Below are 56,661 nucleotides of genomic sequence, written 5' to 3'. Positions count from 1 at the left end.
GCATGGCCGTCGCGCCTCATGCGCTCGCAACGCAAAGCGCGCTGGGTGTGCTGCGCGAAGGCGGCAACGCCATCGAGGCAATGGTCGCTGCTGCGGCGACTATCGCGGTGGTTTATCCGCATATGAATAGCATCGGCGGAGATGGTTTCTGGCTGATCGCGCAGCCGGGGCAGGCGCCATTGGGAATAGAAGCGTGCGGCGGCGCGGCGCTGGCAGCGAGCATCGAACGATATAAATCGCATGGATTCACGCAGATTCCGGTGCGCGGGCCGTTGGCGGCTAACACGGTGGCCGGTACGGTTGCGGGCTGGTCAAAGGCTTTAGGCATTTCGCGCGACAGGCTAGGCGGAGGCTTAAGCATTTCCCGGTTGCTCGAGGACGCCATTCATTACGCTAAGCACGGTTATCCTGTCACGCGCAGTCAGGCGCATTGCATTGCGGGCAAGCGCGAAGAATTAGAGAGCATTTCGGGCTTTGCACAAACCTATTTAAAAGCCACATCGACAGGCGAACGCTGTGGCGCGCCGCGTCTGGCGCGCACGCTTGAACAACTCGCTCATGCAGGTCTCGATGATTTTTATCGAGGCGAACTGGCGCGCAGTATTGCTCGAGACTTGCAAGGCGTTGGATCGCCAATCGCTTTAGCCGATCTGGAAACGTATGAAGCACGCCTGCGCGCACCGCTCGAATTGCGCCACTCGCTCGGCGCGGTTTTCAACATGCCGCCGCCCACTCAAGGCCTTGTCTCGCTGCTCATCATCGGCATTCTGGATCGCGTGTTGGACGAACGCATGGACCCGCTCGGCGCCGATTACGTTCACGCATGCGTGGAGGCCACCAAGCTCGCATTCAAGGTGCGCGATGCGCATATCACGGACCCGGATCATATGAGTATCGATCCGCAGGCGCTGCTCGATTCCACCGCACTCGACACCATGGCTGCGCAGGTATCGATGACGCAAGCCGCGCCATGGGGCAAAGGGCGTGGTCCGGGCGATACGGTATGGATGGGCGTCATCGACGGAAATGGCGTGGCGGTGAGCTTCATTCAAAGCATCTACCACGAGTTCGGCAGCGGTATCGTGCTGAATGAATCGGGCATCAACTGGCAGAACCGTGGGACGAGCTTCTCACTCGACCCCAACGCGCTCAATCCGTTGATGCCGGGCCGCAAGCCGTTTCATACGCTGAACCCCGCATTTGCGCGGTTCGACGATGGCCGCACGATGGTCTACGGCAACATGGGCGGCGATGGTCAGCCGCAATCGCAGAGCGCGGTGTTTTCACGCATCGCCAAGTTCGGCTGGAATCCACAGGCCGCGATCGATGCACCGCGCTGGCTGCTGGGGCGCACCTGGGGACAAAGCTCGGATTCGCTCAAGCTCGAAGCGCGCTTTCCCGCATCGACGATCGAGGCGTTACGCGCGCGCGGTCACGAGGTCGAAATTCTTGGTTCGTATGACGAAGCAATGGGTCACGCAGGTGCGATCGTGCGTCACGCCAATGGTTTGCTGGAAGCGGGCGGAGATGCACGCAGCGATGGCGTCGCGGCAGGCTGGTAAGCGTTCGAGTGGCTTAGCCAAGCAGTCCGTCGCGCGACGGGTCCTTGGTGCTTTGCCGTGCAACGAGCCGCCCGCGAAACCAGAATGTCCACGCAAGCAGTCCGCCATAAATCGCATAACTGATGATCGGTGAAACGACGAGATAACGCTCGACGGGCCAGTTCCACGCGAAATAAAAGCGCAGCAACGTTTCCATGGTCAGTCCCACGCCCCAGACCAGTGTCATGAGCTTGAGCGATGCGCGCAAGGAAGCGCTATCGCTCCAGTATTGTTCGAAGCGTTCCGCGCCGTTTTCCTGTTCTCGTGCCACGGTGGCGCGTGCAAGATAAAAGATCAGTGGACGCCGAAAGCATAGCGATACCAGAAAGACAATGCCCGTGGCGCCCGCGGCAAGCGATTCGCGCACCAGCAAGATGCGCGGGCTGCCGCCTAGCGCAAGCGTGACAATGGAAAGAGCGATGCCGAACAGGACGAGCGCGGACAGGGCGTCCACGCGGCGCGAGCGAACGAATTCGATGAGACTCCACACGAGCGGCGGCGCAGCGGATGCATACAACGCACCGACATTGCCCCAATAGGGCAACGCGAGCCGATAGGCGAGCCACGGCAGCAACAGATTGGCGACGAGTTCGAGCACGAGGCCAGGCTTGATCTTTTTCATGAGCTCACGGCGAGGCGCGCTTCAGGCGCGGGACGTAGGTCAAGTATAAAAGAACACGCCCATCGAGGAGGGCGTCACGCCACGTTCAGAACGTCACGGTCGCGGTTCATGCATGGCTTATCGAATGGTCGAATACCGCCGATGCCACCACCACTCTGAACCGCTCTTCGATATCGCGGGTTCAGTATCGGTAAAAGATGGACTGTATCGCTTCAGACGAGTTCGAATCGAGCATCGCCAGCATCAACAGGATGCGTGCTTTCTGTGGCGGCTGATCGTCGATCACGGTCCAGCCGTAGTCGTCGTCAGGCAACGCGCCATTTCGCATGACCATGCCATTCGACGTGCGCGAGGCGCGAACGATATGCACACCGCGACGCGCGGCATCGCGCAACGGACCGATCAGGTGCGCGGCGATGTTGCCGTTCCCCGTGCCCGCGAAGACGATGCCTTTCGCGCGCGATGCAATCGCTTCGACGGCATCTGCTTCGAGCGCGCCATATCCATAGACGATATCCACTTTAGGCAAGGCCTCGATCCGCTCGACCGACCAGGGCGTTTCTGTCGTATGGTCGCGCGCGGGCTTGCGGTAATAACGCGGCCGGCTTTCGCTCACATGGCCGAGCGCGCCGTAGGGCGAGTGGAATGCTTCCAGCTTGAAGCTGCTCGTTTTGAAAACATCGCGCGCAGTATGAATTTCCTCGTTCGCGACCACGAGCGTGCCGAGTCCACGCGAGGACGAATGCGCCGCCACGCAAACGGCGTGATAGAGATTGAGCGATGCATCCGAACTCATTGCGGACGGCGGGCGCATCGATCCGACGACGACCACGGGCTTGGTGCTCTTTAAGGTCAGATGCAGAAAGTAGGCGGTTTCCTCGATTGCATCGGTGCCGTGGGTGAGAATGACGGCGTCCGTGGCATCGTCCGCGAGCGCGGCGGCGATCCGCTTGCCGATCATCAGCAGATGCGTATTGCCGAAGTTTTCGGAGCCGAGTTGAAGCAACTGCTCCGCGCGCAACGTGGCAATCGCAGATGCTTCTGGGATAGTCGCGAGCACTTCGCCGATATCGAGGACGGAGCAAGTGTAAGCCGAGGTATCGGCCATGGTCTCACCGCGACCCGCAATGGTGCCGCCCGTGCCGATCACGACGATGTTCGGTTTTTCGCGCATGCAATAGGGATGTTGAATGTGAAAATAGTTCGGAGGCCGTATCACGAATGGTGAGACAACGGCATCGAAAGAGATTGCACCATCAGGCAGAAAAATAGAACAAACGCGACAGACAGAGAAAAAGATTCAATCGAGTATTCAATCGGCCGCCGGACGCGTGCGCGAGCCGCGCAGCTTGCCTGGCGTGACGCCATACGTATCCCGGAACACACGAATGAAATGCGCGGAGTCGGCGAAGCCGCATTCATAGGCGATATCGGTGACCTTGCGCGTGGTATTGAGCAGCATCCAGCGGGCGTAACGTAATCGCATGCGCCGGTAGAACTCATTGGGCGACATCTCCATTTCGGCGTTGAATGCGCGTTCGAGATGACGTGTGCTGGTGCCGACCATCCTGGCGATCACCGCGATGTTCAGCGGCGCTTCAAGGTTCTCCTCCATGAGCAGCGCCGCGTGACGCACGGTTGCATCCTCCACGGACAGATAGCCCAGCGCGCGCCGCCGCTCGATGAAGGACGAACCGGCATTGCGGCTGACCGTCATCTGATGAATGACTTTGGATGCACGGTCCGGTCCACAATGCATGTCGATGAGCCGGGCCGCGAGTTCGATCACCGAAATGCCGCCCGCGCAGGTGATGCGGTCACCGTCGATCAGGTAGTCCGCATGCGTGAGCACGCGCAATTCCGGAAACATGGCGCGATAGTCATCGAAGTGAAAACTGTGCACACACGCCACGCGGTCCGTCATGAGTCCGGCGCGGGCCAGCACGAAGCTGCCCGTGCAGATGCCCACGAGCGGCACATTGGCTTGCGACGCGGCGCGCAGGAATGCCAAGTATTTCAAATCCACTTTGTCGAGATACGGGAGCAAGCCGCCGATGACCACGATGTAATCGAACTGATCGACGTTTGCGAAGGCCGATTGGACCGGCACCTTGATACCGCAGCTCGATTCGACGGCGGTGCCGGGCACGCCAAGCGTCGTCCATACGCAGCGCAGCGGACGGCTCTTGTCGCCCCGGTCGGCGGCGTGACGCAGCGCGTCGCAGAGTCCGCCCAGCGACAGAAGCGGGAAGCGCGGCCAAAGAAGGATGCCGATGTTCAGTTCCGCACGCGCGTTGCCCTCGACGCTGGACAGTGCATCGAGCCGCTGTATCAGCGTGGAGCCATCGGGAATTGAATCGGCAGGCGTCATGATCGCGGGCGGCTTGTCTGAACCCGGCCATTATAGGGTTCCAATAGTCGATTGAGTGCTGTCGCAATTCTTCTGTTTTCTGGCAATTCAATGCAATGCCGCGCGTTTGTGGACGCATAAATTGACTTCGCCATCGGCCTGGTGGCGAATGCGGACAACAACCGATGAGGGGAGTGCAATGAACAAGAACAGCCTGGCGTTTTGCGTTCTGGGCGTGATGAGCGCAAACGTAATAGCGAATGCGGACGAGACCGTGAAGATTGGCGAAGTCGCGCCGTTGACGGGGCCGGCATCGTATCTCGGCAAGGACACGGAGAACGGCGCGCGGCTGGCCGTGGAGGAGATCAATCAGAAAGGGCTGGTCGTTGGCGGGAAAAAACTCACTCTGGTTCTCGACGCGGAAGATGACGCCGGCGATCCCCGTCAGGCGACACAGGTCGCGCAAAAGCTCGTCGATGACAAAGTGGTCGCGGTCGTGGGCCACATGAACTCGGGCACGACCATTCCGGCATCGAAGATTTATAGCGATGCGGGTATCGTGCAAGTGTCCCCTTCGGCCACGAACCCGGCCTACACGCAACAGGGCTTCAGGACTGCCTATCGCGTCGTGGCGACCGATGCGCAACAAGGCCCGGCGCTGGCCGACTATGCAATGAAAACGCTCAAGGTCAAGACAGTGGCGATTGTCGATGACGCCACCGCGTACGGGCAAGGTCTTGCTACCGAGTTCGAGAAGCAGGCAAAGGCGAACGGAATCGAAGTGGTGTCGCACGACGCGACCAACGACAAGGCGACAGATTTTCGAGCAATCCTGACTAAAATAAAAGGTGAGCACCCGGATGCCGTGATGTACGGTGGACTCGACGCAACGGGCGGTCCGTTCGCCAAGCAGGCGAGACAACTCGGCATGATGCAGAAGATTCTCGCGGGCGATGGCCTGTGCGCGGACGATCTCGCCAAGCTCGCCGGACCTGCGGCAGACGACGTGATCTGTTCGATTGCCGGTTCACCGCTGGAGAAAATGCCTAAAGGACCGGCGTTCACGCAGCGCTACGAGAAGCGCTTCGGTGGTCATCCCGTGCTGAATTCGCCGTTCGCCTATGACGCGGTCTATGTGATCGCCGATGCCATGCAGCGCGCAGGCTCGATCGCACCGGACAAGATTCTCGCCGCAATGCCCGCTACCGACTACGAAGGCGTGCTTGGCCAGACACGCTTCGATGCGAAAGGAGACCTTCAGCACGGGACTATTTCGCTTTATAAATACGTAAGCGGAAAGCAGACGCTGCTGGACTACGTCAAGAATTGACTGGCTTGGGCCGCAACAACGCAGGAGGAACGACTGTCTCCACCAGGCCGGTTTCAACGTCATAAACGAGACCCGTCACCGTGAAATCTCCCGGCAGATTCGGATTAGCCTTGAGCGCCGCCACGTCGATTGCAACTGCGCGATAGGGATCGGTAATGGCGAGTTCATCGAGCTTGTCATCTTCCACGCCCATGTATTTGGACAGCAGCCTTGGCGCGTGATGGTAACAGCCATTGATGCCGCAATCGGTATGTTGCAGGACGATCAGATTCCAGCCGTGGCCGACCGCTTCGCCGGCTGCTTTCGATACCGTGCCGAGAATCGCCATGGTTTCGAAAAGCGCCGGATTCACGCGTCCGCCGACATTGCGAATGATGGCCGCTTCGCCCGGTTGGAGCTTTAACACGTCCATTGGATCGACGCGCGGATCGACGCAGCCGACAATCATCGTACGGCGTGACGGCAGCATTTTCAGGCCGGCGGAAAAGCCTTCTTTCGAAAATTCGGCATTGCGGCCGGCAAGCGTTTCAAGAAAGTTCATGATGTCCTCTTGCATTAAAGGGTCGTGGGCAGGCGCGCGGACATCTTTGCTTGCAGGCCCCGGGGATCGGCGACGAAGGCCGCGTGGATGCTGCGCGACTGATTGCCGGCGACGATTTCATCATTGATGCCGGTTTCGATGGCGTCGAGCGCATCGGTGACGACCTCTTGCGGCGTCATGCGCGGCTCAGGCAAGTTCGCACCCATTTCGGTGTCTGTCTGGACGGCGAGCACGCCGATCACTTGCGTCCCCTGAGCGCCCAGTTCAGCGCGCAAACTGCGCGTGAGCGACAGGCCCGCGGCCTTGGAAGCAGAGTAGGTTGCCGCCACGGGCAAGCTGACGAGCGAGAGCATCGACAGCATGTTCAGCACGGCGCCGCCGCCCGTTTTTGCGAGAATCGGTGCGAATGCGCGAGTCAGCGCCAGCGTGCCGAAGTAATTGACTTCCATCTCTTGACGGGCATTGTCGATATTGGTTGCGGACAGCGCACCCTCAAAGGCCGCATAGCCCGCATTGTTGATTAACAGCGTGACGTCCGATGCAATCGCTGCGGCAGCGGCGACCTGATCGGGATCGGTGACGTCGAGCGGCAGCGGGACGAGGCGGCGGTCTGCGTCCTTGAGCAAGTCTTTGAGCGACGCGGTGTCGCGCGCGGCGACATAGATTTTCGACGCGCCGCGTTCAAGCAGTTCCTCGACGAAAACGCGTCCGATGCCGCGATTCGCGCCCGTGACGAGGGCGATGGATTGAGTCAGTTTCATGATGAATTCCGATTCGAATAAAAAGTTATTGACCGTTGAGCCGGTCGGCGTGAAGCCGGGCGAATTCACCCACCGTCATGGATCTGCGGCCCGTCAGCTTTTCAACGTTGTTGTCCGCGCCGGCCATGTGTCCGTTTTGATAGTCGGCCATGGCGCCGCCGAGATGCTGGACGATATACGCAGGCACGCCCATCGCTTCGATCGAACGAACGTATTCATCGATCGGCAGGTCCTGAAAGACAATCTCGCGACCAAGTGCTTGGGATAATTCGGCGGCCATTTGCTCATGATCCATTTCGACCGGACCCGAAAGCGGAATCGTCGTGCCGATATGGGCTTCGGGATTCTTCAGCAACGCGGCGATGGCGCGGCCCTGATCGTCGGCGGCGATGGGCGAGTGACGGCCCCGGCCCACCGGCATGCGCAGAATGCCTTGTTGCAGATACGGCAGTTGCCACGGATAAAGCAGCCATTCGAGAAAGTACGTGGGACGAAGATGAATCACGGCAAGTCCCGACCAGTTGAATACTTCTTCGGCAATGAACGTATCGCGGCATGAATCGCTGGCCGATTCGCGGTCCGCCGAACGTTGCGATAGATTGATGACGGTCTTGACGCCGGTCTCTTTGGCCGCTTGCGCGAAGTTCACGGCGGCGGTAATCAAACCCGGCTGAACGGGCCACACGAAGTAGGCGGCGTCCACATTCTGCATGGCGTCGCGAATGGTATTGATTTCGAGCAGATCGCCCACCACGACTTCAGCGCCGAGCGCTTCGAGCGCTGCCGAACGAGCATCCTTTTTGTGTACCATCGCGCGTACATCGAGACCGAGCGCGATCGATTCACGAACGGCCGCGCGGCCTGTATCGCCGGTTGCGCCGGTAATCAACACTTTCTTGGACATGATCAATATTCCTTAATAAATGGTTAAGAAACGAATCGGTAGACGGCGCAAAGGCTTTATTCTTTTCCGCTGCGCCCCCGTTGTCATCACTATCGTGTATCGCGATGTCGGGCGGTAGTCCGCGCATCAGGCTAAGGCTTATGCTGAATCGGCATCGCTCTGGTCTTTAAAGCTCAGACGAATGGTCGCCCGTGAACTTCGACCAGTTCGCCTTGATGAATTGCTCGACGGTGGTCAAAGGCTGCCCGATGATTTCCTTGCCTGTATCGTCGGTGCCGGCCAGCAAGCCTTCCTGCTGGTCGATGGTGACGGCCTCGAAATGCTTGCGCATGGCGGTGGCATCCTGCAGACCAAAGAGTTCGAGGAAGGTCGAAACGGTGACATGCTCATAGGGAAGGTTTTTCCCCAGCACACGGCTGACTTCCGCCGCCAGTTCTTCATGGCTGAATTCGACCGGACCATGCAATGGCAGCGCACGGCCGATATAAGGCGCGGCGTTATCGACGATGCCCGCGACAATGCGCGCGATATCGCTTCCCGCAATGGGTGCGAAGCGGCTTTCCTTGTTATACGGCATGACATAGCGGCCACGTTGAATTTGCGGCGCGATATAAAGAAGCCATTCGGCAAAAAAGGTAATGCGCAGATGCACCGAAGGCACGCCGGACCAGTTGAAGATCTGCTCGGAAAGCCAATGGTTTTGCGTCGCCTTGCTGCGCGCGGCGGGGCGCGATTGTTTATGCGACATATTCACGATCAGCTCCAGTTCCTGCTCTTTCGCGGCCTGCGCGAAGATGACCGCGGCTTCGACCAGTCCTTCCGCAAGCGGGAAACAGAAATAGGCACGCTGCACGCCCTTCATGGCGAGACGGATGTCGCGCAGACTCATCATGTCGCCGAATACGACTTCGGCGCCGAGTTGGCGCAGCGTTTGTGCGCGATGGTCATCGCGCCGCACCAGTGCGCGGACGGCGAAACCCTTTTCAAGCAGGCGTTCGACGGTGGGTCGGCCTGTGTCGCCGGCGGCGCCGGTAACGAGAACAATAGTCATGTTGGACTCCGGATCAAATGGGTGAGTAAGGTTCGGCGTTCAAAGCCTTGCCGTGATGACACTGTCGCGTTTTCGCCCGGGCTCCGGTAGCCATCGGATTTGGCTAAGATTTATGCTGGACGAGCATGGGTCATGGTGATTCAAAGAAAGGAGCGTGCTTGAAGGACATCCTGACGTTGAGGCTTTACACGCGTGTGGCCCGTTTGGGCAGCTTTTCGGCGGCCGCGCGAGAATGCGGACTCGCACAATCGCAAGTGTCGCGGATGATCGCGGAACTCGAAGCGGGACTCGGAACGCGCCTGCTCACGCGGACCACGCGTGCAGTGGTGCCAACGGAGGCCGGCCTCGAGTATCTGGCGCGCATGGAGCCGATTCTGGCCGCGATCGAAGATGCCGAGAACAGCGTGCGCGAAACCGGCGAACTGCGCGGCGTGTTGCGGCTCGCCATGCCGTCGACCATGGCGATGCGCGTGGTCATGCCTCGTCTGTCTGCCTTCGCGGCACTGCATCCTTCGCTCAGGCTGGAGATTCTCCTCGACGACCGATGGCAGGACATGATTCGCGAGGCGGTCGATGTCGGGATTCGCGTGGGCAGTCTGCCGGATTCTTCAGGCACCGCGCGGCGGATCGGGAAGATGCATCGCGTGGTGGTCGCTTCGCCCGCGTATCTGGAACGGCACGGCGTGCCGCGCGTGCCGGAAGATATTCCAGGGCATCGGATCGTCGGCGGGCCGGCGGGGGCGCATGCATCGTCGTGGCAATTCGAACGAGCGGGCGAGGCGACATCCATCGAAGTACAGCCTCATGTCTCGACGAACGACACGGCGGGTGCGTTGGCGGCAGCCGTCGCCGGGCTTGGCATTGTTTCGACGACTTCATGGGCGTGCAAGTCAGAAGTCATGGCAGGCACGCTCGTGCACTTGCTGCCCGAATGGAAAATGGCCGCGCTCCCTGTGAACGCCTACTTCCCGATGGGACGCGCCACGCGACTGGCGGCGCGCGCGTTCGTGGATTTCATCGCGGATGAACTGACGAAAGAGGTGCTCGATTTCGTCGTGGATGAATAGCGTTTCTTGAGCGCCGTCAAGCAGCCGCCTGCGTATATGATTCGTTCATTCTGCTAACGAGTCCGGGGGAAGCCATGCCATTCGCTCGTGTAGGACGAAACCGCGCTGCAAGCCTTTTAGGCGCACTGACTATCTTTTGCTGTTTGTTTGGCTCTGGCAGCGCCTTTTCACAGCGCGCTTTGCCCAATACACTTTATTCAGTCGGTATGACGCAAGTCGAATTCAAAGACCCGGCGGATGCAGGCAGAACGCTCGACTTCATGCTGATCTACCCCGCTTCTCCCAAGGCAGACGCTCCTCTTTTCAAAGTGATGTTGTCGGCTAATCTTCATCTGCATAAAGACGCACCGCCCGTGGACGATGGCCTGAAGCATCCGCTTGTCATGTTCTCGCACGGTGCCGGTGGGAACGGATCGATTTACGCATGGTTCGGCGAATATCTCGCGTCGCGCGGGTATATCGTGGCCTTGCTGTATCACTATCGCGCCAACACATTCGATTCCAGCGCGCTTTATGTCCGGAGCCGGCTCTGGCAACGGCCACGCGATATCGGCATCGATATGACTTATTTGCTCCACGATCCCCAATGGGGGCCGCGTATCGATTCGAACGAGATAGGTGTCGCGGGACATTCGCAAGGCGGCTTCACCGCACTGTGGATCGGCGGCGCAATGGTCGATCCCGCGCTATTCGAAAATTTTCAACGTGCGTGGAAGAATAATGAAAACGTGCCGAATTACTTACGCGCCCAAATGCAAGCCGACGCCACGCCCGCGCTGCACGTACGCGATAAGCGCGTGAAGGCGGCCTTCGCAATGGCGCCCGGCGATATTCAGGGGTTCGGCATGGACGAGGCCGGGCTGCATCAGATGGCGGTTCCGGCGTACATCATCGTCGGCGCGGGCGATACCACGACGCCTCTCAAGGACAACGCGGAATTTGCCGCCAACCATATCCCGCATGCCACGCTGGATGTGATGCCCGGTCCGGTCGGCCACGAAATTTTCGACAACGAATGCGACCAGATCGGACGAGACAATTATCCGGAGGCCTGCGCCGATGCAGCCGGCGTCGATCGGGCCAAACTGCATGAATATATTGGCCATGCCGCGGTGCGGTTCTTCGATGAAGAACTCGGCGTAGCGCGGCTTCAATCTAAATGACGAAAAAGCCATGTGTGCCATCGCGTTCCAGTTGCGCGACAAGTCCATATTCCCAGTCGAGATAGGCTTGCATTGCTTCGCGCGGCGCATCCACGCCTTCATACGGTCGGCGATAGCGATCGATACGCGGCGAGGCAAGCCGTGTTTCACCTGTTTCGCCTGGAAAGCCCGCCCGTTGCCACGCTGCATTGCCTCCATTCAATACCTGAACGGGCTTGCCGGTAAGCGCGGCGACTTCGGGTGCGGCGAATGTCGCCAGCGCGCTCGATTTGCACGTGAGCACGTAGCGCTTTGCATCGGGTAAGCGGCGCAGATCGTCGTGTGAGGAAGTCAGATGCGAGCGCAGAATCCACCATGCGCCGGGAATATGCACCTTCACGAAGTCCGCGCTTGGCGAGAAATCAAGCAGCACGATGCCATTCGAATGATCGCCAAGCAGCGCATGAAGCTCGCTTGCTGAGATCTTTTCCACATCGTCGGGCGTGGGCCTCTCAGGTATCCATGTTTCGGATTGCGTAAGATCGGTTTGCGATGCGCCATCGACCACATAGGTTTCGATGTTCATCTGCGCAAGCCATGACGCGGTCATGTTGGCGCGCACACCGTCGTCATCGAACAAGATCAGGCGCGCACCGCGCACCGGCGCGAACATTTCGGTTTCCTGCACAAGTTGTCCACCCGGCGCGTTCTGAAAGCCGGGAGCGTGTGCGACTGCGTATTCGTCAGGTGTGCGTACATCGAAGCGATAGGTGGTGCGCGTTGCATCGTCGACGAAGCGCGTGGCCGCTTTCAGCGAGGTACGGCGCACGCCGGCGCGCGTGGCGAGCGCAAGCGATGCATGCCGCGAACTGTCGAGAACCGGTTCTGTGCGGCCCGCTTGCGGGTCGAAGCGCCGGGCGCTGCCGTGTTCGAGTGTCTGTCCCGCGAGCGTCCAGCCAATCGTGCCGTTGCGCAACGCCGCCACCGGATTTGGAAGCCCCGCATTCACGAGCGATTGCGCACCGATGATGCTACGCGTCCTCCCCGCGCAATTGACGACCACGCGTGTCGAAGGATTCGGCGCCAGCGCACGCGCGCGCAGCACGAGTTCCGCGCCGGGCACGCTGACGCTCCCGGGTATGTTCATGGTCCGGTATTCTTCGAAACGACGCGCATCCAGCACGACGAGATCATCGCCTCGGGCTTGCAACGCTTTCAGTTCTTCGGCTGAAACGGAGGGGGTATGTCGCTTCGCTTCGACCAGTTCGCCGAATGCCTTGCTCGGCACGTTGACGTCGCGAAAGACTTCGCCGCCTGCCTTGATCCAGCCATCCAGCGCGCCTGCGAGCAGCGCGAGATTCGTATAACCGAGCGCTTTTAAGACGTCGAATGCGCGTGCGGCCAATCCTTCGCCATCGTCGAGAAGAACAACGGGCACGCTGCGATTGGGCAGACGCGTGAAGGCATCGAGTTCGATGCGTGCAAGCGGAAAATTGGCCGCGAACAGCGGGTGACAGCGCGCGTGCGGATCTTCCTCGCGTACATCGAGCAGCGCGAGCTCACGTTTTGAAAGCAGCGTTTCGCGCACGTCTTCATACGAGCGCAACGGATAGGACTTCATGGGGTCGAGGTTCCTGTTCATGCGGCGAGGCCTCATGTTAGCGAACGGCCGCATAACGGCTAAAGCACGAATTTCGCTAAGGAAATGAAAGTCCAGCGTTAGGCAATAAAAACTGGCTTAAGGATGGCAAGCGCCTGACACTAGGGTTAACGCTTAAATCAACAACAATTACTTGTTCTGTTTGCACTTAATACTAAGCCGCCTCGGGCCTATGCTTGACTCACTGAAACGCAAACGGGTGTTTGCGAAAAAACCAAGCCTGGAGGTAAGCATCATGAAACTCGTTCAATCGCTCATCGTCGCCGCAGCGCTCGCAATCCCCGCCGTGTCATCTTTCGCACAAGCAAGTCAGCCCGCCAATGGCGACAGCGTGGCGGTAAGCAGCACCGGTGGCGCAGTGGATGGATCGTCCGCTTCGGGTCATCATCCGCTGCGTACATTCGACCATGCCGTCGCTCGCGTTGGCCGTAAGATCAATGCATCGGTTCGTCCGGATGCAAACGATGGGATGAAGCCGGTGTTCTTTGGTTCCTGATTCGCAGCACCAATAAGTTTGACGATGACGCGCGGCATTGCCCGCGCGTCATCGTTTAGAACCTCCGCCAATGATCCCCGACCATTGGATTGCCCAGTTCATTCGGCTGGGCTTTTTTGCGCCTTCTTTTGCATTTCATTTGCGCTTCATTGAGATGCGCGGGGCGGCAAGGGCGTGTTGAGTTCGATGAACGCAGAGACATCGCCGAGCACGGGCGCCACGGTGATGAACGTCGACAAAGCACGCACGGGCTTCGCCAGACTGCCCACGATCATCGCGTGATTGATGTCCGTATAGCGCCTGAGCATGACACGGTCATGCGCGGCCCGCAGACGTGTGGCGAAGCGAGTGGTATTGCCGGGATCCACCGTATGGTCTGCCGAGCCGACACCCAGAAAAATGGGCGGTACATGCCCGTCTACATGATTGATCGGCTGGCTGTCCTCGCGTAGATTCGCCGGAAAAATAGCTTCGAGTGTTTCATCGTCGAGCGGAAGGAAATCGTAGGGTCCGGCCAGTCCGATTGCACCGGAGATAGAGCCGAAATCCACGCCACGTGAGCTGAGATATCGGCGATCGGTCGCGAGCAGCATCGCGATATGCGCGCCCGCCGAATGACCCATCAAAAAGATGCGGTTCGGGTCCGCGCCGAATTCAGTGGCATGCGAGCGTGCCCATGACACGGCGGCCGCGGCATCGTCCATGAAACCGGGGAATATCGTTTGAGGATAAAGCCGATAATCCGGAATGACCGTGACGTAGCCGCGCGAGGCAAGCGCTTCGCCCACGAACCGGTAATCGCGACGCTCGCCGGTCTGCCAGCTGCCGCCATAGAAGAACACGATAAGTGGTCGCGAGGCACCCGGCACGGAAGCGGCCTTGGGCACATACACATCCAGTGAATGACGCTCGCCACTTTCGTAAGGCAAGTCAGAGTGAGCAACATAGTCGCTTCGCGGAGTCAGCGCGTTGACGAGCCTGACCGGACTACATGCGGCAAGTAGCGCCAATGAAGACAGACACATGAGCGAAATGCGTGAAAAGCCGATGCGTCGTGTGAGCGTGGCGAGAAGTGACATTCAAGCGTTCCTGAAAATAGCCTGCGCTTTTGCGCCAAACGCTTATATACGAAAACCGTGCTTGAAGGGATGCGCAAAAAAAAGACTTACACGACACCCATTGTTCGAGCGATGTCTTCCGAATGGAATTCGCCTTTCGCCAGCAATTTTTCCGCGACTTCCGCGCGCATGGGCCGCCCGATCCAGAAGCCTTGCACTTCGTCGCAACCACTGCGAATGAGGTAATCGAATTGAGCTGCGGTTTCCACGCCTTCCGCGACCACGCGAATATCCAGCGCCGAAGCCATTGCAATGACAGCTTTCACGATCACTTCGTCGGCGCGCGACGAACCTATGCCGCGCACGAACGACATATCCAGTTTGAGCCGGTCCGCCATGAAGCTGCGCACATAGCCGAGGCTTGAGAAGCCGGTGCCGAAGTCGTCGATGGCAATCGATACATTGAGCCGGCGCAACGCATGCAGCGCAGGCAACGCGGCAGGGGCCATGAGCGTGCCTTCCGTGATTTCCAGTTCGATATTCAATGGATCGACACGGGTGCGTTCAAGCGCGCGGGAGACCATTTCCGGCACGTTGCTTCGTTCGAACTGAATGGGAGACACGTTGACGGCTATCACGACATCCGCAAGCAAATTCGACCATGCTCTGGCTTGAATACAGGCCTGTTCGAGCACCCACTCACCAATGTGCGCGATCAAACCCGTGGCCTCCGCGAGTGGAATGAATTGCGCGGGACTCACGAGCCCGAACTCGGCGCTTTGCCAACGCAGCAGCGCTTCGAATCCCTGCACTCTTTGCGTGCGCAAGCACACCTTGGGCTGATACAAAAGATAGAGTTCGTCGCGATCGATGGCCGATGCCAGCGCTCTGGCCATGGCGGCCTGCGCGGCATCCGCCGCCGCGAGCCGTGGATCGAACACGCTGATCGAACCGGCACGGCTCGACTTGGAGCGGTACATCGCGGCATCGGCGGCACGCAGCAGACTTTCGGCATCCGTGCCGTGCTCGGGATAGAACGCAATGCCCACGCTTGCCTCGGGCGTGATGGTCGTGTCGCAGACCGTCATCTCGCATGAAAGCGCCAGCCTGATGCGGTCCGCATCTTCCAGACATTGGGCATGCGTGCGGCCCGGAATGACGGCGACGAATTCATCGCCCGCATAACGCGCCACGGTCGCGGGAGGCGCCACGCAGGACACCAGACGTCGTGATACTTCCCGAAGCACGTCGTCACCCGCTGCGTGCCCGAGGCTATCGTTGATGCCCTTGAAATTGTCGAGATCGAGGAAGACGAGCGCCAGGGTCTCGCCTTCGAGTCTCGCGTGATCGACGGCGCTCGAAAGCTGATGCCCAAGCGCGAGCCGGTTGGGCAGGCCCGTCAAGGCATCTTCGGAGGCTTGCTGTCTGAGTTGGTCCTGATAGCGGATACGCTCGGACACGTCGCTCAAAACGGTGATGCAATGCGTCGGGCGTCCGTGTTCGTCGAGAATCGGGCCGACATAGGTATCGCTCCAGAAGCTCGTGCCGTCGAGTCGCCGGATTCTCACCAACTGCGATACCTCGCGATTGTCGCGCATCGCGGCCTGCAGGGACACGATCTCGGGTGCGGCGTGATTCCAGCCGAAGCTCGCCTGGGCCTGCGCGCCGATCACATGCGCCACGTCTTTACCGGTCAGACGCTCGAACGCCGTGTTCGCGTAGGTGATGTGATGCGAATCGTCCAGCAAGTGCGATATGACGATCGCATCTCTCGCGGCTTCGAGGGCCCGGCTGCGCAAATGAAGCTGCTCCTTGGCCTTCTCGTGCGCGGTGACATCGTGCGCGGTAATGAAGCAGGCGTCGTGACCGCCGAATGCCAGAAGATGGAAAGACACGTCGACGAAAATGACTTCGCCATCCAGACGACAATGACGTCTGATGCCGCCCGAACCCGAATTCATTCCCGAACGCACGTAACCGTCGAAATCTCGCTGAAAGCGTTCCACTTCCTCGGCGGGGCGCAACTGAACAATGGACATGCCATTGAGTTGTTCGAGCGTCGCATTGTATTGACCAAGCGCCGCGGAATTGGCGGTCAGAATGACGCCGGTCTCGATGTCGAAAATCAACATCGCTACGGGGTGCTGATCGAAATACTGACTGAATCGATTCTGTGCTTCTTCCGCCACGATTCGCGCGGCGCTTTTGGCAAGCGCGGAGCGATGCCGGCTCGATAGCGCGAAGGCCAGCAGCAGCATGCCCGTCGCCAGTCCGACGACAAGCGCGATGCGTTGTTTGAGAATTTGCGATTGCGCTTTTTCCTGCATGCCCGCGATCAGATCGCGCTCGTCGCTTCTGAGAGAGGCGAGAATATCCATGATCGACTTGAGCGATTCATTGGCGCGCAGAAGCCGTTTAGGATCGACCGCCGTTCCATGCGCGGCCAGCGCGATATTTTGCGCGGCGTCCTGTAGCGCCTTGGGCCACAGTCCGCTCAGGCGGCGCAGTTCGGTCAGCTTTTCAGTGGCCGTCGGTGAATCCGCCAGAAGAAGATCGAGATGGTTATAGGCGCGCGACACCATGACAGCGCGCGCAATGGGCCACGCCCGCGATTCGAACGCAGCCGAACCCACTCCCTTTAGAAAGTCGGTATTGGCCGCGAGGTGCAGATCCACGAGCAATTCGAGTTCCGAACCCACGTCGAGCGCGCGGCGCAGGCGCTGCTCGTCGGCATCGCGGGCAAGATTGATCGAGACCGTCGCGAGAACGGCCAGACACATGGCGATGGCGGACAATGAAACCAGAACGAGCGTGGTGGCAAAGCGCCGGCGAGGCCACGCAAACAAAGTTCTCGGTCGAAGGTGCTGCATTTCAAATCCTGTGGATGGTACGTATCTTTTACGGCCACATGGATTTCGCTCTTTAATTCAGCAAGGGTTTTCCTGATCTTAATTCTCATGCTTTTTTAGTAATCGGAAATTCGTACCGCGTGTGTCAGAGTTCGGTTAGCCAATTCGATCCGTTTGTCAGACCGTACCGGCCGTTATGGCATCGCCGGAGGCTCACATCTTCATGGCAAATCGTGGCGAGTTGCGATCAGGAGCCGATCCACGCGCTCGGACTGGTTCGGCCGCACGGCGCGCTGCTTTGCTTCGACCAAAAGGGCGGTCTTATTGCCGCCAGCACCAACGTATCGGCGCTGCTGGGTCCGCTTCCTCCGCGCGAATCGTGATTACGTTTGCGCACGCGTGACAGGCGCAGAAACCTTGCACTGCGCAATCTCATCATGTGAAGGCATCCGAAGTAATTCGAGATTGTCCGTATCCCAGTGAATATATCCGGCTTGAGCGAATTGTGTTAGCCAGCCTTCCATGGGCCAGATGCCCCATCGCTTTCGAAACAAGCGTGCGTTCGCGACGATCGCGCTCAGATGGTTGAGCGGCGGGTCGAAGCTGGCATGGAACTGATGGAACGCCATTGCAGGCACAAGCTGGATCGGCACGTTCGCTTGCGCTGCCCTGAACGCGAAATCCGTATCTTCGCCGCCATAGCCTTCATAGCGTTCGTCGAAGCCGCCTATGCGTTCGAAGGTTTCGCGCCGGCACGCAAAATTGAGCGACCAGAAAAGCCGATGCGGCAATTGCGCGCCTACTTCATAGCCCTCATGAACCGGATGTTTCGCGCCAAGCTCGAACAGCCGTTCGTTCGATGTCTCAGCGCTCACCGCACCCGGCGGAAGATAAAGCGTTTCGCCTTGCAGCACCGCGTTCTGGTGTTGGGCAAGTGCCGCCTTATAGCGTGTGACCAGCCAGCGATCGGGAATGCAGTCGACGTCAAGGAAAACGAGATCGTTACCCATTGCGTGCCGGACTGCATGATTGCGGGCTGCGGCGAGCGGCAGCGTGCCAGCGGTGCCGCGTATCGCGCAATGCACGATTGAAAAGCGGTCGCTTTCCCAGCGTTCCTGTTCCTCGTTCATTTGCGCGATGACCAGCGTTTGCGGCAAGTCCACTGATCGTTCGAGGCCCTCGATCAAGTTGAACAGATGATCGCGCCGGCCGTGTACCAGCGTCAGGATATTCATGAAAGGCTCGCTTGCGCGGTGCGTGTAATGAAGCGAGCGGCGCGCTCGGCACCGTTTTCCGTTGCATGATGTTCCCACGCAGAAGCGGGCAAGCGTTCTGCGCGATCCAGCAACGAAGGCCATTCGCTCGCCTGTGGCCAGGCGAAAAGACAGATCGCCAGCTTCGCTGCGTCGAGCACTTGCGCGGTCGAACGTTGTTCGTCGAAGGGTCGATCATCGGGAATGCAGATGAATCGACAGCGCAGCGCGGCGACTTCGCTCACGAGGCTGTCTCCCGCTGAACCGATGACGACGCATGCGTCGCGTAGCCACGGCAAGGGGTCGTCTATCACTCCATGAAGGTGCAGATTGGAAGGTAAGGAGATTGCATCATCCGATTCAATTGGACCGAGCACGGTCCAATGCCAATCGGGGCAAAGGCGCGCGGCTTGCGCCAGACGAGGAAGCGTCATGGCCGTGCCCCCATGACCTGTGATGACCGTCACGCATTTTTCTTTCCGTGAATGCCGCGAAGACATGCCTTCATACCGCGAGATGAGACCTGAATAGTCGGTCTTTTCCACCCACATGGCGGGTATGTCCGGCTGTTCGAATTCAGGAGGATAGGGCGCCAGCAGTCTTTGCGTGCTCGCATAGGCGAGTGAATGTGCATGATCAAAACGCGTTCCGCGTTGACGCACATACACGGTGGGAATACCGCAGAAGCGGGCAAGCAATGCGACCTCAACCGAAACATCGACGACCAGCAAGCAGGGCGAAGCCTTGCAGAACCAATCGACCAATAGCTTCATTCGTTGCCGCAGGCCGCGCACATTCAAGGGCGCATAAAACGGTGAAAAAGCCGGATCGGCTATCGTGTATTCGTCGAAATCGATGGGAAGCCGGCATAGCGAGACATGCGACGGCACGCCATTTTCAGGTAGCGCGCTGCCGAAAAGCGTCACCGGGCCGGGTAGATGAGCGGCTATCGCCAGTGCGCGCGTCACATGCCCCGCGCCGTGGTGATGCGCGTAATAGCCGATGACCGCCTCACTCATATGCGGGAACCCGCGCTGCGACTTCGTTCAGGCGTGCTTCATATCGCGCAACCATCAGGTCGATTCCCCAATGTTCGACCGCATGCAATCGACAGGCTTTCCGGCTCAAGGATCTTGCTTCGATCAGCGCACGCGCCAGGGCGGTGACGTCATCGGGCGCAGCGAGCCTGCCGGTTTGCGCGGTGATGAGTTCCGGCATGGCCCCTCTTGCAAAGGCAGCGACCGGCGTTCCAACCGCGAGTGCTTCCACCACGACAAGCCCGAACGGTTCGCTCCAACGAGGGGTGACCAGCGCGACGCTGGCATGGCTTACTTCGTGGATCAGCGCGGCTCTGGAAAGGTGCCCGAGATAGACGACATCGCCGCCCAGCCTGGGCGCGATTTGTTCTTCGAAGTAGGTTGCGTCCAGCGCACGACCTGCTATGCGAAGGGGAATACCGGCGAGCCTTGCAGCATCGATGGCGAGATGAAGGCCCTTGTCAGGCACGATCCGGCCGTTCCACACGGCATGATCCCCGATCGGTCCGGCGCTCGGACACCAGCGATTCAAGTCGATTCCATTTGGTACGACTGAACAATCGGGCGCGAGTTCGGACCAGCTCGCGGCATTGGCGTGAGAGACCGTGCAATAGACGCTGCCACGTGTCCGGCGTGCCGCCACGGCGTTGATCATCTCGAAGAAGGGCGGCGTATGCAGCACGGTGAGCATGGGTGTGTCGATCATGTTTGCGAGCGTGACCGGCACGTAATGCAGCGCGTTGTTGAAGATTACATCGAAGCGGTGATCGTCGATCGTCTGCATGCAGTCCATGTACGCGCGATGCTCGGCGATGAAGGCCGTGCTCAAGGTGTCGTGGTCGTGTCTCACGGCATCGCTGCGATACGCTCCGCCAGCGGACAAAGGCGTGAAATTCAATTCGGGCGCCGAGCCGGGATGCGCGAAAAGCGTGACGTCGTGGCCTCGTCGCTGTAGGGAACGGGTCACGTCATAGGTGAACGCTTCGAGCCCGCCCGCGAATGGCTCGATGATCGGATGTTGAATGTGAGTGAGTATGCCGATTTTCATGAAGTTGTTTTTTGATTGCGCGTCGTGGTTTTGTCGAAGTCCGGCATTTCATTCATAGGAAAAAACGAGCTGACCGCGCGTACCAAACGCTTTGGCAAGCAAGTTGTATCGTGTGGGAAGTCATTCAAACAGCCGTGCTCGCCTTAGCGCAATTACTGAGCCACAAACGCGAATCGAGTTTTGAGAATGGAGAAGAATTCAGCCATGATGTCTCGCACTTTTACCTCGCCGCGCCACACGACGCACTATTGGGAAGCCGGGCCTGCCGACGGACCCATCCTGTTTTTCCTCCACGGCTGGCCGGGAATCGGTCTGATGTGGCGCGCGCAGATGGAGTCTTTCGCATCGGCGGGCTGGCGCTGCATTGCGCCGGATATGCGCGGGTACGGCGGTTCGTCGAGACCCGTCTCGCCGGATGCCTATTCAATCGAGAATCTGGCTGGCGACATGATCGAGCTTCACGATCATCTGGGCGCGCGTCCGGCTATATGGGCCGGTCACGATCTGGGAAGTCCCGTGGTCGGCGCGCTCGCCGCGCATCATGCGCCGCGCGTGAGGGCAGCGGTGTTCGTTTCCTTGCCTTATATGCCGGAGAGCTTCGGGTTGGGTCGCCTTTTGCCTTTGGTGAATCGCACGCTTTATCCTGTAGACGAGTATCCGAATGGGCAATGGGATTACTATCACTTTTATCGGACGCATTTCGAGCAGACCGTCGCCGACTTCGACGCCGACCTGGCAGCGACACTCGCGACCATCTATCGTTCGAGCGATCCGAGCGCCATGGGCCGTGTTTATCGCTCGGCTTTAGTCACGCGCAATGGCGGATGGTTTGGTTCGGCGCATCGCGCGCCGAAGGTGCATCCTGACGCGGCGCTCTGGCCGCCGGCCGATTTCGATGCATTGGTCGAGGCCTTTCGTGTCACCGGTTTCCGCTCGGGTAACGCGTGGTATCTGAACGACGACGCCAACGCCGCCTACGCGCGAACCGCGCCGGACAAGGGCCGTTTGGATCAACCCGTTCTGTTCGTGAACGGTCGATTCGATCACGTATGCGATATCAGCCGCTCCGCACTCGGCGAACCCATGCGCCGCGCATGTGCGGACCTCACGGTGACGACATTGAGTTCCGGTCACTGGCTTGCACTGGAACGTAAGGCCGAACTCGTTGAAGTCATTCAGTCCTGGCTCGAACAAAAAGGACTGTCGCAGCGGTAATCCTTTCGCCGTGTTTCCAACGGTCCGAAAATTGCTCATACCGCACATGAAGTTATTCGCGTCATTTCGGGCGCGCGAATTTGAACTTTAAGGGGTCTTGCATGCACTTTTTAATCAATGGGAAAGAGATCGATTGCGACGTGGACAGCAGGACGTCGCTACTCGATCTGCTTCGCGAAAACATGCATTTGTTTGGCGCAAAAAAAGGCTGCAATCAGGGTGCCTGCGGCGCTTGCACCGTGCTTGCCGATGGCGCGCGCATCAATAGCTGTCTTGCCTTGGCCGTCCAATATCAGGATTGCGAGATCACGACGATCGAAGGCGTGGGCTCGCCGGGGCACTTGCATCCTCTGCAGGAAGCCTTTGTCGAACATGACGGCTTCCAGTGCGGTTACTGTACGCCCGGTCAAATTTGCTCCGCGATCGCCATGGTCGAGGAGTTGAAGTGCGGCGTGCCGAGCCATGTCAGCGAGAACGTGGCGGCAGAGAACTTCGTGCTGACCGATGCGGAACTGCGCGAACGGATGAGCGGCAATCTGTGCCGGTGCGGTGCCTATAACGGCATCGTCGATGCGATTCAGGACACGTTCGGTTCTGCCGAGACCGAAGTCAGCACGCACGAGGCCACGCAATGAATCCCTTCACTTATGAACGCGCGGCCAGTGAGTCGGCGGCGCTCTCGCTCGGCGCTCAGTCGGGCGCGAAATATCTCGGCGGCGGCACGAATCTCGTGGACCTGATGCGCGAGACCATCGAGCATCCGGTGATGCTGGTGGACGTCACCGGCCTTTCGCGTGCAATCGAAGATACCGGCGATGGCGGTCTGCTAATCGGTGCGGGCGTGAAGAACACGGCCGTGGCGGCGGACCGTCGTGTGCGCGAGCGATATCCATTGTTGTCCGAAGCAATTCTGGCGGGCGCGTCGGCGCAGATTCGCAACATGGCCACAGTAGGCGGCAATTTGCTTCAGCGCACCCGCTGCGGTTACTTTTACGACGATGCCGCGCGCTGCAACAAGCGCGACCCCGGCGCAGGTTGCGATGCGCTCGAAGGCTTCCACCGCATGCACGCCATTCTGGGCGCATCCGATGCGTGTATCGCGACGCATCCTTCCGACATGGCCGTGGCGCTCGCCGCGCTCGATGCGGTCGTCACCGTGCAAGGCCGCAATGGCTCGCGCGATATTCCGCTGATCGATCTTCACCGTTTGCCGGGCGACACACCGCACATCGAAACGGTGCTGGAAGCGGGCGAGTTGATTACGTCCGTGACCTTGCCAAGTGCTCATGCGGGCCGCGCCACATATCGCAAGGTACGCGATCGCGCGTCGTATGCATTCGCGCTCATCTCGGTGGCGGCGATCATCGAAGTGCGGGGCGGCATGGTGGAAGACGTGCGGATCGCGCTGGGCGGCGTGGCGCATAAACCGTGGCGCGCGCAAGCAGCGGAAGCAGCGCTCAAAGGCGGTCCCGCAACCGAAGCCGCGTTCAATGCGGCGGCGCAAGCGGAACTTGCTCAGGCGCGCGGCCTTCGCGACAACGCCTTCAAGATCGAACTGGGCCGGCGCGTCATCACGGATACGCTGATGAAGCTCGCCGCCCTTCAGGAGAATGCATAATGCCCATCATCAAGGATGCCGTGCAGGCCGTGATGAAAAAGGCCATCGCGCTCGCGCCCGATAGCTTCATTCCCGGTGGCAAGCCCGATCCGCTGATCGCCCACAAGCATGGCTTGATCGGCGCACCGGTGAGCCGGATCGACGGACCGTTGAAGGTTTCGGGCCGCGCCACGTTCGCGGCGGAATTTCCGGTGGAGCGCATGACGTACGCGGCGCTCAAGTACGCCTCGATAGCGCGAGGCCGCATCGTCTCGTTCGATACGAGCGCCGCCGAAGCCGCACCCGGCGTCGTGCTCGTCATGACGTATCAGAACGCGCCGCGCCTCAAGCCCTTGCCGCCTTTCATGAGCAAGCCCAAGGCGGCAGGCGGCGACGATGTGCCGGTCATGCAGGACGATCAGATTCACTGGAACGGTCAGCCTATCGCGCTCGTGTTGGCAGAGACGCAGGAACAAGCGGACCACGCTCAGTTTTTGATTCGGGTTACGTACGAAGCAGCGCAAGATGGCGTGACGTCGCTTGCCGCCGCCAAGGCGAACGGATCGGAACCGGGCGTCTTTCAGGGCGAGCCGCTGAAGCTGGAAGTCAAGAATGCCGAGGAGATGCTGGCGGCAGCGCCGCATCGAATCGATGTGCGCTACACGACGCCGCGCCATAACCACAATCCGATCGAGCTTCACGCGGCTACGCTCTTCTGGGATGGCGACAACCTGCGTATTCACGATACCGTTCAGGCCGTGCAACATGAAGCCTGGACCATCGCGCAGGCATTCGGTCTTGAAGAGAAGAACGTGCATGTCACGTCGCCTTATGTCGGCGGCGGCTTCGGTTCGAAAACCGTCTGGCAGCATCAGGTTCTGGCCGCGGCGGCCGCCAAACTCGCGCAACGCCCTGTACGGATCATGCTCTCGCGCGAAGGCGTGTATCGCGTCGTGGGCGGACGCACCCTCACCGAACAACGCGTGGCGCTCGGCGCGCAAGCGGATGGCACATTCGATGCCCTGATCCACACCGGCACCGTCGCGATGACACCGCACAACAACATGCCGGAGCCGTTCATATTGCCGGCGAAAAGCGCCTATGGTTCGCGCAGTTTTCTGCTCGATGTCGAGACGGTCAAGATGAACATGACCGCGAATACGTTCATGAGAGCGCCGGGCGAAGCGGTCGGCACGTTCGGACTGGAATCCGGCATCGATGAACTTGCGCATGTCATGGGCATGGACCCGATTGAACTGCGCATCAAGAACGAGCCGGAGAAAGATCCGACGACCGGCTTGCCGTTTTCTCAGCGCGGCATTGTGCAGGCGTGGAAGGCGGGCCGCGAGCGATTCGGCTGGGCATCGCGTCAGGAACCGGGTGCGCGGCGCGAAGGCGAGTGGCTCGTCGGCATGGGCTGCGCCACGGGCACCTATCCTTATTACCGGATGCCGGGCGGCGCGGCACGCATCACATTGACCGATGACGGACGCGCGACCGTCAGCATTGCGGCGCATGAAATGGGAATGGGCACATCGACGGCGCAGACGCAGGTCATCGCCGATCGGCTTGGGTTGTCGATGGAGGATATCGACTTCAAATATGCGGACTCCCAATTACCGGGTGCGGTGCTGGCAGGGGGCTCGCAGCAGACGGCGGCGATTGGCGCTTCGGTGATCGCGGCGCATCACAAGCTGGTCAAGGAGTTGCTGCGCCTTGCGGGCAACAGTTCGCCGCTTTCCGGGTTGCTGCCTGATGATGTAGGCGGTCGCGATGGTGGTCTTTGTTCGCTCGAGGACGAAAGCCGCCATGAGCGCTATGGCGCGATTCTGGCACGCGCCAAACTGACGGAAGTCACGGTCGAGGCCGAAGCTCCGATGCCCTTCGAGTTGCAGCATTGGTCCATGCACAGCCACAGCGCGTTGTTTTGCGAAGTGCGGGTCAATACCGTTACCGGCGAAGTTCGCGTGAGCCGTTTTCTCGGTTCGTTCGATTGCGGCACGATCATCAACGCCAAGACGGCGGCGAGTCAGTTTCGCGGCGGCATCGTCATGGGGTTGGGGCTGGCGCTGATGGAAGAAACTCAGTTTGACGAACGAACGGGGCGCGTGATGAATCCTTCGTTGGCGGATTACCATGTGCCTGTGCATCTCGATGTGCCGGAGATCGATATCATTTGGAATGATGAGCCCGATCCTCATACGCCGATGGGGGCGCGTGGGGTGGGGGAGATTGGGATTACGGGGGTGGGGGCGGCGGTGGCTAATGCGGTGTTTAATGCCACGGGTAAACGCGTTCGCGATCTGCCGATTACGTTGGATAAGTTGATTTGATTTTTGACTGACGCGTGGGCTAGGGGGTGTTTATATTTCGTGGAAGGGGCTGCTGGTGTTTGTGTCTTTATATTCAGTAGCCGCCTCCCCGGCGGGGGGGTAACTTTCTTTGCTGCTGCAAAGAAAGTCACCAAAGAAAGCAGCTTTTTACCCCATGCACGCTGGCTGGAGAGGGTTGGTCTGGATTAATGGATACAGTGGCCGCAATAGGACTTGCCACACATAACGAGTCGCTTAGGCAACCTCGCGATTGCGCGCTCGAATCCTTGAGTCTTAGTGGACCGCATTCATACCTTCGGCCATGCGCTGCGCGCGCCGAGAATGTAAGAACGGAATCCCGCAGCGTATGAGTGCCCCGCCACATCACACCGCATCGCACCTCTCCCATTGGGCCCTACCTTGGTAAGCGCTTCTGGGCAAAGCGCACACACCAACGCAAGTCACCTTTTAGTCGGAGCACTAACCAAGGTAGGGCCGAATAGCAAGCTAGCGGAGAAACGTGATGTGGCTGGGCGCTTATAGACTGCGGGATTCCGTTCTTATGCTCTCGGCGCGCGCAGCGCATGGCCGAAAGAATGAATGCGGTCCACTAAGGCAAAAGGATTCGAGCGCAAAATCGCCAGGTTGCCTAAGCGGCTCGTGATGCGTGGAAAGTCCTATTGCGGCCACGGTATCAGTTAATCCAGACCAACACTTTCCAGCCAGCGTGCGGAGGGGTAAAAAGCTGCTTTCTTTGGTGACTTTCTTTGCAGCAGCAAAGAAAGTTACCCCCCCGCCGGGGAGGCGGCTACTGAATATAAAGCACAACCAACAGCAGCCCTTTGCACGAGAGAAAACAACAAAATCCAAACCGAGCGCTACTAGCAAAACATTCACGCGAGCGACGACAACCAACGCCCCGTCTCCGGACACACATTCGCGGCTACGCCATTCACACGAACATGCTCTCCATCAATCCGCGCCGCAGTAATACGATCGATATCAAAAGCAACATCAAGCACCCGCCCGACGTGGACATTTTCAATAGCAAGTTCCCAAGTTAAAAATATCTGAACGAAATCCTGATCCAAAGAAAAGTCCGCTACATCGAAGCGATCGCGTCCGCGTCGAACGACGCCATGCGGCTGGCAAGTATCGAAGATAAGCGCAGTTCCCCGCCTAAGAGGAATGCGACGACCCGTCGCCGGAAAGACCACATCCAATCCCCGGTCTTCACTCAGAAAGAGATTGCAAAAAGCCGCGCCGCCGTATTGCTCCCCGTCATGGTGATATCGCGCCCCACGGCAGGCCATCAGCGCCACATCGCTCGACGCAAGCACATCGGGCAGGCCGAGCGCATGCGTCCAGTCATAAAGCGCCTGCACGCTGCGCTTATAGTCCGGCCAGCGCATACGCGTTCTTGCAAACGGCATGGTCTCGACATCTCCCGGCTCCAGATCGAGCCGCACCGAAGTCTCTCTCTGCCAGTCTGCAAGAAGCGATGCGGGAGGCACGGGAATATCTAACGTGCCGGATAAAACGATGTCGCTGACGGACCGGCTGCGGAGCGTGTCGCCGCTTAAGAAAAATGCAGTCGAGGAGGCGTTCATCGCGGGATTGTAGCGGTGCTCAATTGGCTTGCGTCGCGTCCAGAAGATAAGCCGAGAGGAAACCCGTGACACGTGCTTGCGCATCGCGTCGCGCTTCCGGGTCGGTGCCTTCTATCGGCACGACGCCAGTCTTAGTCGTGAAAGCAGGCGCTTCATGCACCGCCATGTTCGGCCAGTCGAAATCGTGATACGCGTTCGCGTAGACATGCATATCGACCACGCTTCCGGGCGCGGGCGAACTCATCAAATCTTCGCAAGGTTGCAGCGGAATCCAGACATCCTTTCCGCCGAGCAGCACCAACAAGGGCGTGGGACTGGACCATTGCGCACCTTGCTGCGAGCGTCGGCAACTGGCGGGATAAAACGCGACCGCCGCGCGGAAATCCGCGTGCGAAAGATTCGCAGGCCGCGCCGGACTCGAAGCACGAATCGCATTGAGCAATGCGCCGCCGCCTTGCGACCAACCGACGAGTGCTATCCGGTCGGCTCGAATATCCGGCAAGCCTTGCAGATAAAGCAGCGCCGCGAAAGCGTCACGTTCTCTGTCGTGATAGATCGCGCGATCGAATTCGGCAGGCGCGCACATTCGGCCATGATGACGCGGCCCGAGGCTATCCACCATCAACACCGTGATGCCAAGCGCATTGAAGCGCGCGGCCCAGTCGATCTCGCGCGCGTTGATCTTGCCCGAATGACGATTGAACAAGCCCGAGCATCCATGCAAAAAGACGATGGCCGGATGCGGTCCTGCGCCATCGGCTTTGAACAGATAGCCGTCGAGTTCCGAAGCATCGGCCGAGGGAAAATGCACCTTGGTCTGCGCGAAGGCGTGCGAGCCAAAAAAGCACAACAGCAAGAACAAGAGCAAGCCGCGCACGCGCTCAAATCCGCTCGCCATGACGCGCAAGCCTTTGGCGCAACGCATCGATCTGATCGAGCAAATCCAACGCGAGCGCGACGCCCGGTGCATTCACTTCGAGATCGGTCGTCAGCCGTTGCGCGGTCATCACTCGGCGCACGCAGGTGCCGCTGAAGCGCCATTCCTCGCGGCGCGCGCCTTGCGGCTCGAACGCGCCTTCTTCGACCCAGCGCGCGAGATCATCGGCGGATGCACCCGTCACGCGGCACAACTCGACGAACGTGAACTCCATGCGTTCCTCGACGATCTCGCCCTGAAGATAGACAGACTGGTTTTCGTTCATGATGAATCACCCGTAAAAATGCGCGCGCGGATCGAATTGGAACGCATCGCGCATGGCGATGTAGGCGGCCTTTTTGGCATCGGTATCGGCGGACGGCAGCACGATGCCCAGCATCACGTAAAAGTCGCCGGGCGGATTGCCGGGAATGCCGCGTCCACGCAGTCTCAATCGACGGCCCGCGGCGGACCCGGCCGGAACCGTCACCGTGACATCGCCCGAAGGCGTCGGCACGATGACTTCCGCACCGAGCGCCGCTTCCCACGGCGCGAGCGGAAGCTCGATGGTCACGTCGCGCCCTTCCACGCGATAGCGCTTGTGCTCGTCCAGCGTCACTTCCAGATAGAGATCACCGCGCGGGGCGTTGCCCAATCCCGCGCCGCCCTGACCCGCGAGCCGCAGACGCTGGCCATCGAGAATGCCTTTCGGTATCGATACATCGAGCGTGCGCGTTTCGTAGCTCACATGTCCTTGTTCGTCGATGACGGGCATTTGCAGCTTGAAGGTTCGCTGCGCGCCGTTATAGACATCTTCGAGACTGACGGACACCCGCGCGTGATGATCCTCGCCCGGCCATTCCGGTGCGCGCGCACGCGATGCATGTCTCGCCCGCGTGCCGAAAAGATCGCTGAAGAAATCGTCGGCGTCGGGCGCATCGGCACCGCCGCTGCCGCGATATTCGAAGCCATCGCCGACATCGGAACGCGGACGGATTTCATCGCCATCTTTGAGGCCGGTGCCGAGCGCATCGAAGGCGGCGCGCTTTTCCGGGTCTTTCAAAACCTGATACGCCTCGCCCACTTCCTTGAAGCGCGCCTCGGCGTCGGCCTCTTTGTTCAGGTCAGGATGATATTTGCGCGCCAGCTTGCGATGAGCGGTCTTGATCTCCGCTTCCGTCGCCGTTCGCGGCACGCCCATGACGGCGTAATAGTCCTTGTATTTCATCGTTCCCGCACCTTCCGTTCGATCGGTTAAGGGTAGGGGCACGCCGGTGGTTCGCGCGCCGGTATCTGGAAACACTATACAAGCATCTGCGGCAAGGCTTGCGTCCATCATCGCGAACCGCGATGGTGCCTTGCCAAATGGTCACGTACAAGCGCGGCGGCCTGTTGCATGATGTTTTCCACGGCAACCGGCGGCGAAACTGCGCGGCCAGGCATGCCGCAGCACACAATAAACGGAGTGAGACCCCGCCATGCCACTCGAACAGGGCAGCGACGCCCCACGCACGCTTTACGACAAGATCTGGGACAGTCATCGGGTGATGTCCCGCGACGATGGACAGGACCTTCTGTTCATCGACCGTCACTACATTCACGATGTCACCGCGCAATCCTTCGACCTGCTGCGCCAGCGCGGGCTTAGTCCACGCTCGCCCGAGCGCATCTTCGGCACGCCGGATCACTACGTTTCCAGCACGGCGAACGATATCGATGCGGTGACCGACGGCGAACGTCGCGGCATGATCGAAGCGCTGCAGCGCGACGCCGCCGAATCGCGCATTACCTTGTTCGACATGATCGATTCGCGGCGCGGCATCGTGCATGTCGTCGGACCGGAGCAGGGTTTGAGCCTGCCCGGCATGAGCGTGGTCTGCGCCGACAGCCACACGTCCACGCATGGCGCGATGGGCGCGCTGGCGTTCGGCATCGGCGCGACGGAAGTGGCGCATGTGCTCGCGACGCAATGTCTGTGGCAGCGCAAATCGCGCAACATGCGCGTGACGCTCGACGGCACGCCGGGACCGGGCGTGACCGCGAAGGATCTGATTCTGGCGGTGATCGCGCACATTGGCGTGGCGGGCGCGACGGGGCATGTCATCGAATATGCGGGCAGCGCCATTGAAGGTTTGTCGATGGAAGGCCGGTTGACGCTGTGCAACATGACCATCGAAGCGGGCGGCCGCGCGGGAATGATCGCGCCGGATGCCACCACGTTCGACTATCTCGCCGGACGCGAATTCGCACCGGCAGGCGACAAGTGGGACCGCGCGCTGGCGTACTGGCGGACCTTGTTCACGGACGAAGGTGCATCGTTCGAACGCGAAGTGCATATCGACGTATCCGGGATTGCCCCGATGGTGACATGGGGCACCACGCCCGGTTACGCGTGTGCCATCGACCATCGCGTGCCCGACCCGACGCAGCAAACGGACACCGATGCGCGCGCCGCGATGTCGCGTGCGCTCGACTACATGGGACTCGCGCCGAACGAAGCGCTGGAAGGCGTCGCGATCGACCGCGTGTTCATCGGCTCGTGTACCAATGGTCGCATCGAGGATATGCGCAGCGCGGCGCAAGTCGCGCGCGGACGTCATATCGCGCCGGGCGTGGAGGCGTGGGTGGTGCCGGGATCGCACGAAGTGCGCGCGCAGGCCGAGGCCGAAGGGCTGGACCGCGTGTTCACGGAAGCGGGCTTTCAGTGGCGCTTTCCCGGCTGCTCGATGTGTCTCGCCACCAACGGCGATATCGCCGCGCCGGGTCAGCGTTGTGCTTCGACATCGAATCGAAATTTTGTTGGCCGTCAGGGGCCGGGCGTGCGCACGCATCTGATGAGTCCGGCGATGGCGGCAGCGGCCGCGGTGACCGGGCATCTCACCGATGTACGCCGTCTCCTGGGAGCCTGACCATGGAAAGCCTGAGCTTTCTCGAATCGGCAGCGGTGCCGATTGTCGCGATCAACTGCGACACGGATCAAATTCTGCCTGCGCGCTTCCTGCAAAAACCGCGCTCCGACGACTTCGGCCAGTTCCTGTTTCGTGCGCTGCGCTTCGGAGCGGACGGTGCGGAAAACCCGGACTTCGTGCTGAATCGCGCGCCGTTTCGCGAGGCACGCATTGTCGTCGCCAACCATAACTTCGGATGCGGTTCGTCGCGCGAGCACGCGGTCTGGGCGCTGTACGACTACGGTATTCGCGCGGCCATCGCGCCGAGCTTCGGCGATATCTTCTTCATCAATTGCCTGAAGAACGGACTGCTGCCGATCGTCTTGCCCGAGGCCGTGGTGTTGCCGTTGCTCGATATCTTGTCGACGCAACCGGGAAGCCGCATCGCCGTCGATTTGCCTTCGCAGACCGTGACCTTGCCCGATGGCTCCACGCATGCCTTCGACATGGAGCCATTCGCGAAGGATTGCCTGCTGCGCGGCATGGACGAGATCGACTACACGCTTTCCCATCGAGACCGGATCGATGAATTCGAGCGCAACCGCGCCGAATTGTATTGACGGTCCACGCCTTTCAATTTCGATAAAAACCACGGAGATACCAGATGAAGATTGCAGTCATGCCCGGTGATGGAATCGGCCCCGAAGTTGTCGCGCAAGCGTTGAAGGTGCTGCAAGTCGTGGCGCCTCAGGCGGAAACGCAGGAAGCGCCGATTGGCGACGCCGGCATTCAGGCGCACGGCGTGCCGCTGCCCGCACCGACGCTCGACCTCGCGCGCAAGGCGGATGCGATTCTGTTCGGCGCAGTCGGCGTGGCCGATGAAGCCGATATCCCGCGTGAACATCGTCCGGGAACGGGGCTGCTGCAATTGCGCGAAGCGCTGACGCTCTATGCGAATTTCCGCCCGGCGTATATGTTTCCGGAACTGATCGGCGCATCGACCTTGCGCCCTGAAGTGGTCGATGGACTCGATATCGTGATCGTGCGCGAGTTGAACGGCGATGCTTACTTCGGCCAGCCGCGCGGCTTCGAAACCAATCAGGCAGGCGAGCGCGTCGGCTTCAACACCATGCGTTATTCGGAATCCGAAGTGGAGCGCGTGGCGCATGCGGCGTTCGGTGCCGCGCGGCGTCGTCATCACAAACTTTGCTCGGTGGATAAGGCCAATGTCCTTGAAGCGAGCCAGTTGTGGCGCGAAGTGGTGACGCGGGTCGGCAAGGATTATCCGGACGTCGAACTCAGCCATCTTTTCGTGGACGCCGCCGCGATGATGCTGATGCGTCGCCCCAAATCATTCGATGTCATGGTCACCGGCAATCTGTTCGGCGACATTCTCTCGGATGCGGCGGCCATGCTGACCGGTTCCATCGGCATGTTGCCTTCGGCTTCGCTGGGCTATAACCGCAAGGGGCTGTACGAGCCGGTGCATGGCTCGGCACCGGATATCGCGGGCAAGGACATCGCCAATCCGCTTGCCGCCATTTTGTCTCTTGCGATGCTGCTGCGCGAGAGCTTCGAGCGCGAAGACGATGCACGCCGTATCGAACAGGCCGTGCGCGCGGTGCTGGCGGCGGGTTATCGTACAGCGGATATTCAGCAGGAAGGCATGCGCTGCGTCGGTACGCGCGATATGGGCGATGCCGTGGTCGAGGCATTACGTAAGCAGGCTTAGGTTTAGCGTTAGAGTAGATAAGAAAGGCGCACGAGCACACACTCGTGCATCGAACAATCCCTATAAAGGGAGGAGACAACCATGAAGCTGAAATTCGCCGTCGCGCTGGTCACCGCGTTTGGGTTTGCCTGCGGGTCTGTCGCGGTTAATGCCAAGGATGTGCCTGAAAAACCGGAGCTGCATATCGCGGCGGCGTCCGTCGGCATCACGTATCTGCCGATGCTCGTCGCCAAGCAACGCGGCTACTTCAAGGACGAAGGGCTGGACGTGACCATCGCCGGATTCTCGGGCGGCTCGAAAACACTCGAAGCGCTGCTCGGCGGAAGCTCCGACATGGTGGCGGGCGCGTATTCGAACACCATCACGATGGCGACCAAGGGCCAGCATCTCGTGGTGGTCGCGGCGCAAGTGATCTGTCCGGGATGGATCTTCGGCGTGTCGCAGAAGCGCCAGGGCGAGGTGAAGTCGGTGAAGGACCTGAAGGGCATGCGGATCGGCGTGAGCGCGCCGGGGTCCAGCACGCACATGGCGGTCAACTACATTCTGCACAAGGCGGGCTTGCAATCTTCGGACGTGTCGATCATCGGCGTGGGTCAGGCAGCGGGCGCGGTGGCGGCGGTGCGCGCGGGGCAGATCGATGCATTGATCGTCAACGATCCGAGCGCCACCATCCTGACCAAAGACGGCAGTTTGACGCCGCTCGAAAACATGCGCACGGCAGACGGCAACGTGAAGGTCTTCGGCTCCGATTATCCGGAGTCCAGCCTGTTCTCCACGAAAGAATTCGTCGACAAGAATCCCAAGACGGTGCAAGCCGTCGCGAATGCGATCGTGCGCGCGGAGAAGTGGATCGCCAAGGCTACGCCGCAGCAGGTCGCGGATAACGTGGCGCCCGAATATCTCGGCGACAACAAGGCGCTCTATGCCGAGGCGTTCACGAACAGCCGCCGGTGTATCGCGCAGAACGGCGAGATCACGGCCAAGGGCGCGCAGACGGTGCGCGAAGTGCTGGCGGCTTTCGATCCGGCGGTGGCATCGGCGAAGATCGATCTTGCTTCGACCTATGACAACCGCTTCGTCAAGAAGGCAGCGGAGATTCAGCCATGAGCACGGCAGTCCTGAGCAATCCGGTCGCGAGTCCGCCAAGCGAAATGCGCGAAGCCCTGCGTTTCGAGAACGTCACCTGCACGTTTGCGGGTAACGGCAAGAAGGCGCAGACGTACACGGCGGTGTCGGAGAGCAATCTGACCATTGGCGATGGAGAATTCGTTTCCATTGTCGGGCCGACCGGCTGCGGCAAATCCACCTTGCTCAACGTTGCCGCGGGTTTAACGCGGCCTTCGTCGGGCAGCCTGAGCGTGTTCGGCAAGAAGCTCACGAACGGCCTCAACACGCAGGCCGCGTATCTCTTTCAGGTCGATGCGCTCATGCCGTGGAAAACGGCCGAGGACAATATCGCGATCGGGCTGATCTTTCGCGGCACGCCGAAAGAAGAAGCATTGAACGTGGCGCGCGAGTGGCTTACGCGCGTGGGATTGCAGGGGCACGGCAAGAAATATCCGCATCAGATGTCGGGCGGCATGCGCAAGCGCGCGGGACTGGCGCAGGCGCTTGCGCTGAATCCACGCATCATTTTGATGGATGAGCCGTTCAGCGCGCTGGACATTCAGACGCGGCATCTCATGGAAAACGAACTGCTGAAGCTGTGGTCGCAGGATCGCAAGTCCGTGATGTTCGTCACGCACGATCTCGAAGAAGCCATCTCGCTGTCGGACCGCGTGATCGTGTTGTCGGCGGGGCCGGGCACGCGGCCGATCGCGGAGTTCAGGATCGATCTCGAACGTCCGCGTGAGATGTCGGAAATTCGCATGACGCAGCGTTTCCTGCAACTGCATACCCAGATTTGGGATGTGCTTCGAGGCGAGGTCCAGAAAAGCTATGAGCGCAACCGCGTTTGATGCAAACAATCGCGCAACCGTATTGGTTGCGCGACTGGCGATATTGTTCGGTGTCCTGTTTCTGTGGTGGATCGGCACGCATCAGAAATGGTTGTCGCCGTTCTTTTTCGGCGATCCGGTGGGCGTGGCGAAACGCATCGTGGAATGGTTTGTGACGGGGTCGGTGTTTCGTCATTTGTACACGACGCTCGTCGAAACCATGCTGGCGTTTGTCATCGGCACGGTGCTGGGTTTGGCGTGCGGGTTGTGGCTTGCGCTGAGTCCGTTTCTGGCCGTGGTATTCGATCCGTTCATCAAGGCCATGAACTCGATGCCGCGTCTGATCTTTGCGCCGATCTTCGCGCTCTGGTTTGGTCTGGGCATCTGGTCGAAGGTGGCGCTGGGTGTGACGCTCGTGTTCTTCGTCGTGTTCTTCAACGTGTTTCAGGGCGTGCGTGAAGTCAGCCCGACGGTGTTGTCGAACACGCGCATGCTCGGTGCCAATCCGCGCCAACTCATGCGCCATGTCTATCTACCTTCGGCGACGAGCTGGGTTTTTTCCAGCTTGCATAACGCCATCGGCATTGCATTCGTGGGCAGCGTGGTGGGCGAATATCTCGGCTCGGAAAAGGGCGTGGGTTATCTGATTCTGCTGGCCGAAGGCGTGTTCGATATCAACTCGGTCATCGCGGGCATTCTGGTGCTAACCGTGTTCGCGCTGTTGCTCGATACGGCGGTGTCGATGGTCGAGGATCATCTCCTGCGCTGGCGTCCCGTGGCGGGCGAAACCGTGGCCGCGAACGCCTGAACCGCGCCTTTTTCTAGACGCTAACTTCGAACGAGGAATAAAGCTTTGCAGACCAATGCAATCAATCTGGAAAATCGCGTCGCCGTGGTGACGGGCGGCGCGCAGGGTATCGGGATGGAAGTGGGAAAGCGCTTGCTGGCGTCCGGTGCGCGGCTCGCGATTTGGGATGTCAATGCAGCAGGCATCGAACAGGCGCGTGAAGCCTTGCGCGGACACGATGTGCATTTCGAGCAGGTCGATATCGCCGATTATGCGAGTGTGCAAGCTGCCGTCGAAGGTACGATCAAGGCTACGAATCGTATCGATATCCTGATCAATAATGCGGCCATCGTCGGACCGAATGCGACCTTGATCGACTATCCGCTCGATGCGTGGAAGCAGGTGATCGATATCGATATCAACGGTACTTTTCACTGTTGCCGCGCCGTCGCGCCGCATATGATCGCGCAGAAGTATGGGCGTATCGTCAACGTCGCGTCGATCGCGGGCAAGGAAGGCAATCCGAACGCGGCGGCTTATAGCTCGGCGAAGGCGGCGGTCATCGCCATGACGAAGTCGCTCGGCAAGGAACTGGCGAGCCACGATATCGCGGTCAATTGCGTGACGCCTGCCGTCGCGCGCACGCCCGGCGCGATGGAGCAATCACCCGAGCATATTCAATACATGCTTGGAAAAATTCCGCGCAATCGCTTTCTCGAACTCAATGAAGCCGCCGCGATGATCGCGTGGCTGGCGAGCGAGGAGAATTCGTTCACCACGGGCGCGGTGTTCGATTTGTCCGGAGGGCGGGCGACGTATTGATCGTCTTTCGAGGAGACAACTAATCGTGAGAGCGCTTAAGCGTCGGATCGTGCTTTGGGTTGCTGCGTGCGCGGCCTTCGCACATGCGTTGGCTGTTGTCGCGGCGCCTGCACCGGAGAAGCCGAAACTTCATTTGGCCGCTGCGGGCGTGGGCTTTCCGTATCTGCCGTTCGTTATCGCGGACAGTCGTGGCTATTTCAAACAGAACGGGCTGGATGTTGAAATAGGCGTGTTCAGCGGCGGCGCGAAGGCATTGCAGGCGATGATGGGCGGCAGCGCCGATATCGTGGCGGGCGCGTATTCCAACACCATCACGATGGCCGCGAAGGGACAACAACTGGTTTCGTTCGTGACGCTGGCTTCGTGTCCCGGTTGGGTGTTCGGCGTGACGCGCGCGAGTCACGACAAGGTGAAGACGTATGCCGATTTGAAGGGCATGCGTATTGGCGTGAGTTCGCCGGGGTCGAGCTTTCACATGGGCGCGAACTATCTGCTCAACAAGGCGGGCGTGAAGCCGGGCGATGTATCGATCATCGGCGTGGGTTCGTCGGCGGGCGCGATTGCCGCTGCTCGAAGCGGACAGATCGACGCGCTGATGAGCAACGATCCCGTGGCAACGGTATTGCAAACCAGCGGCGATCTGTTCCCGCTTGCCGTGATGCGCGACCCCGCCGGCACGCGCGCGACGCTGGGCGGCGATTATCCTGAGGCGTCCATCTACAGCACGCGCGAGTTCGTCAACAAGTATCCCAATACCGTGCAGGCCGTGACGAACGCCATTCTGGAAGCCGAACGCTGGATGGCGCAGGCGACGCCCGAGCAAGTCGCGGCAGCGGTGCCTTCGCAGTATGCATTGGCCGACAAGGATGTGTTCGCGAAGGCTTATTCGAACATGCGGGCCTGCATCTCGCGCGATGGCCTCATGACCGATGCCGCCGCGCATACCGTGCATGACGTGCTGGCGGCTTTCGATCCTGATATCGGCCATGCGTCGATCGATCTGAAGGCGACATACGACAATCGCTTCGTCGAGAATGCGGGCAAGCATTGAGAGGAAAGAGATGGAAAGCGATCTGCATATCCTCGCCGAAGGTCTCAAGTTCCCCGAAGGACCGGTGGCGATGCCCGATGGCTCTGTCGTGCTCGTCGAGATCGAGCGTGAAACGGTCACGCGCGTGGCGGCGGATGGACGGACGAGCGTGCTGGCAACCGTGGATGGCGGTCCGAACGGGCTTGCGCTCGGGCCGGATGGCGCGTTTTACATCTGCAATAACGGGGGTTTTCTCTTTCGCACGGTCGCCGGGTTGAACCGCACGAGGCCGGGCGTGCATCCGCATTACAGCAGCGGGCGCATCGAGCGCTTCGATCCACGCTCAGGCATCCTGACGACTTTGTATGACCGATGCGGCGATCATCCGCTGTGCGGTCCCAACGACATCGTGTTCGATCACGACGGCGGGTTCTATTTCACCGACTTCGGCAAGAACCGGCTGCGCGACCGCGATCACGCGGGTCTTTACTACGGCCGCGCCGATGGCTCGATGATCGTCGAAGTTGCGTATCCGTTGACTACGGCGAACGGTGTGGGTTTGTCGCCCGATGATCGCGTGGTCTATGTCGCGGAAACCGAGACTGCGCGGCTGTGGGCGTTCGATCTCGATGCGCCGGGGCGTGCGCGTAAGCATCCTTATCCTTCTCCGCATGGGGGACGGTTGATTTGCGGGTTGCCGGGTTACCAGCGGTTCGACAGTCTGGCGTTGGATGCGGAGGGGAATATTTGCGTGGCGACGCTGGTTACCGGGTGCATTACGGTTATTGCGCCTTCCGGCGAGGTGTTGCGTCAGGTGATGGTGCCGGATGGGATGGTGACTAATATTTGCTTCGGCGGTGATGATATGAAGACGGCTTATGTGACGCTTTCGGGGACGGGGCGGTTGGGGTGGTTTTTGTGGCCGGAGGCTGGGTTGAGGTTGGCTTATTCTTGATGTGGGTTTTGTTTTTTTGTCGTGCAAGGGGCTTGTGCTGTTTGTGTCTTTATTGCAGTAGCCGCCTCCCCGGCGGGGGGGTAACTTTCTTTGCTGCTGCAAAGAAAGTCACCAAAGAAAGCAGCTTTTTACACCATGCACGATGGCTGGAGAGGGTTGGTCTGGATTAACCGGTGCAGTGGCCGCAATAGGACTTGCCACGCATAACGAGCCGCTTAGGCAACCTCGCGATTACGCGCTCGAATAAACAACACTTAGTGGATCGCGCTCATTCATTCGGCCATGCGCTGCGCGCGCCGAGAACTTGAGAACGGAATCCCGCAGGGTATAAGCGCCCAGCCACCTCACACTTCCCCGCAAGATTGCTATTCGGCCCTACCTTGATAAGCACTTCGACAAAAGCCTGGAGCCAACGGTACGCGCGTTTCGTCGAAGCACTAACTGAGGTAGGGCCCAATGGGGCGGGTGCGATGTGGTTTGATGAGGCTGGGCGCTCATACGCTGCGGGATTCCGTTCTTATGTTCTCGGCGCGCGCAGCGCATGGCCGAAAGAATGAATGCGGTCCACTTAGACTAGAGAGTTGGAGCGCGTAATCGCGAGGTTGCCCATATGCTTAGGCAAACGAAGGACATCCTATTGCGGCCACTGCATCGTTAATCCAGACCACCCTTTCCAGCCATCGTGCATGGGGTAAAAGCTGCTTTCTTTGGTGACTTTCTTTGCAGCAGCAAAGAAAGTTACCCCCCCGCCGGGGAGGCGGCTACTGCAATAAAAGCCCAAAAAACAGCAGCCCTTTTCACGACAGAGCAACCACAAAAACCCCCGCTACAAACAGCGGCCTAAACCCCACCACTCGCAAGCAGATGCTTCAAAAACAGCTGCACCGGCACCGGTAACGACTCCGCCTCCCGCACACAGATTTTCCAATGCCGCTCGGCCCAAGGCTCATCTAACTGCACCGCAATCAACGGAGCCGAACTAACATAACGTTCCGCATGATGCTCCGGCACCAACCCAATCCCAAGCCGCGCCTCCACCATGCTACGCACCGGCTCAAACCCGGTCACGCGAATAGAAAGCTTGAGCGGATGATCCAAATCCGCCGCTGCCCGCAGCACCAGTGAATTCAGATAACTGCCCACCTGCGGCCCGACCAGCGGATACTTCGCCACTTCACGAAACGTCACGCGCTCCTCACGACTGAGCGGATGTTCAGGCGGCATGATGACCACCAGCCGATCACTGCGATACGGAAACACCTGCAAGCCAGTCGTGACCGTCGTCCCACCAAACACGCCAATATCCGCCGCGTTCTCGGAAACCGCGCGCACCACCGCCGGACTCAGGCTTTCCTGCAAATCGATCCTTAAGCCCGGATGCATATCCAAAAAAACGCGAATGTCATTCGCAATGTACTGAACGATGGTCGAAAGGCTCGCATGCAGCCGAATCTGCCCGCGCACGCCTTCGGCATGGTCGAGCAACTCACTTTCCATCTGCGCGATGTCGCGCAACAGCACCCGCGCGTGCTGCAAGAGCGCGGCCGCGGCGGTCGTCAATTCGAGTCCTTTATTGCTGCGCACGAACAGCGCGTTCTTGAGCGTGTCTTCGAGATGCGACATGCGCTTGCTCAACGCCGACGGCGCGATATTCTCGGCCTCCGCCGCTCGCGCGATGCTGCCGTGCTCGCACACGGCGATGAATAGCTTCAACGATTGCAGATCGAATCGCATCGAGTCTCCGGGCAGGGGCACGCCGGGTTCGCGCGCCGGTATCCGGAAATAATACAAGCATCCGGAAAAGCAGGCCTTCGATCGAAGTGGAAGCATGAGTGCGTTCGATGACACTCACGATGTCGATTCAATCCGCAGTACGAAGCGTGTGCCTCACGGTTTTTTGGCGCAACGTGTAATAAATGCGGGTACGCATGCTGCAATTAAGACATATCGTATTTGGCGATCGGACCATATCCACGAATATCCCAATCCCACAAAAATCACATTACACAAGAAGGAAAACAAAGGATATGTACAAGCCAAACATCCTCAGAGTCATGAATCATCTGCGTGCACGCACGGTCCGTATCGCTCTGCTTGTCGCGATGACCCTATGCTCGATTGGGATCATGCGCCCGGCGCTCGCCGCCGACACCTATGGCGCGACGAAGTATCCCATCGTGCTGGTCCACGGTCTGATGGGCACCGACAAGTTCTTCGGCATCGTGGACTATTGGTACGGCATTCAGAGTGACTTGCAGCAGCATGGCGCGAAGGTCTACGTCGCCAACTTGTCCGGCTTTCAAAGCGACGAAGGGCCCAACGGTCGCGGTGAACAACTGCTCGCTCAGGTAAAGCGGGTGCTCGCCGTGACGGGCGCGGCCAAGGTCAATCTCGTGGGCCACAGTCAGGGTGGCTTGACGAGCCGGTATGTCGCGGCGGTCGCGCCGGACCTCGTTGCATCGGTGACGACGATCGGCACGCCGCATCGCGGTTCGGAATTCGCGGATTCGCTCCTCGGCGTGATGAACGGCGACCCGACAGGCATCCTTGCGCCCGTCATCACCACCGTGTTCAACCTGTTCGGCATCGTCGCCAATAGCAGTCACAGCACGAATGTGGACAGCAATCTCGCGCTGCAAACGCTCACCACGTCGAGTACCGCAGGCTTCAACACGCGCTTCCCGAGCGCGGCGCTGGGCGCGCCGAATTCATGCAAGACGGGCGCGGCGAGTGCGACGGTCGGCAGCGCACGTCAACTGTATTACTCGTGGACCGGCTCGGCCATTCAACCTATAGGCAAAGTGGCCGGCCTGACGATCGCGCAGGACACCAGCACGTTCCCGCTCCTCGATCTCGCCAATCTGCTCGACTTCACGACGCCCGTGTTCTACCTGACCGGCACGGACATGCTCAACCACAATTCAGGACCGAACGATGGCCTCGTGTCGGTTTGCAGTTCGCTGTACGGTCAGGTGTTGAGCACGAGCTACAAGTGGAATCACATCGACGAAATCAATCAGTTGTTGGGCATTCGCGGCTTCTTCGCCGAAGATCCGGTTTCGGTCATTCGCACGCACGCGAATCGATTGAAATCAGCGGGCGTTTGAGTCATGGCGTTGCAGTTTCAGCGCACGTGTCTCGCCGTCGCGATTTTGAGCGCAGTGGCGGTGGGCGTCTGGTATTGGCGCTCCGCCGACAACCCGGCGCGCACGCCCGCAATAATTCGAGACGCACAGACTCAGCCTTCTTCGATTGCAATCGATGACCGTGACTCGACAGAGGCACAGCACGCGCTGCCCACGTCGCTCGCCGGTTCGAATGCGCCGCGTCTGCCGCTCGATGAACACGGCCGGCTGATGAAAGTGCGTGCCGTTCGGGACTTCTTCGATTACTGCCTCAACGCGCAAAGCGATCTGAAGCCCGAGGCGCTGGATGCATTGGTCGAGCGCGAGATCGCCGCGCAACTCGACGCCACGCCTGCGCAAGGCGAGGCGCTCGACGTGTGGCATCGATATCGAGCTTATTTGAAGGGAATTGGCGATCTCGAACAGGGGGGCGCTTCGTCGGATTCGAAGCCGGACGCCGCGTTGCCGCAAAAGATCGATGTCACGCGCGTGCTGAACGCGCTCACGCAACGCGAAGCGCTTGCAACGCGTGAACTCGGCGATTGGGCGGACGCGTTTTTCGGCCACGAACTCGCCGTGCAGCGTAACGATGCGGCGCGCATCGCGCTGATGCAGAACGCGTCGCTGAGCGCTCAAGAGAAGGCCGCGGAACTGGCCGCGCTGGATCAGGCCTTGCCCGCCGACGAGCGCGCATCACGTGAAGCGGCCAAGCACGATCAGGCCGCCATCGATGAGGTTGCGCGTGCGCAAGGCACGAACGAAACGCCCGAGCAACTGCGCGATTCGCTGACGCAGACGCTCGGCGCGGATGCAGCCGAACGCGTCGCGCAGGTCCGACGCGATGATCTCGCGTGGCAGGCGAAGTACGACGCGTACTCCGCCGAGCGCGCTCGGATCGACGCCAGCGCGCAGTCACCTCAGGACCGCGCGCAGAGCGTCCAACAACTGCGCGAGCGCGTGTTCATTCAACCAGGAGAGGCGTCGCGCGCCGCTTCGTTCGATGGAGCCGCCCGCTAAATATCAACGTCAATCCATTCTTCGGGAAACCCCGCATACTATCGACATGTCAACCTGTCATACTAGTTGAACGCTCCCGAGACGAGCGGATAACTACTGGAGACATTCATGGCGGGCGACATGAAACAAGGAACGGCGCATCGAATCGGCGTGTGGCGGCGTCGCGCGGCAATGCTCGGACTCGCCGCGCTCGGCTTCGCAACCGGTGCGGCCGTCGCGCAGACGCACGCGACGCCGTTCGAGGCGTGGCCGCAACCGCAAATCCGCAAGTCGATCAGCGTCGATGAAGCGAAGGCCATCGTGAAGGAGCGCACGCAGGCACAGGCCGAGTGGAAAGGCCCGACGACCGGACCGAAGGCATCGACCACGCCGCAGACCATCGTGTATGTATCGGCGGATCAGTCGTATGTGTCGTTCGTCAACTGGGGACGCGGCGTGGATGAAGCGGCCAAGTCGCTGGGCTGGAAATCCGTCACGCTGAACGGGCAGGGCACCGTGACCGGCACGCTCGCCGCCATGCAGCAGGCCGTGTCGCTCAAGCCGGCGGCCATCGTGACCTCGGCGGATGCCAGCGCCTTGCAGGTGCCGATCAAGCAGGCCATCGCGCAGAACATTCCGGTGATCGGCATTCACGCGACAGCGTATCCCGGACCCGATCCCAAGCTCGGCCTCTTCAACAATATCTCGTCGAACCCCGCTGAAATCGGCGAGACGCAGGCCGCTTACGTGATCGCGCAATCGAACGGCACAGCTAAACAACTGCACTTCCTCGACAACAGCTTTGCAATCGCGCGCTTCAAGGCACAGGCCGCGACCGATCCGATCAAGTCGTGCAGCGGCTGCAAGTTCATCGATATGGTGAACATTCCGATTGCCGATCAGACGCGCCGCATACCTTCGGTGATGTCCGGCATCGTCGCCAATCAAGGCAAGGGCTGGTGGGGCACGACCTGCTGCGACAACTTCTATCCGTATGTCGCGTCGGCGTTGCGCGCATCGGGCGTGAAGCCGGACGAAGTGCATCTGGTCGGCTCGGATGGCCCGCCCTCCGCCTACGACATGATCCGCAAGGGCGAATACGAAGTCGCGACGGTGCCCGAACCGAGCACGTTGTTTGGCTATCAGGCGGTCGATTCGGTGGTGCGCGCAATGGCCGGTCAGGAGCCGTCGAAGTTCGTGCAATCGACGTATCTCGTCACCAAGGACAACGCAGACAAGGAAGGCGGCAAGAGCAACGAGTTCATCCCGAGCAACGGCTTTGCCTGTCATTACCAGAACATCTGGAAGGGCACCCAGACGGCCTGCGCTTCGAGCGGGAGCTGAACGTGAGCGCATTGCTCGCCGCGCGCGGCGTCTCCAAGCGTTTCTTCGGCGCGCTCGCGCTGGATGCCGCGTCGTTCGAACTGCGGCGCGGCGAAATCCACGCGCTGATCGGCGAGAACGGCGCGGGCAAATCCACTTTCATCAAGATTCTGGCGGGCGTGTATCAGGCCGATGGCGGCGAATTCCTGCTCGATGGCGCGCAGGTCGATCCCGCCACCGACGCTCTACCAATCGCTTTCGTGCATCAGGATCTGGCGCTCGTGGATGACCTCACCATCGGCGAGAACATCGCGCTGATCGCGGGCTATCCGCGCAAAGGCGGGCTGATCGACTGGCCCGAAGTGATGCGCCGCGCCACGCGTCTTTATGCCGTGATGGATATCGAGCCGCCCGACCCGGAGCGGCTTGTCGTGACGCTGAGCCTCGCGGAGAAAGCGATTCTCGGCATCGTGCGAAGTCTGGCGGGCAAGCCGCGCGCGCTGGTGCTCGACGAACCGACCGCCGCGCTCCCCGAAGCGGATGCGCAGCGTTTGTTCGACGCCGTGCGCCGTCTGCGCGATGCGGGCACGAGCATCATTTATGTATCGCACCGGCTGAACGAACTGTTTGGGCTGGCCGATCGCGTGACGGTGTTTCGCGATGGGCGGCACGTGCACACGACCGATATCGATAAGACGACCGTCGATAAGCTCGTCGAACAAATGCTCGGGCGCTCGTTCGAGCATATCGAAACCGACCGCAGCGACGATACAAACGCGCGCGCCACGCCGCTCTTGCGCGTCGAGTCGCTGACCGTGGAAGGCCGAGGCCCCTTGTCCTTCGATGCCAGTCCCGGTCAGGTGCTCGGTCTGGTCGGCCTGCGCGGCGGCGGTCAGGAAGCGGCGGGCCGCGCGATCTTCGGCGCGATCAGGGCCGATGCCGGTCGCGTGCTGCTCGATGGCCGCGCGCTGCCGGCAAACGATGGCATTCGCGAACGCATCAAGGCGGGCATCGTGTTGCTGGCGGGTGATCGCATGCGGGAGAGCACGTTTCCGGGCATGTCGCTCGCGGAAAACCTGTTCCCCAATCCGCTGCTCGCGAAGCGCAAGTTTTGGCAAGCGCCGAGTCCGTCCGCAGAGCGTGACGTGGTGCGCGCGCGGCTCGATCAATTCGATGTGCGTCCGCGCAATCCGGCTTCCCTGATCGACTGGCTCTCGGGCGGCAATCAACAGAAAGTGGTGCTCGCGCGCTGGCTCGAAGCAAAAGCGCGCGTGGTCATTCTCGAAGAACCGACGGCGGGCGTCGATATCGGCGCGAAGCTCGCGATTCATCAAATGCTGCGCGCCGCTGCTGCCGACAACACGGCGGTGATCGTGGTGTCGTCGGATCTGGAGGAAGTCGCCGCCGTGTGCGATCGCGTGCTCGTGATCGATCGCGGACGCGTGGCGGCGGAAGTCGGCGGCGCGGCCTTGTCGATGGATGCGCTCATCTCCGCTTCATCCTCCGGTCAGCACAGCGAAGCTCAATCCCTGGACAACGTATGAACGGTACAAGTGAAAACAACGTCGCGGCTACTTCGGCCATGAGGCAAAGCGCTCGTCCACCGCGTCGGCAAATTGCCGACATCGTTGCCACTTACGGGTTGGCGTTCGTGTTCGTGTTAGTGCTCGCGGTGTTCTTCGGTCTGCGGCCCGCCACGTTTTTATCGAGCGGCAATATCGGCAATTTGCTGACGAGCCAGTCTGTTACCGCATTGCTCGCCTTTGCCGTGATGCTGCCGCTCGCTACAGGGCGTTTCGATCTTTCGGTGGGCTATCACGTCGGCATGGCGCAGGTGTTGGTCGTCGGCTTGCAGGTGAATGGCGGGCTGTCGTGGCCGGTCGCCGCCTTGCTCGTGATTCTGATCGGATTAGTGGTCGGTTCGCTCAACGGCATCCTCGTCACGCGTTTCAAGATCGATTCCTTCATCGCGACGATGGGCATGGGCTCGCTGCTCTATGGCGTGTCGAACTGGTACACGGGCGGGCAGCAGATCGGCGGGCTCGATTTGCCGGAAGGCTATACGAACCTCTCGCGCATCATCGGCGTGGTGCCGCTGCCCGCGATCTTCGTCGCGGTGGTCGCGGTGTTGCTGTGGATCGTGCTGGAGCGTTTGCCGATTGGCCGCAGTCTTTATGTGATCGGCTCGAATGCGCGCGCGGCGGAATTGTCGGGCTTGCGCACCGGGCGTTATATCGGCGGCGCGTTCGCGGCGTCGGGCTTGTTGTGCGCAGTCGCGGGCGTGCTGCTCGGAAGCATTCTGCGTTCGGGCACGCCTTCGGTCGGCGCGGAATATCTCTTGCCCGCGTTCGCCGGGTCGCTGCTCGGCGCGACATCGATCAGACCGGGGCGCGTGAATGTCGGCGGCACGGTGCTGGCCATTCTCATCGTCGCATTTTCGTTTTCGGGCGTGCAGCAGTTGGGCGCGCCGTTCTACATCGAATACTTCTTTAACGGCGGGATTTTGATCGTCGCGGTCGCCTTGTCCGTGTATGCGTCGATCCGCCGTCGCAAGGCTGCAGTGAAAGCGGCCAGCCAAACGAATGCACAGAAATAAGGGAGTGGGTTACATGTCACGGATTGCAGTCATTGGATGCGGTGTGGTCGGGTCGTCGTGGGCTTTGGTGTTCGCGCGCGCGGGTTTCGAGGTCGCGGTGTGGGACGCGCGGCCGGAAGCGGTCGAACAGGCCATTGCGTCGGTGGCGAGCGGCAGTGAAAGTCTCGCGGATGCCGGGCTGCTCGATCGCGCTGATCTCGAACAGATTCGCGCGCGGCTGCATCCGTGCGCCACGCTCGAAGAAGCGCTCGCGGGCGTGGATTACGTGCAGGAGAGCGCGCCGGAACGCCTCGAAATCAAGCGCGAACTCTATAAGCAACTCGATGCCATCGCCGCGCCCGATACCGTGCTCGCGAGTTCGACATCGGGCTTGCCGGCGTCGTCATTCACGGATCATCTGACGAACCGCGCGCGTTGCCTCGTCGTGCATCCGATCAATCCGCCGCATCTGATTCCGCTGGTCGAACTCGTGCCCGCGCCGTGGACCGATCCGGCTATCGTCGAACGCGCCGCCGCGTTGATGGAGAAGCTCGGCCAGTCGCCCATTCGTTTGTCGCGCGAGATCAATGGCTTTGTGGTCAACCGCTTGCAAAGCGCGATGCTCGGCGAAGCGTTTCGTCTGGTCGAAGATGGCCTGTGCAGCGCCGCCGATGTCGATAAAGCCGTGGCCGATGGCCTCGGTCTGCGCTGGTTTTTCATGGGGCCGTTCGAAACCATCGATCTCAACGCGCAGCAGGGCGTGGCCGAGTATTGCCGCAATCTCGGACCGATGTATCACGGACTCGCGAAGGAGCAGGCCGATCCGCGCGAATGGAGCACGCCGCTGGTCGCCGAGGTCGAACGGCAACGGCGTGAGGTGACCGAAGCCGTCGCCTTGCCCGCGCGCCGCGCATGGCGTGATCGCGTGCTTGCCGCGCTCGTCGCCGCGAAACGCCGGGTTCTGGCCGATCAGGAGAGCGTGTAGCATTGCATGTTTTGCGCCTCACACCGGACACACTTTCATGTCTAGCTCAACCCCGCCCAATACCACCATCAAGCGACAACGCCTGTTCGATCAGGTCGCGCAGCATCTGGAGGCGATGATCCTCTCGGGCGAAGTGGGCGTCGGCGATGCATTGCCTTCCGAGCGCGAATTGATGGACCGCTTCGGCGTGGGACGGCCCGCCGTGCGCGAGGCGCTGCTCTGGCTGAACAAGAAGGGCCTCATTTCGGTGAGCGCAGGCGAACGCGCGCGCGTGGTCGAACCGGACCCGATGGAATTGCTGGAACATCTCTCAGGCGCGGCGCTGCTTTTTGCCTCGACGCCGCGCGGAATGCAGCAGTTTCAGCAGACACGTTTGTTCGTTGAAGTGGCGCTTGCGCGCGAGGCGTGCCGCTGGAATTCACCCGATGAACTGAAGGTGCTCGAAGGCTTGCTGCGCGAGAACGAAGCCACTGGCGACGACAAGGAAGCCTTCGCCACGACCGACGACGCATTCCATTTCGGCATTGCAAGCCTTTCGCACAATCCGCTTATCAAGGCGCTGTATCGCAGCGTGTTGACGGTGTTGCAGGATCAGCGGCATACGTCACTGCAACATAACGACGCGCTCGATGCCGCCATCGACTGTCATCGCCGTATTTTCGATGCCATCGCCGCGCGCGAAGCGGATCGTGCCGAAGCGGAGATGCGTCAACATCTGAAGGATGTCGAAACATTTTACTGGGATGTTCGCCGCAAGCAGCCCAAGCCGCCCGGCGGCGCGGACACATAAAAACGGAGACACGCCATGCCTTATTTCGAAGCCCTCGACGAACGCTTTGCCCAATACATCATTCCCGTCTGTCAGCTCGAAACCTTGCACACGGGCATGCGTTGGGCGGAAGGTCCGGTCTATTTCGCGGATGGCCGTTATCTGGTTCTGAGCGATATTCCCAATAATCGCATGCTGCGTTGGGAAGAAGAAACGGGCAACGTTTCCGTGTTTCGCTACCCTTCCGGTTTTTCCAATGGCAATACACGCGACCGGCAAGGGCGGCTGGTTTCGTGCGAGCACGGTAACCGGCGCGTCACGCGCACCGAGCCGGATGGCAGCATTACCGTATTGGCGGATCGCTTCGAAGGCAAGCGCCTCAATTCGCCGAACGATGTAGTGGTCAAATCGGACGGTTCGGTCTGGTTCACCGACCCGCCTTACGGCATTCTCACCGATTACGAAGGACACAAGGCGGAAAGCGAGATCGGCGGATGCCATGTGTATCGCTGCGATCCCGAAACGGGCCATGTTTCGCAAGTCACCGACGATTTCACCAAGCCGAATGGTCTTGCATTTTCAGCGGACGAACGGCTTTTATATATCGCCGATTCCGGACGTTCGCACGGTGCTGATGCGCCGCATCATATCCGCGTATTCGATGTAACCGATAGCGGACGGCTCGAAAACGGCCGCGTGTTTTGCGAAATAGAGCCGGGCATTCCCGATGGATTTCGACTCGATGTGGACGGCAATCTTTGGGTGGCCGCAGGCGATGGCGTGCATTGCTTCGATTCTCAAGGCACGTTGCTCGGCAAGATTCTGACGCCCGAAACCGTGGCCAACGTGACGTTTGGCGGGCCGAAGCGCAATCGGCTTTTCATTGCGGCGACCTCGGGCTTATACGCGGTTTATCTCAATACGCGTGGTATTCAGACGCCGTGAAAGCCACTGCGCGTTGCCCGTTTCGTTTCACGCATGTCAGACCAATTAAAGCTGCAATGAGTTTATTTGCGATCCTGTAAGCCTCTTTCCTGAAGAAATCTAATACTTTTCGTTGCAACTTATTCGGTCATGAGTGTATTTCCAGAGGTCAGTGTGGCATAGTTCGACCATTACTGATTTTGGAGGACAAGATGGCCACGCTAAAAGCATTGCAGGACAAGATCGCGAAACTTCAGGCTCAGGCCGAAGCGATTGCCCGGAAAGAATCGTCGGCAGTCTTCGATAAGATTCACGGTCTTATGAAGAAACATGGACTCACTGCCGACGATATCGCCTCGCATTTCCGCAAGCCGGGTGCGGGCCGCAAGGCAGGCGCTGCGAAAAAATCGACCACGCGGGCAAGCGCGGCGAAATATACGAATCCGAAAACCGGCGCGACGTGGACCGGTCACGGGCGCGCGCCTGCATGGATTGCGAATGTAAAGGACCGGAGTAAGTTTCTGACTGACGAAGCCAGTGCTTCGACAGCCGTTGTTCATAAAGCGCCCAAGGCAGGCAATTATGTACGCGGACCGCAAGCGCCTATGTACCAAGATCCGGCAAGCGGCGCGACGTGGAGCGGCCGGGGCCGTGCGCCGGCGTGGCTTGCGGACGTCAAGGACCGGACGGCTTATCTGATCGAAAAGGCGGGCAGCGCTTCCACGAAAGCGCCCGCTAAAAGCGCTAAAAAGACGGCGGCGAAAAAAGCTACGGTAAAGAAAGCGGCGGCTAAAAAGAGTGTGCCGACGGCTAAGCAGGCGGCTAAAAAGGGCGCTGCGAAGAAGACTGGCGCTAAGCGCGCGGCTGTGAAAAAAGTCGCCACGAATGAGATTTCGATTCCGGCAACTGGACAAGACAGTGCCGGAGAAGTCGCTGCCGCGTAATAAGCGGTATCAGAGCGCGTCCAGTGCATTCAGGATTTCATCGGTCGAGAGCCTTCGTGCATAGTCTTCGTCGATAAAGGCGAGGCGAATGGTTGCGCTCCGATCGATCACGAATGTGGCTGGCAGCGCCAGCGTATCGGCGCCCGCCGGCCCATTCACCGTGCCGAGGTCGTGTCCTCGTTCCCGATAGACTTGCAAAAGGTCGACGGGCAACGCATAAACAATCCCGAATAACTTCGCCACCGTATTGCCGGGGTCGTAGAGCACCGGAAACGTCAACGCGTTTTCTTTCTGTGTCGCGACTTGCCTGTCGGGCAATTCGGGAGACACGGCCACGAGCGATGCGCCGCGCCGCTCGATGTCGGGAAGCGCCTGCTCCAAAGCGCGCAGTTCGATCTGGCAATACGGGCACCAGTTGCCGCGATAGAAGCTGAGAACGGCCGGGCCGGATTTCAGTAAATCCCGCGAATGGATCTGTTTTCCTGCACTATCGGACAAACTGAAATCAGGCATGCGGTCACCGGGTTTCAGACTGGAATCGCGAATGCCGGATGCAATCAATTCGTCTATTGCGCGGTCCATGATCGCGGTCTGCGTCGCCGGCACGAATTGATCGCGCAGGCCCCGTATTCTGATAAGTTCGGAAACCATGTCGATCATGTCTGCGGCTCCTTGTGATTCGTTTGTTTCATGGCACTGAAATGCTCCGCACGATCTGCACGGGTGCGTGACGTTTCGGTTTCCTTCAGAAATTCGGCGGCGCGTTCGCCGATAACCACGCATGGCGCCATCGTATTGCCGGTCGTCACACGCGGCAAGACGGATGCGTCCGCCACGCGCAAGCCTTCCACGCCGTGAACCTTCAGCTTGCCGTCTACTACCGACATGCCGTCGAGTCCGATTCGCGCAGTGCCGCTTTGATGCCAGAACGTCGTCAGGCCATTGCGGATGTAGGCAGTGAGCGCGGCGGGATCGTAAGACCACGGCGCGATCTGATGCCTGTTCGATCCGGCCAGCGCAGGCGCACGGCCCATCTCGCGCGCGAAATGCAGCCCGCTGATCAGATCGGTCATATCCTGCGGCTCGCCTAGATAATTGGCATCGATTCGCACCGGATCGGCGGCGTGCGCGCCAGTCAGATGAATGCTTCCACGGCTCAGCGGCCGCATGCCGATGACCTGCGTCCAGCCGTGCTCCGAAGGCACCACGCCGGACGCATTTTCAGGCGTGAGATAAGCGCCCGATATGGCATAGCTATAAAAGTTGGGGCTATCCAGTTCCGAGCGGCTTTTCCAGAAAATCGCGGTCTGACTGCGGGGAGAATTGCCCGGCAATTCGCCTTCGCCCGCCCAGACAGCGGCAATGGAAACGTGATCGTGCAAGTTACGTCCAACGCCTTCCAATGTTTGCAACGCAGTGATGTTCGCGCGTCGCAACTCATTAGCAGGGCCGATGCCGGATTGCATCAAGAGCTTCGGCGTGTGAATCGCGCCGAGCGACAAGACGATTTCGCGATCCGCTTCGACCGTCAGCCGTTTGCCCTGATATTCGAACTCGACTTTGCGCGCACGACGGCCGTCGAAAAGAACACGGCTTACAAGCGCGCCGGTCAGCACGGTCAGATTGGGCAGCGCCATCAGTGGATAGACATAGGAACGAAAGATCGACTGGCGCTTTCCGTCGCGAATGGTTTCATCGACCAGCGCGCAGCCGCCCGAAGCTTCCATCATGCGGCCGTTGGCATTCGGAAAGCGCGCAAGTCCGACGGATTCGGCGGCGTTCATCAATCGCTCCGAGAAAGGAAAGGGCGCTTGTGCCGGCTGAACATGCACGGTGCCGCGCGTGCCGCGATAGGCATCGTCCGCTTGGCCGGTCCATTTCTCGATGCGTGTGCGATAAAGATCGAGCACGCTTGCATAACTCCATGCCTTCTCACCAGCCAGTTTGGCATAGAGATCCCAATCGGCCCGATGTCCTCGCGACCACGTTGATACATTGATGCTCGAACCGCCGCCCAGACCTTTTCCCATCGAATAGGCGAGTGCGCGGCCATCGAGTCGCGGATTGGCTTGTGCGGCGAAACCCCAGTCCATGGCGCTGCCCAATGTCATCGGCCAGCGATTTGGGTCTTGGACGAGTTCGCTTTCGTCATCGCCACCCGCTTCGAGAAGGAGAACCCGCAGATTGGGATCTTCCGCGAGCCTCGCCGCCACCACGCATCCCGACGTGCCCGCACCGCACACGATAAAGTCGTAAGCTTCGCCGATTCGAGTCGCCAGCGCGTGTTGATTACGCCGGACCTGCCCGGCAAATTCTTCGTTCGATTGCATGAAAACTCCGTGATCGCTCGTATGCGAGCGCGCTTGCTGAAAGACCTGTATAGGGTTCGGCAAGATTAGCGGCGCGGCCTCTCGACGTGAATGGCGGCGCGTCTCACTTATCGGCTCGATCGTCTCAAGTTGCCGCGTCGAGCCAAAATGCTTCGAACGCCGAACGATCGGGCAGATTCAGCTTTTCGCGGGGGGATAGAGCGTGATCCCGAAGCGCGGTGCGGCTTCGCGCATCTTGGCTTTCTCCGCATCGGTCGGATCGTGTGGCGTCACGGGTTCATGGCGGGCGGGCGCGCATGCATCGACAAATCGATCGAAACCCGCAGGCGTGCAGATCACGACATAGCGCGCGGTCCGCGACCCGGTATTGATCAATCGATGACGGCTTTTCCGGGGAAGATAGGTGGATGCCCCCGCGCGCACGAGATGCGTTTCTCCGTCGATCTCCACGGTCATTTCGCCATCGAGCACGAGCAGCGATTCGTCCTCGCTTTCGTGACTGTGCATGGGCGTGGCGCGGCCTGCCGGTGAGAACATTTCGAATGCGCAATAAACGCCGCCGGTGTCATTCCCCGACAAAAGCAGGCGGGCGCGGGAACCTCCGAAACTGTATTCGACGACTTTATCGTTCAGTACGAACATGAATGCTCCTTGATTGAGTTCGGGCGTGCCCGAACGTGTCTCGCCAAGTCAATGCGTTTGTCTTGCAAGAGGCGAAAGGAGACATTCTTGTCCGGCCGCGCCAGTTGAAAAAGCACTGGCGAGCCGTTGCTGTCGTGGCATAAAGTCGTGAATCGATATCAGCCGGGTCCGTCGCTGGCGGCTGACAGCAGCGGCACGATAAGGTCGCTGATCGGCGTCGGGATGCCGTGAGCCCTTCCGCGTCGCTGGACGATTCCATTGCGGCAGTCCCATTCGAGCGGACGGCCCGCTTGCCGGTCGGCGAGGATGGATGTGCCGAGATCGGCCGGAGCACGATGGAATCCGTCGACGATTTCTTGCGGCACTTCGTCGCTCAACGTGGCGCCTTCTGCGCGTGCTACTTCGAGACATTCCCGCAGATAGGCCAGTGAAAGTGCGGTGATGTCGGAACGCGAGAACATGCCCGCACGGCGGCCCGTCAGCACCATCAAGCCCGCTACTGCGTTCTGCAACAGCTTTCGCCAGGCGACCGAAACGAAATCGGCCGATACATCGACGGAACAGCGCGTACCGTTCAAGGCCGCGAGCACGAGGCTGGCTTCCGGCGTGTCGGGCAAGGTAAGACGTGCCTTCGCACGCAACCAAACCGAGTTGTCGGGTTCGCGTTGAGCGGGAAACCAGACCACCGAAGGAAGCACAAAACTGCCGGGTAAATACGGTGCAAAAAGCGCTTTCTGTTCAACGCCGTTTTGCAGCACGCAGACAATCGTCTTCTCAGTGCATAGCGCTGAAAGCCACGGCGCGGCTGAATCTATTTGCGTCGATTTGACTGCGACGAAAACCAGATCGAAGGGTTTGTCGATCTTTGCCGGGTCGGTCAGCACCGGTCCTGGCACCACGACAGACCCGCCATCGAAACGTAGTTCGAGCCGCTCGTGCGCGGTGCGTCCGACAATCGTCGGCGTGCGTCCGGCTTCGTGAAGCGCTGCGGCGACGGTTGTGCCAATGGCTCCCGGACCAATCAGCGCAATGGTCGGATTTGCAGAAATCGTCATAAGCGTGTGGCCTTGATAGTCGATAAAACCTGATCGGGCAATGACAAAAAAGTCATCGAGAGGTAATCCGTGCGTACCTGCTTACTCTTTATATTTCCTGCTGAAAACGAATCAAGACAGGAGCAGGAAATGAAAGATGAAAAGCATTTTTCCGCGAGCGACAAGTGGCTGCAATCTTACTATTTCACGCGCTTTGCCGTTTCCAGTGTGTGGGTCGTGCTTGCATTGACCTTGGGTCGGCACATGCCGATCATCGGCGCGGCGTTGCTCGTTCTCTATCCGCTTTGGGATGCAGCCGCGAACTTTATCGATGCCGCGCGTAACGGAGGATTCAAGCGCAATCCCACTCAGGCGTTGAATGTCGTAGTGAGTGGAATCACGACCATTGCAGTCGTATTGGCGCTTGGGATGAGCATGAACGCCGTATCCGGCGTGTTCGGCGCATGGGCGGCGTTCTCGGGCATGCTTCAGCTTGCGACAGGCGTGCGCCGCTGGAAAACGCACGGCGCACAATGGGCGATGATTCTAAGCGGCGCGCAATCCAATCTCGCGGCCATTCATTTTCTGATGCGTGCTCATTCGCAAGCCACTTCGAGCGTGGCGGACGTCGCGCCGTATGCCGCCTTCGGTGCTTTCTACTTTCTCGTGTCCGCCGTTTCGATGGCAATATCGGCACGACGCCATCAAGCTGCGGCCGCGAATCAAACGTGAAAAAGCCCGCCTCGAAGGGCGGGCTATTTGTTCAGGCAGCGTAACGCCGCTCCGGACTTTCCGCGCGCTTCTTTCTTGCCAGCGCGGCAGGCGCGGTTTCCTTCATCGCGAGCGCGCAACACGTAGAGACTATGCCGAGCGCCGAGAACATCAGCGCCGGTCCGATCCAGCCGAACGCGCCGAACATGGCCGTCGCGATGATCGGCAGCAGCCCCGCAATCACGGAAGCACCGTTATACCCGAGCGAGATGCCCGACGAACGCACGTTCGCCGGAAACTGCTCCGAGAACCAACTCGCCTCGACCGCGAAAATCGGATCGTGACTGAACAGCAGCGAGAGCGCCACGGCGACAATCACGGCAATCACCGCGCCCGTGTTGATGAGCATGAACATCGGGATACCGAACAAAATGGTGAACAGCGCGCCCAGCATAAACACCGGACGGCGGCCGATTCTGTCGCTCAGCGCGCCGTAGATCAGATGGCTCGCCAGCCCGATGAAGGAACCGATCAGCGTGCCCCACAGCACATGCTTGGTCGTCGAAACATGCGCGAGCACCACATACGACAGCATGAAACTCGTCGTGATGTAATAGCCGCCCGTTTCCGCCATGCGCAGGCCGATGATCTTCAGAATGCTGCGCCAGTCGCTCTTGATAACCTGCAACGCGGGCTGCTTCACCACTTTGTTCTCGGCCTTCACCGCTTCGAATTCCGGCGATTCCGACACGCTCATCCGAATGAAGATGCCGATGGCGACCATCACAAAGGAAAAGAGGAACGGCGCGCGCCACACCCAGTCGCCTTCAAACAGTTCGCCCGACAGAAGGAACGCACCGTTGGCCAGCAACAGCCCGAGCGGAATGCCCAGTTGCGGCACCGCGCCGAAGAAGCCGCGACGTTTTTCAGGCGCATGCTCACACGCCATCAAAACCGCGCCGCCCCATTCCGCACCGAAACCGATCCCTTGAATGATGCGCAACAGAATCAGCCCGATGGGCGCAAGCACGCCCGCTTGCGCATAAGTCGGCAATGCGCCGATCAGAACGGTCGCGCAACCCATGCCCACCAGCGACCAGAACAACACCGCCTTGCGCCCGATGCTGTCGCCATAGTGTCCTGCAAGGTAACCGCCAATGGGCCGGAACAGGAAGCCGATGGCGAGCGTCGCGAACGACGCCAGAATGCCCACGATCGGCTCGGTCGTGTGAAAGAAGATCTTGCCGAACCACGCGGCCGCGGCGGTGCCATAGATGAAGAAGTCGTAGCTCTCGACCGCCGAGCCGACCATCGAGGCGATGGCGACCTTGCCCGCGCGGGCTCCCTTGATGCTGCTCATGTCGTGTAGTCTCCGTACCGTCTTTTGTTCGATGTACTCAGCGCCAGGTTTCGATCACGCGGCTGTCGTCGCGCAGGCCGAGACCCGCATCGGCGGCTTCGTGGTAGCGCGCGTTGGCGAGCGCCAGCAAGGGCACGTCAGCGCCGCATGTCGCCGCTGCATCCGCGACGAGATCGCTGTCCTTCACGAAGATGTTGATCGAACTGGTCACGCTCACGTCCGTGTCCTGCAGCATGCGCGGACCGCGATCCGAGAGCATCCACGAGCCGCCCGCGCCTTTCTCGACGAGTTCGAGCACGGCGGCCTGATCGAGACCGAGCTTGCGCGCGAGATTCAAGGCTTCCGCCGCCGCCACGATATGCACCGAGCACA

53 protein-coding genes (2 of these 53 running past the window's edge) are annotated in these 56,661 nt (G+C 60.0%); 29 read left to right on the top strand and 24 right to left on the bottom strand.

Going from position 1 to position 56,661, the window contains the following annotated elements:
* Positions 1 to 1,562, top strand: partial view of a gamma-glutamyltransferase family protein gene (locus tag ACZCWR_RS30235; RefSeq protein WP_487305346.1) — the 3' portion only. Its footprint begins 40 nt before the window's first position; 1,562 of the gene's 1,602 nt are visible here — the last part of the coding sequence; the start codon falls outside the window, past its left edge; it ends in the stop codon at positions 1,560 to 1,562.
* A 13-nt stretch (positions 1,563 to 1,575) separates the two neighbouring features.
* Here the strand turns inward: ACZCWR_RS30235 and ACZCWR_RS30230 are convergent, their stop codons facing one another.
* From ACZCWR_RS30230 to ACZCWR_RS30220, 3 genes are all read right to left on the bottom strand, one after another.
* Positions 1,576 to 2,223 carry a VC0807 family protein gene (locus ACZCWR_RS30230; RefSeq protein WP_487305345.1) on the bottom strand — a complete coding sequence of 216 codons (648 nt, stop codon included), beginning with the start codon at positions 2,221 to 2,223 and terminating at the stop codon, positions 1,576 to 1,578.
* Between the two features lie 181 nt (positions 2,224 to 2,404).
* Entirely contained in the window at positions 2,405 to 3,397 is a 993-nt protein-coding gene (locus tag ACZCWR_RS30225) for an asparaginase (protein WP_487305344.1), read from the bottom strand.
* A gap of 138 nt (positions 3,398 to 3,535) precedes the next feature.
* On the bottom strand, positions 3,536 to 4,594 hold the full coding sequence (locus ACZCWR_RS30220; RefSeq protein WP_487305343.1) for a GlxA family transcriptional regulator: 1,059 nt from the start codon (positions 4,592 to 4,594) through the stop codon (positions 3,536 to 3,538).
* 178 nt (positions 4,595 to 4,772) lie between these two features.
* Here ACZCWR_RS30220 and ACZCWR_RS30215 point away from each other — a divergent pair, with 178 nt between their 5' ends.
* Positions 4,773 to 5,903 (top strand): branched-chain amino acid ABC transporter substrate-binding protein, encoded by a 1,131-nt coding sequence (locus ACZCWR_RS30215; RefSeq protein WP_487305342.1) that lies wholly within the window; start codon positions 4,773 to 4,775, stop codon positions 5,901 to 5,903.
* On the opposite strand, the gene ACZCWR_RS30210 is transcribed toward ACZCWR_RS30215, so the two are convergent.
* The 4 genes from ACZCWR_RS30210 to ACZCWR_RS30195 all read right to left on the bottom strand — a co-directional run bounded on the left by ACZCWR_RS30210 (position 5,893) and on the right by ACZCWR_RS30195 (position 9,160).
* Positions 5,893 to 6,444, bottom strand: a complete 552-nt coding sequence (locus ACZCWR_RS30210) for a carbonic anhydrase (RefSeq protein ID WP_487305341.1) — start codon at positions 6,442 to 6,444, stop codon at positions 5,893 to 5,895. The two genes, ACZCWR_RS30215 and ACZCWR_RS30210, sit on opposite strands and share 11 nt — an antisense overlap.
* A 14-nt stretch (positions 6,445 to 6,458) precedes the next feature.
* Positions 6,459 to 7,205 carry an SDR family oxidoreductase gene (locus tag ACZCWR_RS30205; RefSeq protein ID WP_487305340.1) on the bottom strand — a complete coding sequence of 249 codons (747 nt, stop codon included), beginning with the start codon at positions 7,203 to 7,205 and terminating at the stop codon, positions 6,459 to 6,461.
* A gap of 25 nt (positions 7,206 to 7,230) precedes the next feature.
* On the bottom strand, positions 7,231 to 8,109 hold the full coding sequence (locus ACZCWR_RS30200; protein ID WP_487305339.1) for an NmrA family NAD(P)-binding protein: 879 nt from the start codon (positions 8,107 to 8,109) through the stop codon (positions 7,231 to 7,233).
* Positions 8,110 to 8,275: 166 nt separating this feature from the next.
* Complete coding sequence (locus ACZCWR_RS30195) at positions 8,276 to 9,160, bottom strand: NmrA family NAD(P)-binding protein (protein ID WP_487305338.1); 885 nt, start codon at positions 9,158 to 9,160, stop codon at positions 8,276 to 8,278.
* 158 nt (positions 9,161 to 9,318) lie between these two features.
* On the opposite strand from ACZCWR_RS30195, the gene ACZCWR_RS30190 reads away from it, so the two are divergent.
* The gene (locus tag ACZCWR_RS30190; RefSeq protein WP_487305337.1) at positions 9,319 to 10,227 is read left to right on the top strand and encodes a LysR family transcriptional regulator; all 909 of its coding nucleotides are present in this window, start codon (positions 9,319 to 9,321) and stop codon (positions 10,225 to 10,227) included.
* 206 nt (positions 10,228 to 10,433) lie between these two features.
* The gene (locus ACZCWR_RS30185; protein ID WP_487305336.1) at positions 10,434 to 11,390 is read left to right on the top strand and encodes an alpha/beta hydrolase family protein; all 957 of its coding nucleotides are present in this window, start codon (positions 10,434 to 10,436) and stop codon (positions 11,388 to 11,390) included.
* Here ACZCWR_RS30185 and ACZCWR_RS30180 read toward each other — a convergent pair.
* Positions 11,383 to 12,990 (bottom strand): rhodanese-related sulfurtransferase, encoded by a 1,608-nt coding sequence (locus tag ACZCWR_RS30180; protein ID WP_487305335.1) that lies wholly within the window; start codon positions 12,988 to 12,990, stop codon positions 11,383 to 11,385. The two genes, ACZCWR_RS30185 and ACZCWR_RS30180, sit on opposite strands and share 8 nt — an antisense overlap.
* Positions 12,991 to 13,264: 274 nt before the next feature.
* Between ACZCWR_RS30180 and ACZCWR_RS30175 the strand changes: the two genes are divergently transcribed.
* Positions 13,265 to 13,525, top strand: a complete 261-nt coding sequence (locus ACZCWR_RS30175) for a hypothetical protein (RefSeq protein WP_487305334.1) — start codon at positions 13,265 to 13,267, stop codon at positions 13,523 to 13,525.
* A 146-nt stretch (positions 13,526 to 13,671) separates the two neighbouring features.
* Here the strand turns inward: ACZCWR_RS30175 and ACZCWR_RS30170 are convergent, their stop codons facing one another.
* Together ACZCWR_RS30170 and ACZCWR_RS30165 are read right to left on the bottom strand one after the other, a co-directional pair.
* Positions 13,672 to 14,604: an alpha/beta hydrolase gene (locus ACZCWR_RS30170; RefSeq protein WP_487305333.1), complete on the bottom strand. Its 933-nt coding sequence runs from the start codon at positions 14,602 to 14,604 to the stop codon at positions 13,672 to 13,674.
* 86 nt (positions 14,605 to 14,690) lie between these two features.
* Positions 14,691 to 17,453 carry an EAL domain-containing protein gene (locus ACZCWR_RS30165; protein ID WP_487305332.1) on the bottom strand — a complete coding sequence of 921 codons (2,763 nt, stop codon included), beginning with the start codon at positions 17,451 to 17,453 and terminating at the stop codon, positions 14,691 to 14,693.
* Between the two features lie 212 nt (positions 17,454 to 17,665).
* Between ACZCWR_RS30165 and ACZCWR_RS30160 the strand changes: the two genes are divergently transcribed.
* Positions 17,666 to 17,815, top strand: a complete 150-nt coding sequence (locus ACZCWR_RS30160) for a hypothetical protein (RefSeq protein ID WP_487305331.1) — start codon at positions 17,666 to 17,668, stop codon at positions 17,813 to 17,815.
* On the opposite strand, the gene ACZCWR_RS30155 is transcribed toward ACZCWR_RS30160, so the two are convergent.
* Genes ACZCWR_RS30155 through ACZCWR_RS30145 form a run of 3 tightly spaced genes read right to left on the bottom strand, consistent with a single transcriptional unit; the run spans position 17,816 to position 20,770 of the window.
* Positions 17,816 to 18,667: a glycosyltransferase family 2 protein gene (locus ACZCWR_RS30155; RefSeq protein ID WP_487305330.1), complete on the bottom strand. Its 852-nt coding sequence runs from the start codon at positions 18,665 to 18,667 to the stop codon at positions 17,816 to 17,818.
* Positions 18,664 to 19,704, bottom strand: coding sequence for a glycosyltransferase family protein (locus ACZCWR_RS30150; RefSeq protein WP_487305329.1), 1,041 nt, complete (start codon positions 19,702 to 19,704; stop codon positions 18,664 to 18,666). The genes ACZCWR_RS30155 and ACZCWR_RS30150 overlap by 4 nt, the downstream gene beginning before the upstream one ends.
* Positions 19,697 to 20,770, bottom strand: a complete 1,074-nt coding sequence (locus tag ACZCWR_RS30145; RefSeq protein ID WP_487305328.1) for a glycosyltransferase family 4 protein — start codon at positions 20,768 to 20,770, stop codon at positions 19,697 to 19,699. Before ACZCWR_RS30145 ends, ACZCWR_RS30150 begins: the two co-directional genes overlap by 8 nt.
* A 204-nt stretch (positions 20,771 to 20,974) precedes the next feature.
* Between ACZCWR_RS30145 and ACZCWR_RS30140 the strand changes: the two genes are divergently transcribed.
* From ACZCWR_RS30140 to ACZCWR_RS30125, 4 genes are all read left to right on the top strand, one after another.
* Positions 20,975 to 21,985 carry an alpha/beta fold hydrolase gene (locus ACZCWR_RS30140; RefSeq protein ID WP_487305327.1) on the top strand — a complete coding sequence of 337 codons (1,011 nt, stop codon included), beginning with the start codon at positions 20,975 to 20,977 and terminating at the stop codon, positions 21,983 to 21,985.
* Between the two features lie 101 nt (positions 21,986 to 22,086).
* A complete protein-coding gene (locus ACZCWR_RS30135; RefSeq protein ID WP_487305326.1) occupies positions 22,087 to 22,620 on the top strand; it encodes a 2Fe-2S iron-sulfur cluster-binding protein in 534 nt (177 codons plus the stop codon).
* A complete protein-coding gene (locus ACZCWR_RS30130) occupies positions 22,617 to 23,603 on the top strand; it encodes an FAD binding domain-containing protein (protein WP_487305325.1) in 987 nt (328 codons plus the stop codon). The genes ACZCWR_RS30135 and ACZCWR_RS30130 overlap by 4 nt, the downstream gene beginning before the upstream one ends.
* Positions 23,603 to 25,915, top strand: coding sequence for a xanthine dehydrogenase family protein molybdopterin-binding subunit (locus ACZCWR_RS30125; RefSeq protein WP_487305324.1), 2,313 nt, complete (start codon positions 23,603 to 23,605; stop codon positions 25,913 to 25,915). Before ACZCWR_RS30130 ends, ACZCWR_RS30125 begins: the two co-directional genes overlap by 1 nt.
* Before the next feature lie 872 nt (positions 25,916 to 26,787).
* Here ACZCWR_RS30125 and ACZCWR_RS30120 read toward each other — a convergent pair.
* From ACZCWR_RS30120 to ACZCWR_RS30105, 4 genes are read right to left on the bottom strand one after another with little or no spacing between them, the layout of a single operon-like run.
* Positions 26,788 to 27,504: a hypothetical protein gene (locus ACZCWR_RS30120; RefSeq protein ID WP_487305323.1), complete on the bottom strand. Its 717-nt coding sequence runs from the start codon at positions 27,502 to 27,504 to the stop codon at positions 26,788 to 26,790.
* Positions 27,505 to 27,523: 19 nt separating this feature from the next.
* A complete protein-coding gene (locus tag ACZCWR_RS30115) occupies positions 27,524 to 28,402 on the bottom strand; it encodes a dienelactone hydrolase family protein (protein ID WP_487305322.1) in 879 nt (292 codons plus the stop codon).
* Positions 28,386 to 28,706, bottom strand: coding sequence for a chaperone modulator CbpM (locus tag ACZCWR_RS30110; protein WP_487305321.1), 321 nt, complete (start codon positions 28,704 to 28,706; stop codon positions 28,386 to 28,388). The genes ACZCWR_RS30115 and ACZCWR_RS30110 overlap by 17 nt, the downstream gene beginning before the upstream one ends.
* Before the next feature lie 6 nt (positions 28,707 to 28,712).
* Positions 28,713 to 29,648: a DnaJ C-terminal domain-containing protein gene (locus tag ACZCWR_RS30105; RefSeq protein WP_487305320.1), complete on the bottom strand. Its 936-nt coding sequence runs from the start codon at positions 29,646 to 29,648 to the stop codon at positions 28,713 to 28,715.
* A gap of 250 nt (positions 29,649 to 29,898) precedes the next feature.
* Here ACZCWR_RS30105 and leuC point away from each other — a divergent pair, with 250 nt between their 5' ends.
* The 9 genes from leuC to ACZCWR_RS30060 all read left to right on the top strand — a co-directional run bounded on the left by leuC (position 29,899) and on the right by ACZCWR_RS30060 (position 38,571).
* On the top strand, positions 29,899 to 31,329 hold the full coding sequence (gene leuC, locus ACZCWR_RS30100; RefSeq protein ID WP_487305319.1) for a 3-isopropylmalate dehydratase large subunit: 1,431 nt from the start codon (positions 29,899 to 29,901) through the stop codon (positions 31,327 to 31,329).
* Between the two features lie 2 nt (positions 31,330 to 31,331).
* Complete coding sequence (gene leuD, locus ACZCWR_RS30095) at positions 31,332 to 31,928, top strand: 3-isopropylmalate dehydratase small subunit (RefSeq protein ID WP_487305318.1); 597 nt, start codon at positions 31,332 to 31,334, stop codon at positions 31,926 to 31,928.
* 44 nt (positions 31,929 to 31,972) lie between these two features.
* Positions 31,973 to 33,040: a 3-isopropylmalate dehydrogenase gene (gene leuB, locus ACZCWR_RS30090; RefSeq protein WP_487305317.1), complete on the top strand. Its 1,068-nt coding sequence runs from the start codon at positions 31,973 to 31,975 to the stop codon at positions 33,038 to 33,040.
* Between the two features lie 81 nt (positions 33,041 to 33,121).
* Positions 33,122 to 34,147, top strand: coding sequence for an ABC transporter substrate-binding protein (locus tag ACZCWR_RS30085; RefSeq protein WP_487305316.1), 1,026 nt, complete (start codon positions 33,122 to 33,124; stop codon positions 34,145 to 34,147).
* Positions 34,144 to 34,998 carry an ABC transporter ATP-binding protein gene (locus tag ACZCWR_RS30080; protein WP_487305315.1) on the top strand — a complete coding sequence of 285 codons (855 nt, stop codon included), beginning with the start codon at positions 34,144 to 34,146 and terminating at the stop codon, positions 34,996 to 34,998. The genes ACZCWR_RS30085 and ACZCWR_RS30080 overlap by 4 nt, the downstream gene beginning before the upstream one ends.
* On the top strand, positions 34,979 to 35,785 hold the full coding sequence (locus ACZCWR_RS30075) for an ABC transporter permease (protein WP_487305314.1): 807 nt from the start codon (positions 34,979 to 34,981) through the stop codon (positions 35,783 to 35,785). The genes ACZCWR_RS30080 and ACZCWR_RS30075 overlap by 20 nt, the downstream gene beginning before the upstream one ends.
* Before the next feature lie 45 nt (positions 35,786 to 35,830).
* Entirely contained in the window at positions 35,831 to 36,586 is a 756-nt protein-coding gene (locus ACZCWR_RS30070; RefSeq protein WP_487305313.1) for an SDR family NAD(P)-dependent oxidoreductase, read from the top strand.
* Between the two features lie 25 nt (positions 36,587 to 36,611).
* Positions 36,612 to 37,637, top strand: coding sequence for an ABC transporter substrate-binding protein (locus ACZCWR_RS30065; protein ID WP_487305312.1), 1,026 nt, complete (start codon positions 36,612 to 36,614; stop codon positions 37,635 to 37,637).
* 10 nt (positions 37,638 to 37,647) lie between these two features.
* The gene (locus ACZCWR_RS30060) at positions 37,648 to 38,571 is read left to right on the top strand and encodes an SMP-30/gluconolactonase/LRE family protein (protein ID WP_487305311.1); all 924 of its coding nucleotides are present in this window, start codon (positions 37,648 to 37,650) and stop codon (positions 38,569 to 38,571) included.
* A gap of 840 nt (positions 38,572 to 39,411) precedes the next feature.
* Here the strand turns inward: ACZCWR_RS30060 and ACZCWR_RS30055 are convergent.
* The gene (locus tag ACZCWR_RS30055; RefSeq protein WP_487305310.1) at positions 39,412 to 40,305 is read right to left on the bottom strand and encodes a LysR substrate-binding domain-containing protein; all 894 of its coding nucleotides are present in this window, start codon (positions 40,303 to 40,305) and stop codon (positions 39,412 to 39,414) included.
* 320 nt (positions 40,306 to 40,625) lie between these two features.
* On the opposite strand from ACZCWR_RS30055, the gene ACZCWR_RS30050 reads away from it, so the two are divergent.
* The 9 genes from ACZCWR_RS30050 (at position 40,626) to ACZCWR_RS30010 (ending at position 50,212) form a co-directional block, all read left to right on the top strand.
* Positions 40,626 to 41,678 carry an esterase/lipase family protein gene (locus ACZCWR_RS30050; protein WP_487306186.1) on the top strand — a complete coding sequence of 351 codons (1,053 nt, stop codon included), beginning with the start codon at positions 40,626 to 40,628 and terminating at the stop codon, positions 41,676 to 41,678.
* Positions 41,679 to 41,681: 3 nt separating this feature from the next.
* A complete protein-coding gene (locus ACZCWR_RS30045) occupies positions 41,682 to 42,713 on the top strand; it encodes a lipase secretion chaperone (protein WP_487305309.1) in 1,032 nt (343 codons plus the stop codon).
* A 120-nt stretch (positions 42,714 to 42,833) separates the two neighbouring features.
* A complete protein-coding gene (locus ACZCWR_RS30040) occupies positions 42,834 to 44,036 on the top strand; it encodes an ABC transporter substrate-binding protein (RefSeq protein ID WP_487305308.1) in 1,203 nt (400 codons plus the stop codon).
* 2 nt (positions 44,037 to 44,038) lie between these two features.
* On the top strand, positions 44,039 to 45,559 hold the full coding sequence (locus ACZCWR_RS30035; RefSeq protein ID WP_487305307.1) for a sugar ABC transporter ATP-binding protein: 1,521 nt from the start codon (positions 44,039 to 44,041) through the stop codon (positions 45,557 to 45,559).
* Complete coding sequence (locus tag ACZCWR_RS30030) at positions 45,556 to 46,611, top strand: ABC transporter permease (RefSeq protein ID WP_487305306.1); 1,056 nt, start codon at positions 45,556 to 45,558, stop codon at positions 46,609 to 46,611. Before ACZCWR_RS30035 ends, ACZCWR_RS30030 begins: the two co-directional genes overlap by 4 nt.
* Before the next feature lie 13 nt (positions 46,612 to 46,624).
* Positions 46,625 to 47,575: a 3-hydroxyacyl-CoA dehydrogenase gene (locus ACZCWR_RS30025; RefSeq protein WP_487305305.1), complete on the top strand. Its 951-nt coding sequence runs from the start codon at positions 46,625 to 46,627 to the stop codon at positions 47,573 to 47,575.
* A gap of 37 nt (positions 47,576 to 47,612) precedes the next feature.
* Positions 47,613 to 48,365 (top strand): FCD domain-containing protein, encoded by a 753-nt coding sequence (locus ACZCWR_RS30020; protein WP_487305304.1) that lies wholly within the window; start codon positions 47,613 to 47,615, stop codon positions 48,363 to 48,365.
* 15 nt (positions 48,366 to 48,380) lie between these two features.
* Positions 48,381 to 49,289 carry an SMP-30/gluconolactonase/LRE family protein gene (locus ACZCWR_RS30015; protein WP_487305303.1) on the top strand — a complete coding sequence of 303 codons (909 nt, stop codon included), beginning with the start codon at positions 48,381 to 48,383 and terminating at the stop codon, positions 49,287 to 49,289.
* Positions 49,290 to 49,480: 191 nt separating this feature from the next.
* Positions 49,481 to 50,212: an H-NS histone family protein gene (locus ACZCWR_RS30010; protein ID WP_487305302.1), complete on the top strand. Its 732-nt coding sequence runs from the start codon at positions 49,481 to 49,483 to the stop codon at positions 50,210 to 50,212.
* Positions 50,213 to 50,221: 9 nt separating this feature from the next.
* Here the strand turns inward: ACZCWR_RS30010 and ACZCWR_RS30005 are convergent, their stop codons facing one another.
* The 4 genes from ACZCWR_RS30005 to ACZCWR_RS29990 all read right to left on the bottom strand — a co-directional run bounded on the left by ACZCWR_RS30005 (position 50,222) and on the right by ACZCWR_RS29990 (position 54,239).
* Positions 50,222 to 50,872: a peroxiredoxin-like family protein gene (locus ACZCWR_RS30005; protein ID WP_487305301.1), complete on the bottom strand. Its 651-nt coding sequence runs from the start codon at positions 50,870 to 50,872 to the stop codon at positions 50,222 to 50,224.
* A complete protein-coding gene (locus tag ACZCWR_RS30000; RefSeq protein ID WP_487305300.1) occupies positions 50,869 to 52,542 on the bottom strand; it encodes a GMC family oxidoreductase in 1,674 nt (557 codons plus the stop codon). Before ACZCWR_RS30000 ends, ACZCWR_RS30005 begins: the two co-directional genes overlap by 4 nt.
* 177 nt (positions 52,543 to 52,719) lie before the next feature.
* Positions 52,720 to 53,184, bottom strand: a complete 465-nt coding sequence (locus tag ACZCWR_RS29995; RefSeq protein WP_487305299.1) for a cupin domain-containing protein — start codon at positions 53,182 to 53,184, stop codon at positions 52,720 to 52,722.
* A 158-nt stretch (positions 53,185 to 53,342) separates the two neighbouring features.
* Positions 53,343 to 54,239, bottom strand: a complete 897-nt coding sequence (locus ACZCWR_RS29990) for an oxidoreductase (RefSeq protein WP_487305298.1) — start codon at positions 54,237 to 54,239, stop codon at positions 53,343 to 53,345.
* Positions 54,240 to 54,368: 129 nt separating this feature from the next.
* On the opposite strand from ACZCWR_RS29990, the gene ACZCWR_RS29985 reads away from it, so the two are divergent.
* Positions 54,369 to 54,950: a DUF308 domain-containing protein gene (locus ACZCWR_RS29985; RefSeq protein ID WP_487305297.1), complete on the top strand. Its 582-nt coding sequence runs from the start codon at positions 54,369 to 54,371 to the stop codon at positions 54,948 to 54,950.
* A gap of 31 nt (positions 54,951 to 54,981) precedes the next feature.
* Here the strand turns inward: ACZCWR_RS29985 and ACZCWR_RS29980 are convergent, their stop codons facing one another.
* Positions 54,982 to 56,289 carry an MFS transporter gene (locus ACZCWR_RS29980; RefSeq protein WP_487305296.1) on the bottom strand — a complete coding sequence of 436 codons (1,308 nt, stop codon included), beginning with the start codon at positions 56,287 to 56,289 and terminating at the stop codon, positions 54,982 to 54,984.
* 37 nt (positions 56,290 to 56,326) lie between these two features.
* Positions 56,327 to 56,661, bottom strand: partial view of an NAD(P)-dependent oxidoreductase gene (locus ACZCWR_RS29975; protein WP_487305295.1) — the 3' end only. The gene runs 511 nt beyond the window's last position; the window shows 335 of its 846 coding nt (coding positions 512–846); its start codon lies beyond the right edge, outside the window; its stop codon occupies positions 56,327 to 56,329.

The sequence above is a fragment of the Caballeronia sp. A2-2 genome (assembly GCF_057612605.2).
This window is presented reverse-complemented; position numbering and strand designations above follow the sequence as displayed.

Coding starts and splice junctions, on each gene's coding strand:
- ACZCWR_RS30155 (WP_487305330.1), bottom strand. CDS start 18,667: ATGAATATCCTGACGCTGGTACACGGCCGGCGCGATCATCTGTTCAAC.
- ACZCWR_RS30205 (WP_487305340.1), bottom strand. CDS start 7,205: ATGAAACTGACTCAATCCATCGCCCTCGTCACGGGCGCGAATCGCGGC.
- ACZCWR_RS30040 (WP_487305308.1), top strand. CDS start 42,834: ATGAAACAAGGAACGGCGCATCGAATCGGCGTGTGGCGGCGTCGCGCG.
- ACZCWR_RS30055 (WP_487305310.1), bottom strand. CDS start 40,305: ATGCGATTCGATCTGCAATCGTTGAAGCTATTCATCGCCGTGTGCGAG.
- ACZCWR_RS30230 (WP_487305345.1), bottom strand. CDS start 2,223: ATGAAAAAGATCAAGCCTGGCCTCGTGCTCGAACTCGTCGCCAATCTG.
- ACZCWR_RS30210 (WP_487305341.1), bottom strand. CDS start 6,444: ATGAACTTTCTTGAAACGCTTGCCGGCCGCAATGCCGAATTTTCGAAA.
- ACZCWR_RS30225 (WP_487305344.1), bottom strand. CDS start 3,397: ATGCGCGAAAAACCGAACATCGTCGTGATCGGCACGGGCGGCACCATT.
- ACZCWR_RS30135 (WP_487305326.1), top strand. CDS start 22,087: ATGCACTTTTTAATCAATGGGAAAGAGATCGATTGCGACGTGGACAGC.
- ACZCWR_RS30110 (WP_487305321.1), bottom strand. CDS start 28,706: ATGAACGAAAACCAGTCTGTCTATCTTCAGGGCGAGATCGTCGAGGAA.
- ACZCWR_RS29980 (WP_487305296.1), bottom strand. CDS start 56,289: ATGAGCAGCATCAAGGGAGCCCGCGCGGGCAAGGTCGCCATCGCCTCG.
- ACZCWR_RS30215 (WP_487305342.1), top strand. CDS start 4,773: ATGAACAAGAACAGCCTGGCGTTTTGCGTTCTGGGCGTGATGAGCGCA.
- ACZCWR_RS30045 (WP_487305309.1), top strand. CDS start 41,682: ATGGCGTTGCAGTTTCAGCGCACGTGTCTCGCCGTCGCGATTTTGAGC.
- ACZCWR_RS30220 (WP_487305343.1), bottom strand. CDS start 4,594: ATGACGCCTGCCGATTCAATTCCCGATGGCTCCACGCTGATACAGCGG.
- ACZCWR_RS30120 (WP_487305323.1), bottom strand. CDS start 27,504: ATGAACGCCTCCTCGACTGCATTTTTCTTAAGCGGCGACACGCTCCGC.
- ACZCWR_RS30185 (WP_487305336.1), top strand. CDS start 10,434: ATGACGCAAGTCGAATTCAAAGACCCGGCGGATGCAGGCAGAACGCTC.
- ACZCWR_RS30195 (WP_487305338.1), bottom strand. CDS start 9,160: ATGACTATTGTTCTCGTTACCGGCGCCGCCGGCGACACAGGCCGACCC.
- ACZCWR_RS30025 (WP_487305305.1), top strand. CDS start 46,625: ATGTCACGGATTGCAGTCATTGGATGCGGTGTGGTCGGGTCGTCGTGG.
- ACZCWR_RS30000 (WP_487305300.1), bottom strand. CDS start 52,542: ATGCAATCGAACGAAGAATTTGCCGGGCAGGTCCGGCGTAATCAACAC.
- ACZCWR_RS30130 (WP_487305325.1), top strand. CDS start 22,617: ATGAATCCCTTCACTTATGAACGCGCGGCCAGTGAGTCGGCGGCGCTC.
- ACZCWR_RS30200 (WP_487305339.1), bottom strand. CDS start 8,109: ATGTCCAAGAAAGTGTTGATTACCGGCGCAACCGGCGATACAGGCCGC.
- ACZCWR_RS30115 (WP_487305322.1), bottom strand. CDS start 28,402: ATGGCGAGCGGATTTGAGCGCGTGCGCGGCTTGCTCTTGTTCTTGCTG.
- ACZCWR_RS30020 (WP_487305304.1), top strand. CDS start 47,613: ATGTCTAGCTCAACCCCGCCCAATACCACCATCAAGCGACAACGCCTG.
- ACZCWR_RS30080 (WP_487305315.1), top strand. CDS start 34,144: ATGAGCACGGCAGTCCTGAGCAATCCGGTCGCGAGTCCGCCAAGCGAA.
- ACZCWR_RS30145 (WP_487305328.1), bottom strand. CDS start 20,770: ATGAAAATCGGCATACTCACTCACATTCAACATCCGATCATCGAGCCA.
- leuC (WP_487305319.1), top strand. CDS start 29,899: ATGCCACTCGAACAGGGCAGCGACGCCCCACGCACGCTTTACGACAAG.
- ACZCWR_RS30140 (WP_487305327.1), top strand. CDS start 20,975: ATGATGTCTCGCACTTTTACCTCGCCGCGCCACACGACGCACTATTGG.
- ACZCWR_RS30075 (WP_487305314.1), top strand. CDS start 34,979: ATGAGCGCAACCGCGTTTGATGCAAACAATCGCGCAACCGTATTGGTT.
- ACZCWR_RS30005 (WP_487305301.1), bottom strand. CDS start 50,872: ATGATCGACATGGTTTCCGAACTTATCAGAATACGGGGCCTGCGCGAT.
- ACZCWR_RS29990 (WP_487305298.1), bottom strand. CDS start 54,239: ATGACGATTTCTGCAAATCCGACCATTGCGCTGATTGGTCCGGGAGCC.
- leuB (WP_487305317.1), top strand. CDS start 31,973: ATGAAGATTGCAGTCATGCCCGGTGATGGAATCGGCCCCGAAGTTGTC.
- leuD (WP_487305318.1), top strand. CDS start 31,332: ATGGAAAGCCTGAGCTTTCTCGAATCGGCAGCGGTGCCGATTGTCGCG.
- ACZCWR_RS30175 (WP_487305334.1), top strand. CDS start 13,265: ATGAAACTCGTTCAATCGCTCATCGTCGCCGCAGCGCTCGCAATCCCC.
- ACZCWR_RS29995 (WP_487305299.1), bottom strand. CDS start 53,184: ATGTTCGTACTGAACGATAAAGTCGTCGAATACAGTTTCGGAGGTTCC.
- ACZCWR_RS30030 (WP_487305306.1), top strand. CDS start 45,556: ATGAACGGTACAAGTGAAAACAACGTCGCGGCTACTTCGGCCATGAGG.
- ACZCWR_RS30010 (WP_487305302.1), top strand. CDS start 49,481: ATGGCCACGCTAAAAGCATTGCAGGACAAGATCGCGAAACTTCAGGCT.
- ACZCWR_RS29985 (WP_487305297.1), top strand. CDS start 54,369: ATGAAAGATGAAAAGCATTTTTCCGCGAGCGACAAGTGGCTGCAATCT.
- ACZCWR_RS30165 (WP_487305332.1), bottom strand. CDS start 17,453: ATGCAGCACCTTCGACCGAGAACTTTGTTTGCGTGGCCTCGCCGGCGC.
- ACZCWR_RS30060 (WP_487305311.1), top strand. CDS start 37,648: ATGGAAAGCGATCTGCATATCCTCGCCGAAGGTCTCAAGTTCCCCGAA.
- ACZCWR_RS30050 (WP_487306186.1), top strand. CDS start 40,626: ATGAATCATCTGCGTGCACGCACGGTCCGTATCGCTCTGCTTGTCGCG.
- ACZCWR_RS30085 (WP_487305316.1), top strand. CDS start 33,122: ATGAAGCTGAAATTCGCCGTCGCGCTGGTCACCGCGTTTGGGTTTGCC.
- ACZCWR_RS30105 (WP_487305320.1), bottom strand. CDS start 29,648: ATGAAATACAAGGACTATTACGCCGTCATGGGCGTGCCGCGAACGGCG.
- ACZCWR_RS30015 (WP_487305303.1), top strand. CDS start 48,381: ATGCCTTATTTCGAAGCCCTCGACGAACGCTTTGCCCAATACATCATT.
- ACZCWR_RS30150 (WP_487305329.1), bottom strand. CDS start 19,704: ATGAGTGAGGCGGTCATCGGCTATTACGCGCATCACCACGGCGCGGGG.
- ACZCWR_RS30170 (WP_487305333.1), bottom strand. CDS start 14,604: ATGTCACTTCTCGCCACGCTCACACGACGCATCGGCTTTTCACGCATT.
- ACZCWR_RS30125 (WP_487305324.1), top strand. CDS start 23,603: ATGCCCATCATCAAGGATGCCGTGCAGGCCGTGATGAAAAAGGCCATC.
- ACZCWR_RS30180 (WP_487305335.1), bottom strand. CDS start 12,990: ATGAAGTCCTATCCGTTGCGCTCGTATGAAGACGTGCGCGAAACGCTG.